Source organism: Burkholderia sp. PR2 (assembly GCF_052372875.1).
GTDB lineage: Bacteria > Pseudomonadota > Gammaproteobacteria > Burkholderiales > Burkholderiaceae > Burkholderia > Burkholderia diffusa.
In genome coordinates this window covers 624,293-681,179 of sequence record NZ_JBQRWH010000001.1, presented here as the reverse complement: position 1 = coordinate 681,179, position 56,887 = coordinate 624,293, and the positions used below count along the sequence as shown (strand labels likewise).

The window sequence follows — 56,887 nt, the reverse complement described above, 5'->3', positions numbered from 1 at the left end:
AGGTAGGCGCCGCGATTCCACTCGGCGTCCCGCCCGTGCTTCGGCACATACGCGCCTTCGCGCAGATACAGCGCGTTCCAGATCTTCAGCGGCCAGCGCATGGTCAGCGGCCACGGGAAATCCGGCCGGCGGTTCGGCTGGTGCACCGGCGCGACGCCGTGCATGAAATACGCGTACAGGTTCGCGATGTCGTCGTCGCTGAACTTCGTGTACGACGGATACGGCATTGCCGGATACAGGTTGCCGCCGTCGCGCCGAAGCCCCTTGCGCAGCACGTTCGCGAATTCCTGCTCCGAGTAGTTGCCGATCCCCGTTTGCTTGTCCGGCGTGATGTTGGTCGAGTAGATATCGCCCATCGGCAACGGCATCGCGAGGCCGCCCGCGAACGGCTGCCCTCCCTGGGCCGTATGGCACGCGACGCAGTCGGCCGCGACGGCCAGCGCCTTGCCCGCGGCGACGCGATCCGCGGCCTGCACGGCCGCCGATGCGGGGTTCGTCGCAATAAGGAAAAGCGCGACAAGCGCGGAAAAGCCGGGTAAACGCATGGAAATCGTCCGTGAGAAATCCGGTGAGCAAAGCGGTTTCGGGGAGCCTCGCGATACGGCCCTCTATCTTCCGGAGAAATCGCTCGCGTGGTTTGGCCGCACTATATCATCTTCTGTATCGATACACTAAATCGATACAGAATCAACATTCGCGTAATAATCGGCGGATGCAGGATCAGCGTCGCGGGATTCCGGAAGACGGTCGAACGCCGCGCGGGCGCGGCCGCGCCGATCGGCGTGCCGGGCGGGCCGGCACCGATTTCAGCCCAGCGGGACGAAAGAACGGCTCGCATGCCGCGCAGGACAAAGTCCGGGCGGCATGCGGCTCAGCGATGCGACGGAACGTTCGCCCGGGAGACGGCCCGTGCTGCGCAGCATGGCTGGCGCGCGCGACATTGCGGCTCGCGAAAGCGTCGGTTCAATTCCACGCGTGACGCGCCGGCCGCACCCCGTTCAGGTAGTAGTTGCCGACGAGGTGATACTTCCACCGCACCGGATCGTGCAGCGTGTGCGTGCGCGCATTGCGCCAGTGCCGGTCGAGATTGTGCTCGGCGAGCGTCGACTGCGTGCCGGCCAGCTCAAACAGCTTCTCGCCCGCGAGCAGCGCGATCTCGGTCGTGAGCACCTTCGCCTCGCCGACCGCGACCGACGCACGCGCGACATCGTCGTCGGTCACGGTGCCGCGCGCGCCGATCTCGTCGAGCGTGTGCGCCGCGCGTTCGAGCAGCGCTTCCGCAGCATGCAGCTGGATATGCAGACGGCCGATCTCGCGGACGATCAACGGATCGTCGACCGCGCGCTCGACGCCGCTGTCGACCCAGGGCCGCGTGCGCGTGCGCACGAACGTCTCGGTATCGGCGATCGCGGCCCTCGCGATGCCGGCATCGATCGCCGCCTGGATGATCTGCGACAGCGGGCCGTTGAGCGTCGGTTCGTCCGATACGCGCTGCGCGTTCAGCACATGCGAAGCCGGCACGCGCACGCTGTCGAGCACCACCGTGCCGCTTGCGGTCGTGCGCTGCCCGAAGCCCGACCAGTCATCGATCACGGTCAGCCCGGGCGTCGGCTGCGGGACGTACGCGAGCCACGCCTGCCGCGCATCGTCGAGGCCGAGCACCGGCACGTAGTGCGCGAACAGTGCGCCGGTCGAGTAGAACTTCGTGCCGTCGACGAGATAGTCGTCGCCGTCGCGCCGCACGCGCGTCTTCAGGTCGAGCACATGCTTCGTGCCCTTCTCCGAGAAAGCGTTGCCGAAACGCTTGCCGCTGAGAATTTCGGCGAAGAAATGGCGCTTCTGCGCGTCGGTGCCGGTCAGCGCGATCACGTCGACCAGCCCGAAGTGGTTCTGCGGCAACTGCCCGAGCGACGGATCGGCCGCAGAAACGATCTTGATCACCTCGGTGAGCGTCACGTGCGATACACCCGCCCCGCCGTACGCCTTCGGCACCGTGATCGCCCACAGCCCCGACTGCGAGAACCATTCGATCTCGTCGCGCGGCAACCGGCGCTCGCGATCGCGTTCTGCTGCCCCTTCGGCCAGCCGCTGCGCAAGTGCATGCGCGACCGCGATCGCCTGCGCGTCGTCGGCGATTACGCGGGCAACCTGCGGTCCTGCGTCGGCCGGGCGCGCCTGAATCGTCGCACTCGTATCTGACATCGAGCTCTCCTGTCGAATGACGAAAGCACTCAATCTAGCAGCGTCACGCAAGCCGGCAAACCGAGCGATTCTCGTATCGATATTCCTTCGGATAACAAACTACATTGCACAGAACGACGTCCGCCTCCGCGCTTCGGCATCGCAATCGATGCCCGAGCGTCGACGCCTTCCGTCGTTGATCCGCGTAATGCGCTGCGACGATAACGATCTGCGAATCCGTTATTGGAATGCGCGCGGCGTGCTTCCTATACTGGCATCCCGATGCAAACGGCCCCGCCCTTCGAGGAACACCGCATGACTTCGTCGCACGCAGATACCGATCTTTCCACCGGCACCGACTACGATGCACTCGCGAGCCGCTTTCGCCCCCTCTTCGAGCGCATCGCCGCCGGCACCGCCGAGCGCGAACGCCGCCGCGAACTGCCGCACGAAGCGATCGGCTGGCTCAAGGCCGCCGGCTTCGGCGCGATACGGCTGCCGGTGCGCGACGGCGGTGCCGGCGCATCGCTGCCGCAGCTGTTCCGGCTGCTGACCGAACTCGCCGCCGCCGATTCCAATCTGCCGCAGGCGTTGCGCGGGCACTTCGCGTTCGTCGAGGACTGGCTGAACGCGCCGCCCGGGCCGCTGCGCACGACGTGGTTCGACCGCTTCGCGAGCGGCCAGCTCGTCGGCAACGCATGGTCGGAAGCCGGCGACGTCCCGCTTGGCCAGACGATCACCAAGGTGTCGGAGCAGAACGGCCGGTTCGTGCTGAACGGCCGCAAGTTCTACAGCACCGGCAGTTTGTTCGCGGACTGGATCGACGTATTCGCGCAGCGCGCGCACGACGGCAGCGACGTGATCGTCGCGGTCGCCACCGCGCAGCCCGGCGTGATCCGCGACGACGACTGGGACGGCTTCGGCCAGACGACGACCGGCAGCGGCACGACACGCTTCGAGAATGCGGCGGTCGACGCCGACAACGTGATCGATTTCGCACGCCGCTTCAAATACCAGACCGCGTTCTACCAGCTGTTCCATGTCGCCACGCTGGCCGGCATCGGCCATGCGATCGTGCGCGACGCGGGCGAACTCGTGCGCAACCGCTCGCGCGTATACAGCCACGGCAACGCAGCGCGCGCCGGCGACGATGCGCAACTTCAGCAGGTGATCGGCGAAATCGCGTCGTGGGCCTATGCGGCCGATGCGCTCGCGCTGCGCGCCGCACAGCCGCTGCAGCAGGCGTACGTCGCACGCTTCGGTGGCGACGATGAGGCTGAACGTGCCGCGAACGTCGCGGCCGAAATCGAATCCGCGCAAAGCCAGCTCGTCGTGTCGGAACTCGTGCTGCGCGCGGCGACACGCCTGTTCGACGCGCTCGGCGCCTCCGCGACGCGCAGTACGACCGCGCTCGATCGTCACTGGCGCAACGCGCGCACGGTGTCGTCGCACAATCCGCTCGTCTACAAGGCGCGGATCGTCGGCGACTGGGTCATCAACGGACGCACGCCGCCGTTCGTCTGGCGCGTCGGCAATGGTGCAAGTGCAGGCGCCGGCACGGAATCGGGAGCCGCACGATGAGCAAGACCATTCGCTTCAACGCATTCGAGATGAATTGCGTCGGCCATCAGTCGCCCGGCCTGTGGGTGCATCCGCGCGATCGTTCGTGGCAGTACAAGGATCTCGACTACTGGACCGATCTCGCGCGCGTGCTCGAGCGCGGGATCTTCGACGCGATCTTCATCGCGGACGTTATCGGCTATTACGACGTCTACCAGGGCAGCAACTACCACGCGCTGCATCAGGCCGCGCAGATTCCGGTCAACGATCCGCTGCAGCTCGCCGCGCCGATCGCGATGGCGACCGAGCATCTCGGCATCGGCATCACCGCGTCGACGACGTTCGAGCATCCGTACACGTTCGCGCGCCGGCTGTCGACCGCCGACCATCACACGAAGGGCCGGCTCGCGTGGAATATCGTCACGTCGTATCTGGAAAGCGGCGCGAAGAACGTCGGCGACAACGGGCTGCGCACGCACGACGACCGCTATGCGGTCGCGGCCGAATACGTCGAGGTGCTGTACAAGCTGTTCGAAGGCAGCTGGGAAGACGGCGCGGTCGTGCGCGATCGCGACGGCCGCGTGTTCACGCATCCGGAGAAGGTGCACGAGATTGGCCACAAGGGGCGCTTCTTCGACGTGCCCGGTTATCACCTGTGCGAACCGTCGCCGCAGCGCACGCCGGTGCTGTTCCAGGCCGGCGCGTCCGGCCCCGGCAAGGCGTTCGCCGCTCGACACGCCGAATGCGTGTTCGTCGCCGCGCCGACGCGCCCTCAACTCGCGCGCTATGTCGCCGACGTGCGTGCGCAAGCCGCGGCCGCGGGTCGCGACCCGCACGACGTGCTGATCTACAACCTCGTCACCGTGATCGTCGACGAGACCGACGAAAAGGCACAGGCGAAATTCGACGAGTACCGCCGCTATGTCTCGTACGACGGCTCGCTCGTGTTCATGTCCGGCTGGACCGGCATCGATTTCGGCCAGTACGCGCCGACCGATCCCGTCCGGCGCGTCGAGACGAATGCGATCGTGTCGGCTGTCGAGCATCTGGCCGGCGGCGATACCGCATGGACGATCGAGGAACTGGCGGCCTGGGGCGGCATCGGCGGGATGGGGCCCGTATTCGTCGGTTCCGCGCGGACCGTCGCCGACATCCTGCAGGAATGGGTCGCCGCGACCGACGTCGACGGCTTCAATCTCGCGTATGCCGTTGCGCACGAAACCTTCGAGGACATCGTGCGCTACCTGGTGCCGGAGTTGCAGCGGCGCGGTGTCTATCCGACCGAATACGCGCCGGGCACGCTGCGTGAGAAGCTGTTCGGCGGGTCGGCGCGGCTGCCGGACGCGCATCCGGCCGCGCGGTTTCGCGACATCGAACAGGTCAAGCGCGATGCGGAACTGGTGGCCGACTACGCGTGACGGCTGCGCGGCCGGACCGCATTCCCGACGGACGACCGCGTAACCGCCGCACCGGTCGCCCGGCGCACTGCCGCCGCTCGCGCCGCGCCTGTCAGGTCAAAGCCACGTCCCGCCTTGCCGCTCGCTCGGCTCGTCGGCGAGTGCGTCGAAATCGTGAATCCAGTCCAGGTGATGCAGCACGCTGTCGCGCGCGCCGAGCCGCGCATTGCGCGCCTGCGCGGCCGGCCCGTCGGGCAGATGCAGCACGTCGGCCGCGGAAATCGACGCGTATTGCACCTTGCGCGTGCGGCCGCGCCGCAGCCGCTCGTAAGCCTCCTGCGCCTCGCGCCAGTTGCCCGGCCCCGCCTTCGCCAGTTGCGCGGCCAGCACCATCGCGTCCTCGATCGACTGATTCGCGCCCTGCCCGTGATGCGGCACCAGCGCATGCGCGGCATCGCCGATCAGCGTCACGCGCCCGCGGCTCCAGCGGCCGAGCGGCGGCCGGTGGAACAGCCCCCAGCGTTGGCTGATCGGCACCGCGGTGATCATCTGCACCACCGCCGGATGCCAGTCCCCGAACAGGCGCAGTTGCTCGCCCTCCTCCGCCGGCATGACCCAGTCGCGCGACGGCCACGGCGATGGATGACGCTCGACCAGCAGGAAGTTCTGGTCGCCGTTGTCGCCGATCGGATAGTGCAGCAGATGACCGTGCGGCCCGACCCAGAACTGAATGGTCTCGGGATCGGGCAGCAGGTCCATCCGCTCGGCCGGCACCACGCCGCGAAAACCCGAGCAACCCGAATACAGCACGTCGTCGTAGCCGAGCATCCAGCGCCGCGTGATCGAACGCGCGCCGTCCGCACCGATCACGAGATCGGCGTCGACACGTTCGCCGTTGGCGAAGGTCAGCGTGATGCGTTCCGGATGCTGCGCGAGATCGACGAGCCGATGGCCGAGATGAATCTGCTCGACCCCGACCGCCTTCGACAGAATCGCCTGCAGGTCCGCGCGGTGCACGCCCCAGTACGAGCCGCCGAATTGCCGTCGATAGTCGGGCTCCCCGCGATGATGGCCGATCACCGCGCCGCTGCGTCCGTCGCGATAGACGAGGCCCGGGATCTCCGCGCACACCGCGTCGAAAGCCGGGCGCAATCCCATCCGTTCATAGAAACGCGTCGCGTTGGCCGACAGCGCGACGGCCGCCCCCACCTCGCGCAGCACGTCGGTCTGCTCGTACAGCTGCGCGTCGATGCCCTGTTCGCGCAATGCAAGCGCCAGCGTCAGGCCGCCGATGCCGGCACCGACGATCGCGATCCTCAGTTTCGTCTGCATGATGAACGTGTCTCCAATATTCAAGTAATGCGTGGTCGAGGCGCGCGGCGCGCGTGACCTGCCCGGCGCGCCTGTCGAATGCTTGCGCCGTGTCGGTATTTTCAGCAGCGTCTCGTCATCCCACAATAAAATGCCGGGAATCCGCTTCATCACTGAACGGAATGACCGGAGGCCACGCCGAACCATGGAACTGAGCGAGATCGACCTCAATCTGTTGCTGCTGTTTCAGCGGCTGATGCAGGAACGGCGCGTGTCGAGCGTCGCCGAGCAGATGAACATGAGCCAGCCGGGCGTCAGCAACGCGCTCGCGAAGCTGCGCCGCCGGCTCGGCGATCCGCTGTTCGTGCGCGGCCCGGGCGGCGTGGTCCCGACGCCGTTCGCGCTGCGCCTGGCCGAACCGGTTGCGCACGCGCTGTCGACGCTGCATGCCGCGCTCAACCCCGAGACCGGGTTCGATCCGCTGCGCGCGTCGCGTACGATGACGATCGGGATGACCGATATCGGCGAAGTCGTGTTTCTGCCCGCGCTGCTCGAACACCTGTCGCGCGCAGCGCCGGGCATCGCGCTCAATACGGTGCGCAACACGAGCGTCAACCTTCGCGACGAGATGGCCGACGGCCGCGTCGATCTCGCGATCGGGCTGTTGCCGCAACTTCAGGGCGGGTTCTATCAGCGCCGGCTGTTCGATCAGCGCTACGTGTGCCTGTTCCGGCGCGGGCATCCGCTCGAAGACGCGCCGCTGACGGTCGACGCGTGGCGCGACGCCGAGCATCTGGTCGTGGTGTCGGCGGGCACCGGTCACGGGCAGGTGGACGAATGGCTGAAGCGGCGCCGCGTGAAACGCCGCGTGCGGCTGACGGTGCCGCATTTCATGAGCGTCGGCTACATCCTGCAGCGCACCGACCTGATCGCGACCGTGCCGGAACATCTTGCACTGCAGCTCGCGGCGCCGTTTTCGCTGGGCTGGCGCGCGTTGCCGGTCACGCTGCCAGGCGCGCCGATTCACATGCTGTGGCATGCGCGCGTGAATCAGGACGAAGGCAACCGCTGGTTGCGGGAGGTCGTGGTCAGCCTGTTCGCGGAAACCGGAACGCGCGCACGGAAGGCCCCGCCGGCGCGCAGGAAATAGTCGCGCGCGTCGCGAAATTAGGCGTGCGCGGTAGCATGTCGCTTCGACCGGCGCACGGCGAGTGCATCGCGCGGCCGCCGCCGCTTTCCTCACCCAACCCGCAGGGAATCAAGCCATGTCTGTCTCGAAGAAGATCGCCGTCGTCACGGGCGCCGGATCCGGCATCGGTCGCGCGGCGGCAATCGCACTCGCGAACGCCGGATATACCGTCGCGCTGATCGGACGCAAGGAAGCATCGCTGCGTGAGACGAAAGAGGCAATCGTCGCCGCCCACGGCGACGCGCACGCGTTTCCGGCCGACGTCACCGACGAAGCATCGGTCGAACACGCGTTCGCGCAGATCGCGCGGCAGTTCGGGCGGCTGGACGTCCTCTTCAACAATGCCGGCCGCAACGCGCCGGCCGTTCCGCTCGACGAATACGCGTTCGACGTATGGAACGACGTCGTCGCGACGAACCTGACGGGCGTCTTTCTGTGCGCGCGGGCCGCGTGGCGCGTGATGAAGGCGCAAACGCCGCAGGGTGGCCGGATCATCAACAACGGCTCGATCTCCGCCTATACGCCGCGCCCGAACACGATCGCGTATACGGCCACCAAGCACGCGGTGGCCGGCATCACCAAGTCGCTCGCGCTCGACGGCCGCGCGTACAACATCGCGTGCGGTCAGATCGACATCGGCAACGCGGCGACGTCGCTGACGGATCGCATGACGGAAGGCGTGCTGCAGGCCGATGGACGCATGGCGCCCGAGGCGCGGATGGACGTCACGCATGTCGCGAACGCGGTCGTGCAAATGGCGAATCTTCCGCTGGATACGAACATCCTGAACATGACGATCATGGCGACCACGATGCCGTTCGTGGGGCGCGGGTAACGCGGCGCCCCGCGCGTTTCAGCGATCGTGATAGATCGCGAGCCAGACGCTCGGCTCGTCGGGATGCGTCCACGCGACGCGATGCCGGCAATGCGGTTCGATCAGCACGTAGTCGCCGGGGCGCATGTCGTGCAGCGTCGCGTCCGCTTCGAACTCGAGCACCGCGGCGCCCGACAGCAGCACCACCCATTCGGCGCGCGAATCGTCATACCAGAACCCGTCGGGGCTCGTATGCCCCAGTGACACGATCCGCTCGACGTTCAGGCGCGCGCCGGCGACGAGCACATCGACCCGCTCGTCGTTGCCGCGCGTTGCTTCGACATTGAACAGGTTGCCGGTTTGAAGTTGCATGGTTCGACCCCGGGTCGGCCTTCGGCGGAAGGCGGATGACGCCAACTGTAGCGCGAAGGCCGGCGTTGCGGCGAACTTGTTTTGCGGATCCCGGCAAGGCCCGCCTTCACGCCGCCGCCTCGTCGTCGATATCGCGCGCCGTCGGTTCATGGCGCACGATCAACAGGAACACGATCGGCGTGGCCGCGCTGACTGCGACGACCCAGAACATGTCCGTGCCGAGACGGGCCTGCAGGATCGGCAGCACGAACAGCGCGAGCGCCTGGCCGATTCCGCACAGCGAGCGCCCGAAGCCGACCCCCGTGCCGCGGATCGCCGCCGGATAGGACAGCGTGGGATAGATCATCATCTGCGCACCCGGCCCGAAGCCCTCGGCGAACAGCCAGGTGCCGAGCATCAGCAGCACGAGGCCGACCGCGAGTGCGCCATGCGGATGCCCCGCCAGCGCGAGCGCGACGAGTGCGACGAACTGCAGCGCGAAACCGGCGATCGCGACGTGGCGCGACGGATATCGATACGCAAGGCGCATGCCGAGCAAGCCGCCGGTAAACGCGAACAGCACATTCAGCGCAAGCGACGCCGCGATCGTCTCGAACACGCCCGCGCCGAGAAACTGCGACAGGATCGACGGCAGGAAGAACGCGATCGCCGTGTATTCAAACGGAATGCACAGGTTCATCACGCTGGCGACGATCGTTCGTCCGAGATACGGACGCTGGAACAGCACGCGAATCCGCACGGGCGGCTGGCTCGGCGCACGCGGCACATCGTCCGCTTCATGGGCGTGAATGCCGAACGACTCGCGAAGAATGCGCGCGGCATTGGCCAGATCGCCCTGGTTCGCGGCCCACAACGGCGATTCGTTCATGAAGCGATTCCGGACCAGGATGATGACGAGCGCGGGCACCGCGCCGAAGATCAGCGACGCGCGCCACAGCCATCCCGCATGCTCGGCCGGCAGGAGGAAATACATGCCGAAGATCAGCAGGAAACACACCGACGACGCGACGTACCACATCGGGCACCATGCGGCGAGCCGCGACGCCTTGTTGCCGCGGCCGCTGAACTTCGAGAATTCCGCGAGGAACGCCATCGCGACGGGCAGGTCGATGCCGACCCCAAGCCCCATCACGAAGCGCGCGCCGATCAGCACCCAGACGTTCGGCGCGAGGCCGGCCGCGATCGCCGCGATCACGAAGAACAGCATGTCAGCCATGAACACCTGGTAGCGGCCGATCTTGTCGGTCAGCCATCCGCCGATCAGGCTGCCGAAGATCGTGCCGATCATGATCGCCGAGCCGACCAGCCCGGTCAGCGCGGGCGTCAGGCCGAATTCGCGCGAGACGTCGTCGATGCCGTAAGACAGCGTCGTCAGATCGTACGCATCGAGAAACACGCCGCCGAGCGCGAGCAGCACGATCATCCGTGCGTGGCCGACGGAGCTGTCCGTCGAATTGATCAGGCGCGCCACATCGCTCGCCGAGCGAATGGGCGCGGAAACCGGCGTGACAGCGTTCAGGTCGATCGAACTCATCGCATTCCCTTGTTCGCCGCATGGCCGGCGAAGTCTACGTCGAGACAGGAACCCGACACGTGCACACGCGGTCACCATCACAGGACAAGTGGATGCTGGAGCGCCGGCACACATGCATTCGGGTTCCGGAAGCGATGATTCTGTTCTCGCGATCCGGCATTCCCAACCGATATAAATCGATAAATTATTCGGTGTACGTCATAACGTCTTGCGGCCGCATGTCGTGGCCCGCGTCATGCCGGCGGCTGAAAGGCGGCAACCTTGTTCCGGCCGGTCGCCTTTGCGTAGTACAACGCCTCGTCGGCTGCCTTGATCACGGCGGCGGCCTCGGCATCGTGCTCGGGCGTCCAGCTCGCCAGGCCGATACTGGCCGTGACATGCCCGTATTCGCTGCCGGCGTGCTCGAGCGGCAGCTCGTCGATCGCTGCGCGAATCCGTTCGGCAATCTGGGCGGCGCCCGGCTCGGACGTATCGGGCAGCAGCACGACGAATTCCTCTCCGCCATAGCGGGCCGCGGTATCGGCCGGCCGTCGGATGTTCTCGCCGATGCAGCGCGCGACCGCAGCCAGCGCGTCGTCGCCCGCCTGATGGCCGTAGGTATCGTTATAGGCCTTGAAGCGATCGACATCGACGAACAGCAACGAGAAAACCGATCGTGCGCGCCGCGCGCGACGCCATTCGCGTTCCAGCACTTCCGCGAAGCTGCGGCGATTGTTCAGGCCGGTGAGACCATCGGTGCGGGCGAGCAGCACGAGTTCCGACTCGGCGCGCATCCGGTGCCGGAGCTGCGTGGCGAGCATGAAGGACACCGCGATGAACGCGGCGCCGAACGTCGCCACCAGCGCGCCGATCGTCACGGCGCGGTGCCGCCATGCCGCATAGATATCCTGCTCCGCTTCCGCGACCATGACGATCAGCGGCAGCTTCGGCAGGTGCCTGAAGTAGTAGAGGCGACGCACGCCGTCGAGCGACGCGGTTTCGGAGAACACACCCTCACGCGCGGCCTGGAACCGCTTGAACGTCGCGGCCTGGCTGATGTCGCGACCGATGGTGTGGACGTCGTACGGCTGACGCATCACCATCACGCCGTCGTTGCCGATCAGCGAGATCGATCCATGTTGTCCGAGCGACAGGCCGGCAAACAGCTGATGGAAATACTCGAGGTTGACCGCGATGAGCACGATGCCGGCAAACGAGCCGTCGGGGTTCGAGATCCGCCGCGTGAGCCCAATGCTGAGCGAGCCGCCGCGCAGGCGGGACGGGAACGGGTCGCTGACATAGAGCCCTGCATCCGGATTGTCGCGGTGGACGGTGAAGTACTTGCGATCGGCGAAATTGCCGCGGCGCGGCACGTCGCTGGCGGAATCGAGGACGATGTTGCCGCCGGCGTCGAGCACCAGCATCGAACCGAGAAACTGTGCCGTCATCGCGTTATCGAACAGCACCGCGCGCCGCAAGGTCGCCGGTGCAGCCTTCACGTCGTGACGTTGAAGCCCGGCGATAACCGCCTGCAGCGACAGGTCGTAGAGTTCGAAATTGCGTTCGATGTCGCGCTCGGCGATCAGGCCCAGATTGCGGGAAGTTTCGCTCGCCCGCTCGAGCGCGTCGTTGCGGCTCTGGAACAACTGCAGCACGCACAGACCCATGAGCGCGCAGGCAATCACGACACCGATCACGACGATCGTCTGGGGCGCCGCCGACCTGAATTGCATGTGTCTCCTCGATGATCACGCTCGTGCGCGGCGCACGACGCGATTACGTCATACTAAATAACGCGCGGTGGCTTATCAAGCGGGGATGCACAGGTCACGGCGCGGCAGTGGCTGCCATGCCGGGTTATTGCCCAACCGGCCCTCACATGTCCGGGTCCGGAATCCTAGCCGACTGGATCACGACCAGCGTATCGCCCGCCTCGATCCGGCACGGCGGATCCTCGTAGAACGAATGGATCTTCCCGCAGCGATCGAGCCCGACGACGATCGCGCCCGGCACGACGTTCGTCATGCAGCCGATTTCGTGCGGCAACGCCTCGCGCTCCAGCAGCGTCGCCCGCCCGCGCGTCGACAGCATGTCGTTCACGAACGGTACGATATAGCGGCTGTGCACCGCGTCCGCGAGCAGCAGCGCGCCGATCTTCGTCGACGACACGATCACGTCCGCGCCCGCCTGCCGCAGTTGCCGCTGATACAGGTTCTCCTGGATCCGCACGACGATCTTCGTCTCCGGCGCGATGCTGCGCACCGACAGCGTCAGCAGGATCGCGGTCGGGTCGTCGGTCACCGAGATGATCACGGCCTTCGCCGCGCGCACCTGCGCCTGCTGCAGCAGATCCTCGTGCGCGGGATCGCCAAGCAGCCCGGTCACGCCGAGCGACGTCGCGGCCTCGAGCGCCTGCTGCTGCGCGTCGATCACGATGATCGTCGACGGATCGACGCCGCTTTCGAGCAGCTCGCGCACGGCGATCGACCCCGACAGGCCGTAGCCACATACGACGATATGATCGGACAGCTGCTTCTGCAGGCGTTTCATGCGGAATTCCTCGATGACGCGCTGGATCACGAACTGATATGCCGTGCCCAGGAAGATGAACCAGATGCCGATGCGGATCGGCACGATGAAGAACGCATCGATCAGACGCGCGCGCGCGGTGACCGGCACGATGTCGCCGTAGCCGACCGTCGCGACCGTGACCATCGTGAAGTACACGAGGTCCGCGACGTTCATCGGCGTGCTCTTGGTCGAATCGCGCAGGCCGTCGCGATCGAGATACAGCACGAGAAACGCGAGCACGCACAGCACCACGACCGCGCCGAGACGGAACAGCAGCGTGCGCCGCGGCGACGTCGCCGGACGCGTGAACAGCGTGCGCGCACGCGGCGCCCGCCATGGATCGCGGGTACGACGCAGGCGCGAGCGCAACGGGCGGCGCTTGTCGGAGGGCGTTGCCAACGGGGAATCTCCTGAAGATTGCGGGCTCGATTCTACGACGGGAACACGCGCGCACGTCCGCTACAGCATGCTGCGCGGCCGCACCATCGTCCCGTCGGCGAAACGCCGTGCACGGAACGCCGACAGGTCGAGCGACGGCTCGCCCGTATCGACCCATTCGGCCAGCAGCCGTCCGACGATCGGCCCCATCGCGAAGCCGTGCCCGCAGAAGCCGGTCGCGATCGCGAGCCCGGACGGCGTGCCAGGCGCGTCGATCACCGGAATTCCGTCGGGCACCACGTCGATCAGGCCGGCCCAGGCCTCGACGATCTGCGCGTCCTTCAGCGCGGGAAAGATCGCCTTCAGCTTCGCGAGCGCGCGCGGCGCATGCGCGCGATTCGGCTGCGGCTGCGGATCGCGCGGCTCGATCGCGCCGCCGCCACCGCCGATGCGCGCGCAGGCATCCCGCCACGCCGCCGCATTCAGATGCAGCCGGAACTTCTCGCGCTGCGACCAGAACTCCGGCCAGAACAGGCTCAAGCCGCGCAGGTGGCCGAGCGTCAGGTCGACGTCGACCTGCATGTCGTCGGCGAGATTGATCGCACCATTCCTGCGTTGCCGAATGCCGAGGCCGTGCCCCCAGATCGTCGATGCGGACACGTCGGGCAGCACGTTGGTGCGCATGCAGGTGCCGCGCACGGCCTGCTGCGGCAGCCGGATGCCGACGCCGTCGAGCAGCCGGAAGCTGGTCGCGCCGGCCGCGCAGATCACGCGTCGCGTGCGGATCGTGCCGCGCTCGGTCACGACGCCGACGACCGCGCCGCCGGCCGTCTCGATCGCCGTCACGCCGCAGCCTTCGAAGAAACGCGCGCCGGCTTCGGTCGCGCGCGCCGCGAACGCGGCGGCCACACGGCGCGGCTCGGCCTGCCCGTCGGTCGCCGTATACAACCCGCCGAGCGTGCGCGCTTGCGCCGACAGGCCGGTCACGCGCGCGTCGATTTCCGCGCGTGTCAGCGTGCGCGTGTCGAGCCCGTGTTCGCGTGCGACCGCGAGCCACGCCTGGAACGATGCCCAGTCGTCTTCGTTGTCCGCCATATAGAGGCAACCGCCCTGCCGCCATTCGAGATCGAAGCCGAGCGCCTGCTCGAGCCCTTCCCAGATCCGCATGCCGGCCATCATCAGCGGCACTTCGGCGGACTCGCGGCCCTGCTGCCGCACGAAGCCCCAAGCGCGCGTCGATTGCTGGCCGGCGATGCGCGACTTGTCGAGCACGACGGCCTTCAGGCCGCGCAGGCCGAGGTAATAGGCGGCCGCGCAGCCCATGATGCCGGCGCCGGCGATCACGATGTCGGCTTCGGCCGGAAACGCCGTGTCGGCGTGCGTCAATGTGTCATGCAGCGGATAGGTTGTCGTCATTGTTCTCTGTTGGCGTTGATACGTCCGGCGCATCCATCGACGTTCGCGATGGCATGCACCGGATCATGCGGTCGGGTTCCGGACGGGGCTGGCGAACGTGCGGGACGCGCGATGAACGGACCGGCCGCAGCCCCGCTGCCGGTCGTTTTCCGCTCATCGGCCGTCCCCATTTTTTCGCCTTGACGGCGCTATGTTACCGCGCGATAAACTGTACATCCATACAGTATCGCTGCAGTAAAAATGATCCTCCCCCCATTCGATCCCCCGAAGCTGAACGACCTCACCGAATGGTGGACGAAGTGCACCTACGCAGACGTACAGCGCCTGATACTCGAAGTGCAGCACCTCCGCCTGACGCTGTGGGAACTGAAAGCGCACGTCGCGGATGCGTCGCGCCGGATCCGCGTGCTGGATCCGGCCATGCTCGCGCATGGCTCCGCGCTGCGGCGGCTCGGCTACCTGCTCGACAAGGAGATCGAACGCGCGAATCCGATCGGCCGCACGCGTGACGTGTATGCGCCGTTTTCGGATGAGTGGCGCGCCCGCGAAGCGCTGCGCTGTGCATTGCGTGCGCGGCCCGAGCCCGCGGAAGCCGGCACGCTCCCGCACGCGATTCCGGAATTTCAGCGCGTCACCTGGGCAGAGCTTCGCGATCGCTGGCGCCACCTGAGCGACAAGCAATCGAGCAGGCAGAACATCGAGCAACGCATGGTGCTCGAGATCGCGCGCCAGCGATCCGTGATCCTCGCGCGCGCGAGGAAACTCGTCGATGCCGCGATAGCCGAAGCGGCGGCGGAAGGCACGCAGCTGTTCGCGCTCGATCAACTCAAGCGGTTGCTGTCGGTCGAGCGCGAGGACGGCGAACCGTTCACGTACATGCCGGCGTAGGTCGATCGCATTCGGCCGCCGTCGATCGATGGCCGCGATGGCGCGCGCGTCGATCCATCGGTTCGCACTTCTCAAGAGATGGACACTGGAGGATCGCCGTGTAACCGGCGATCCTGCGGTGCTTCGCCAATGCCATCCACGCCGGGCATTCGGAACGTGCGTCGTGTTTTTCGCGTTGAATGAGCGTACCCGTCCTGCACGGCCGAACGACGCGCTACGCGTAGCGGCTCAGCCATTCTTCGGAGAACTTCTTCGCATAGGCGACGGCATCCGCTTCGGTATCGAATTCGCCCAGCTTGCGGAATGCCGCCTCGCGGCTGAAACCCAGCTTCGTGACCTCGACCTGGGCGGCGTACTTGCCGTCCTCCGTCACGCGCGGTTCGCAGTTCATCTCGTACCCGCGCATCACAAATTTCTTCTGCATCGCTTCAACACTATTTTGAGACCGCGAAATCGTAGCACGGGCCCCCGCCGCATTCACGCCCTCCCCCGAAACGGGGCAGCATCGGTTTTTTAGAGTAAACCGTCAAACAATCCGCGTATAAGACGCGATTCCGTCAAGCCCGGCGCACGACGTCCTGTAAAAATTTGTCGCCGTCAGAGTGACATGATGCCGCGGTTCCCGGTCATGAATTCGCCCTACTCTGGTGCAATTCTTCGGCAGCGCGACGCAATTACGCGCGGCCAGACAAGGAATCCTGTCCAGGCCCCTCGCGATCCGTGCCTGAAGGTTGCGAGCGGGGCAGCGGCGCGCGGCACACGCCGCCGGATCGCGCGTAACGTCGTGACACACCTTTCACAGAAACGCACCTTTTGCGACATTGAATGACAGTCGTTTTGCGGTAAAGTTATCTTTTCCGCGCGTGGCCGGTCGGCTCGCCCCTGGACGTCGTCAAGACTGTCCGCCGAGACTGCCGCAAGGCGTCGTTCTGAACGTCACGATCCGTTCCCGTAGCATGACCACTGAAGCAATCACCACGGATTCCCTCGCGGTTGCCGAGCGCGTGCGCGAGCTAATGACTCGCAACGGCATCGGCAAGCGCCAGCAAACCACCGAGCTGTGCCGCATCCTCGACCTGAGCTTTTCGCAGGGTCACCGCAAACTGCGCGGCAGCAGCCCATGGACGCTCGCGCAGATCAAGAAAGTCGCCGAAGCGTACGGCGAGCCCGCCGCTCAACTGTTCGGCGCGCAGACGCTCGACCCCGGCATGGTCGGCGCCTATTCGCAGGAAGCCGTCCTGTACGCCGGTGTCGCCGAAATTCCGTGTACCGCCTGGATCGGCGCGCCGCTCGAAGCCGGCGCGCGCCCCGAGTTCGTCGCGTACGAACAGAACGGCCGCTGGCGCGTGCTGCGCCACACGGGCGTGCTGTACCAGAACGCGTACGACGTGCACAAGATCGAGATCTATCCGCGCCGCGCGGAGAGCGACAAGCTCGTCGTCGCGGTGATCGATCCCGATCGCGTCAGCGCGACCGAGCTGTGCCGCTATCTCGAGCGGCAGGGTTTCGCGACGGCCGCATTCGACGGGCTCGCGCCGTTCGTCGACGCGCTGCAGGGCCAGGCGTTCGACGCGGTCGTCACCGAATGGCTGTTCGACGACGGCACGGCCGCCACCGCGATCAAGGCAGTGCGCACGTCCGACAATCCGGGCGCGCCCATCTTCGTGCTGACGGGCGACCTGCTCACGGGCCGCGCGAGCGAAGCGGACATCAGCGAAGTGATCCGCGCATTCGACGTCGTCTGCTACGAAAAGCCCGCACGCATGGCGATCCTCAGCGCCGATCTCGCGAAGCGGCTCGCACGCGGGTAATTCCCGCACGCACGCCCCCTCTTTCGCATGGCCGGCGCCCGCGCGGCGCGGCGGCCGTGAACCGGTTCCTCAGTACAATAGCCGGACCCTGTTCACGACCGGCCTGCGCCGCCCGACTTCATGGCCCGCCTCATTCCCGACGACTGGAAAAACCTCGCCGCCACCGGTGCGGCCGAACGCGAGCGCGAGACGCTTGCCGCCCTCGAACACGCGCTGCCGGACAGCTACACCGTCTATCACGGCGTGCACTGGACGCGTGCCGACCAGGGCTTCTCGGTGTTCGGCGAAGCGGCGTTCGTCGTCGTGAGCCCGGCCGGCCGCGTGCTGCTGATCGAGCAGAAGGCCGGCTTCCTGCGCGAAACGCCGAAGGGGCTCGTGAAGGTCTACCTGCAGAAGGAGCGCAACGTCCCGATCCAGCTCGCGCGCACGCAGGAGACGCTGCACCGGCGGCTGACCGCCGCGCTCGGCGCGGGTGTCTACGGCGTCGAGGCGCTGCTGTACTGCCCCGACTACGCGATCCGCGAGACGGCGATCGCAGGCGTCGCGGCCGACCGCATCGTCGACGCGTCGCGCAAGGCGCAGCTCGCGCAGGTGATCCTGCAGATCCTGCCCGAGCACGACGAACCGTTGCCGAACGCAGCGAAGCTGCATCATTTCCTCGCGGACGAGCTGGCGCTCACGCCCGACACGAGCGCGCTCGTCGGGCAGGCCGGCACGCTCGTCACTCGGCTGTCTGGCGGGCTTGCCGCGTGGGCGCGCCAGCTCGAGTTCACGCCGTTCCGCTTGCGCGTGACGGGCACCGCCGGCTCGGGCAAGACGCAGCTCGCGGTGCAGGCGATGCGCGATGCGGTCGCGGCCGGCAAGCGCGTGCTTTACGTATGCTTCAACCGGCCGCTCGCCGACTACATCGCGCGCATCGCGCCGCCCGGCGCGAAGATCGCGAACTACCATCAGCTGTGCGACTGGGTGGCCCGCGACGGCGGCTATACGCCCGACTTCGACGCGCCCGGCGCGTTCGAGCGGCTCGAGGCGCACTTCGCGGAAGCGCCGGTTCCGGAACGCTGGCGCTTCGATGTGCTGATCGTCGACGAAGGTCAGGATTTCCATGCGCCGTGGGCGGCCGCACTGGAGCGCCTGCTGGCACCGGACGGCGCATGGTGGTGGCTGGAAGATCCGCTGCAGAACCTTTATCTGCGCGAGCCCGTCGCGCTGCCTGGCTGGGTCACGCTGAAGGCGCTGACGAACTACCGCAGCCCGCGCGACCTGCTCGAATTCGTGCGCGACGTCGTCGGCCGCGTCGAGCCGCTCGCGGCCGAACTGCGCTCGGGCAGCCCGTTCGACGGTTCCGATCCGACGGTGTCGTCATACGGGGAAGACGGCGCGGGCGACGCGCTCGCCGACGCGTGCATCGACGCGACCAAGCGCGCGATCACGCACGCGCTGTCACTCGGCTTTCGCAAGCAGGACATCGCGGTGCTGTCGTATCGTGGCCGCGAAAGCTCGGTGCTCGCGCGGCTCGACCAGCTCGGCCCGCATCGGGTCAAGCGCTTCACGGGCAAGTACGATCTGTTCGGCAACCCTGAATATCGCGAAGGCGACGTGCTGCTCGATTCGATCTATCGCTTCAAGGGGCAGTCCGCACCGTGCGTGATCCTCACCGAGATCGACTTCGACACGCTCGATGCGCGCGCGGCCCGCAAGCTGTTCGTCGGCGCGACGCGCGCGACGATGAAGCTGCTGCTCGTCGCGTCGGCGCGCTCGGCCGCGCAACTCACGGGCGGCTGACACGGCGGGCGGCGGGTGCGCGCGGGACCGACCGCCCCGCCCGCCGCCGCACGTCACGCGACGCGAAACGCCCCCACCGCCCGGCGCAGCCCGTCGGCCTGCTCCTCGAGCGAAGCGGCGGCTGCCGCCGCCTGCTCGACCAGCGCCGCGTTCTGCTGCGACACCTGGTCCATCTGCGACACCGCGCGGTTCACCTGCTCGATCCCGTCGCGCTGCTCGTTCGACGCGGCCGCGATCTCGGTCATGATGCCCGTCACGCGGCCGATCGCCTGCTGGATGTCCTGCATCGTCGCGCCGGCCACGCCGACCAGCCGCGACCCCGTCGCGACACGCTCGACCGACTCGCCGATCAGTGTGCGGATCTCCTTCGCGGCCGACGCCGAGCGCTGCGCGAGCGTGCGCACTTCGCCCGCGACCACGGCGAAGCCGCGGCCCTGCTCGCCCGCGCGCGCGGCTTCGACCGCCGCATTCAGCGCAAGGATGTTGGTCTGGAAGGCGATGCCCTCGATCGTGCCGATGATGTCGGCCACCTTCTGCGAGCTCTGGTCGATCTCGTTCATCGTGCCGATCACTTCGCCGACGACCGCCGCGCCGCGCGTCGCGATCTCGCTCGCGTTGTCCGCGCACGCCTGCGCCTCGACCGCGTGATCGGCGTTCTGCTTCACGGTCGCCGTCAGCTGCTCCATGCTCGCGGCCGTCTCCTGCAGCGCGGACGCCTGCTCCTCCGTGCGCTGCGACAGGTCGGTGTTGCCGGCCGCGATCTGGTGCGTCGCGGTCGAGATCGCTTCGGAGCCCTGGCTGACCTGGCGCACCGTATCGGCGAGGCTGCGCTGCATGCCCGTCACGCCCTTGACCAGCTCGGCCATCTCGTCGCGCGACGACCAGCGCACTTCCGACGTCAGGTCGCCGTCCGACAGGCGGCGGAAATGCGACAGCAGACGGTTCACCGGTTGCGTGATCGCGAAATGCAGGCCGATCGCGCAGCCGAGGCACGCGGCGAGACCGAACGCAATGCCGGCGATCGCGCCCGCGCGCATCCAGCCGTAATAGGTCTGCGCGGTGTCGTAGACGTCCTTGCCGCGCGCGGCCTGGTACGCGTCAAGCGCATCGGTCGCCTGCGTGAGCGCGACCGACAGCGGCGGCGCGACCGTCATCAGCAGCCGGTCGGCATCGTCGCGATGTCCCGCGCGGATCGCGTCGATCAACGGCTTCAACGCCTGTCCGATCAGCGCCTGGCGCGCGGCGTCGAGCCGCGTCGCGAGCGGGCCTTCGTCGCCGTCGTGCGGCATCGTCGCGTAAGTGCGCCACGCGGCGTCGGCCTTCGCGAGATAGTTCTCGGCCTTGTTGACGAGATCGGGCACTTCCGGCGCTTCGGGATGCAGCAGCGCGCGGTCGAGCGTGGTGCGCACGATCGTCAGGTTCAGGCTCGCGGCGGACAACGCGGTCTTCGCGGCCAGCTGGCGCGTATAGGCCTCGTCGAGCGCACGGTTCGAGCTCTGCATGCCGGTCAGGCCGATCAGGCCCGAAACAACGAGCAGCGCGGCGACGAGGCCGAGCGTGGAAAAAATCCGCGTACGGATCGAGAAGCGGGAAAACAGGGCGTTCAGGTTCATGACGGGACGTGAGCGGTAAAGAGTGCCGCGGCAATCGGTCCGCGGCACTCTGGATTACGGTTAGCCTGCAAAAAACTTGAGCCCCGCCCGCTGCCGGGCTGATCGCGATCAATTTTCCGGCCCGCAATCTTCTGTTACCGATGCAATAAATTCAGGTACGGCAGAAATTGACTAGGCAACGAATTGACTCTATATTTCGACCAATTCCCTGCCATGGCAGATATCTCGATGAGAACCGATACCCTCCTTGCCCCACCGGCCGCCGAAGCGGCCCGTCGCGACGCGCCGACCGGGCTGATCGTCGCCGCGCTGCTGCTCGTCATGCTGCTGTCCGCACTGGACCAGACGATCGTATCGACCGCGCTGCCGACCATCGTCGGCGAGCTCGGCGGCCTCGACCAGTTGTCGTGGGTGGTCACGGCGTATTTGCTGTCGTCGACGGTCGTACTGCCGCTGTACGGCAAGCTCGGCGACCTGTACGGCCGCAAGATTGTGCTGCAGGCGGCGATCGTGCTGTTTCTCGCCGGTTCCGCGCTGTGCGGCATGGCGCAGGACATGACGCAGCTGATCGTGCTGCGCGCGCTGCAAGGGCTCGGCGGCGGCGGGCTGATGGTCGTCACGATGGCCGCGATCGGCGACCTCGTGCCGCCCGACCACCGGGCGCGCTATCAGGGGATGTTCGGCGGCGTGTACGGCCTCGCGACGATCGTCGGGCCGCTGCTCGGCGGCTTCCTGGTCGAACATCTGTCGTGGCGCTGGATCTTCACGATCAACCTGCCGCTCGGCTTCGTCGCACTCGCGGTGATCGGCGTCGCGTTCCGGCCGCACACCGCGCACGTGAAGCACCGGATCGACTATATGGGTGCCGCGTTCCTCGCAACGGCCCTTACCTGCGTGATCCTGTTCACGAGCGAAGGCGGTTCGCTGCTGCCGTGGTCGTCGGCGCAGCTGTGGATGACGCTGGTGCTCGGCGTGGTCGCGATCGGCGGCTTCATCTACGAGGAACGGCTTGCGGCCGAGCCGATCATGCCGCTCGAACTGTTCCGCCAGCGCACCTTCGTGCTGATGAGCCTGATCGGCTTCGTCGTCGGCATCGCGCTGTTCGGTTCGGTCACGTTCATTCCGCTCTATCTGCAGGTGGTGAAGGGCTCGACGCCGTCGCAGGCCGGGATGCATCTGCTGCCGATGATGGGCGGGATGCTCGCGATGTCGGTCGCGAGCGGCCGGCTGATCTCGCGGCTCGGCACGTATCGGCCGTTTCCGATCGCGGGGACGCTGATCGGCGGCATCGCGATGGCGCTGCTGTCGACGCTGACGCTCGACACGCCGCTGCACACGATGTACGCCTACATGGCGCTGCTCGGGATCGGGCTCGGCATGGTGATGCCGGTGCTCACTCTCGCCGTGCAGAACACGGTCGAGTTCCGGCACATGGGCGTCGCGACGTCGGGCGCGACGCTGTTCCGCTCGATCGGCGGCTCGCTCGGCGTCGCCGCGTTCGGCGCGCTGTTCTCGCACGGGCTGCAGTCGCGAATCACGCAGGCGCTGCCGGCCGGCACGGAGCTGCCGCCCGCGCTCGGTCCGGCGGTCGTGCACCAGTTGCCGGATGCGGTGCGCGAGGCGTACCTGCATGCGTTCGCCGGGTCGCTGCACGTGGTGTATCTCTCGGCCGCGTGCGTGATCGCGATCGCTTTCGTGCTCGCGTGGTTCGTCGAAAGCGCGCCGCTGCGCAAGCATCACTGATCGGCGGGCACGCAGCGGCACCGTGGCTCCGCCGCCTGTCCGCAGAGCGGCGCAGCGAGGCGACCGTTCACGACGCGCGGTCCGCCGTCACGGCACCAGCACCACCCCGCCCGTCGTCTGTCGCGATTCCAGCAAACGATGCGCGTCGGCCGCCTGGTCGAGCGGCAGCCGCGCGCCGATCTCCACGTGCATCCCGCCCGAGAGCCGTTCGAGCGTCGCGCGCGCCGCCTCCCGATACCCCGCCACGTCACGCGCGATGAAGCCCAGCACGCTCGGCCGCGCCAGCGCGATCGAGCGGGCTGGGCCCAGTTCATCGAGGTCGATCGTCTGCCGGGCGCCGATCGCGGCAACCTGCCCGATGCTCGCGACCATCCCGAACGGCCGGACCGCGCCGAGCGTGCGCGTCAGCACGTCGCCGCCGATCCCGTCGATCGCATAGTCGACGCCCGCGCCGCCGCCGAACGCACGCGCCGCCGCGACGAAATCCTCCTCGCGGTAGTCGACCACCACTTCCGCCCCTCGCGTGCGCACCCGTGCCGCCTTCGCGGCCGAGCCGACCGTGCCGATCACCCGCGCGCCGAGCGCGCGCGCCCACTGCGTCGCCAGCAACCCGACGCCGCCGGCCGCCGCGTGCACGAGGACGGTGTCGCCGGCCCCCACGTGGCGCACGCGGTGCAGCAGCATGTAGACGGTAATGCCCTTCAGCAGCCCGGCCGCGACCGCGTCGTCGCTCACGCCGTCGGGCACGGGCACCACGCGCTCGGCAGGCAGCGTGCGCAGGCTCGCGTAGCTGCCGGTCGGCAGCCCCGCATACGCGACGCGCTGGCCCGGCACCAGCCCCGTCACGCCGGGCCCGACCGCGTCGACCACGCCGGCCGCCTCGACACCCAGCGCGTCCGGCAGTGCCGGCAACGGATGCGCGCCGGTCCTGAAATAGATGTCGACGAAATTCACGCCGACGGCAGTCTGGCGGATCCGCACCTCGCCGGCGCCGGGCGGCGCGACGGGCGCATCGACGCGGCGCAGCACGCCGGCGTCGCCGTAGCGGTCGATCCCGATCCGGGTGGCAGTGGCAGTCTGGGTCATGACGTTCCTCGCAATCGAATGATGTGACATGATCATCTCATCGTGCATAATCGATCGGAATTCCCGTTTCACGCCCATCTACCGTGCAAAATTCGACCGATCTGACGCCGGCGTCCGCGCCGCCGATGAGCTGGGACGACCTCCGCTATTTCCTGGCGGTGATGCGCGGCGGCAGCCTGTCGGCCGCCGCGCGAACGCTGCAGGTCCAGCACTCGACGGTCGCCCGGCGCATCGATGCGCTGGAGTCCGCGCTCGGCATCCGGCTGTTCGACCGGCTGCCACGCGGCTGGCCGCCGACCGACGAAGGCCTGCACCTCGCCGAGCATGCCGCGCGCGTCGAAGCCGACGTGCATGCGTTCGCGCGCGCCGCGCAGGGGGCGGCGGCGCTCGACGGTGTCGTGCGCGTGTCGGCGTCGCCGGTATTCGCGAGCCACTTCCTCGCGCCGCGGCTCGCCCGCGCGCAGCGCGCATGGCCCGCGCTGCGGATCGACCTGATGGGCGAGATGCACGCGGCCAACCTCTACGCGCGCGAAGCCGACCTCGCGGTGCGCCTGTCGCGGCCGAGCGAGCCGGGGCTGGCCGCGCGCCGGCTCGGCACGATGCGCTTCGCGCTGTGCGCGTCGCCCGACTGGGCCGCCGCGCCACCCGACACCTGGGCATTCCTCGGCTACGACGACGCACTCGCCCAAATGCCGCAGCAGCAATGGCTCGAACGCTTCGCGGCCGGGCGCCGCTTCGCATTCATCGCCAACGATCTGGCCGCGCTGCATCGTGCATGTGTGGCCGGCGCAGGAGTCGCGTTGCTGCCGCGCTTTCTCGTCGACACGTCGGCGACGGATGCGGACGCGGGCACGCCGGCTGCGGCCGATCCGTCGCTGTCGACTGCCGCCGCGCTCGTCGAGTTGACGTCCGCGCCCCGATGCGATGTCGAGCGCGAGATCTGGCTCGTCGTCCACCCGGACGTGCGGCGCTCGCCGCGCGTGCAGCGCGTCGCGGATGCAATCGCCGACGCGGTTCGCGACGCGGACGGCCATTTGTAGGCGCGGCTTCTCCTGACCGCGCGACGCGACCCATGCCTTTACGGCGCCGCCTCGCGGCCGGCATAGTAGCGGTTTCGTCCACCCGGTCCGCCACCATGTCCGCCGCCCCCGCCTGCGTCGTCCGCGACGCGACCGATACCGATCTCCCCACCATTCACGCGATCTATGCACACCATGTGCGCCACAGCGTCGCGTCGTTCGAGGAGACGCCGCCCGACGTCGACGAACTGCGCGCGCGCCGCGACGCGGTGCTGCGTCACGGGCTGCCCTATCTCGTCGCGGAATGCGACGGCCGCATCGCCGGCTATGCGTACGCGACGCCGTATCGCACGCGCAGCGCGTACCGCCACACGATCGAGGATTCGATCTACATCGACGACGCGCAGCGCGGCCGCGGCATCGGCCGCGCGCTGCTCGCGGCGCTGATCGCGCGGTGCGAGACCGGCCCGTGGCGGCAGATGATCGCGGTGATCGCCGACGGCGGCACCGGCGGCTCGACGTCGCTGCACCGCGCATTCGGCTTCGAGCCGGCGGGCGTGCTGAAGGCGGTCGGTTTCAAGCACGGCCGCTGGATCGATACCGCGCTGATGCAGCGCGCGCTCGGCGACGGCGCACGCACCCTTCCCGCCTCGCCCGAGCCTGGCGCGTCGCGCTAGAATGGCCGCATGCCAAGACAGACTCCAACCATGCCAGACGAGGCCGCACCGGATTCCCGCAACGAGTACACGGTCGACGAACTCGCACGCGTGTCCGACACGACCGTGCGCAACGTCCGCGCATACCAGGATCGCGGACTGCTCGCGCCGCCCGAGAAGCGCGGGCGCGTCGGCATCTACGACGACACGCACGTCGCCCGCCTGAAGCTGATCAACCACCTGCTCGCGCGCGGCTACACGCTGTCGAACATCCAGGACTTGATCATGGCGATCGACGAAGGCCACGACCTGCGTTCGATCCTCGGCCTGGAGAACGCGATCGGCGGCCGCTGGTCGCACGAACTGCCGAAGACCTATTCGCTCGCGCAGCTCGCACAGATGTTCGGCCCGCAGACGGCATCGCAACTGTCACGCGTGACCGAACTCGGTCTGCTCGAACGGCGCGGCCTGTCGTTCGTCGCGAAAAGCCCCGCGCTGCTCGAAGCGGCAGCCGCGATGACCAAGGAAGGCATCCCGCCGCGCGAGCTGCTCGACGTGATCAGCCTCGCGCGGCCGCATTTCGACGCGATCGCGCGGCTGCTCGTCGATCTCGTCGTGAAGCGGCTCGACCGCTACGACGCCGGCACGCTGCCGCCGGTCACCGACGTGCCCGCGCTCGTCGACGCGATCTGGCGCCTGCGCCCGCTTGCGGCCGTCTTCGTCGAAGGCGAGACGAACCGAGCGCTCGAGACGGCGGCAAGCGCCTATCTCGGCGGCCGCGTCGCGACGATCCTCGACAAGAAGCTCAGCGACGAAGCGGCACGACAGGCCGGCACGCCCGACCCACAAGGCGACGGCGACAAAGCATAGGACCGCCGCCGTCATATTCATATCGGCAATGCTTCGTTTGCGGGCCCGACCGCCCATGCGACGATTCTTCCAACCGAGCGGCACGCGCCGCTCCCCGAAGACGTTTCGCATGGAGCCTGTTCGATGATTCGTTTCACCCGCTGGATCACCCGCGCCGCTGCGACGGCGCTCGTCGCCGTCGCAGCCACATCCGCGTTCGCGCAGGGCGGCGCCGACAAGGTCGTGCGCATCGGCTACCAGAAGGCCGGCCTGCTGTCGATCATCAAGGCGCAGGGCTCGCTTGAAGCGCGCCTCAAGCCGCTCGGCTACAACGTCCAGTGGTTCGAATTCCCGGCCGGCCCGCAACTGCTCGAGGCACTGAACGCGAACAGCATCGACTTCGGCTATACCGGCGCGCCGCCGCCGGTGTTTGCGCAAGCGGCCGGTGTGCGCTTCGTGTACGTCGGCGCGGAGCCGCCGTCGCCGCACAACGAAGCTGTGTTCGTGAAGGCCGATTCGCCGATCCGCTCACTCGCCGACCTGCGCGGCAAGAAGGTCGCGCTGCAGAAGGGTTCGAGCGCGAACTACCTGCTGCTCCAGGCGCTGAAGCAAGCAGGTGTGCGCTACGACGAGATCCGCCCCGTGTACCTGCCGCCCGCCGACGCGCGCGCCGCGTTCGAGAGCGGCAACGTCGACGCGTGGGCCGTCTGGGATCCGTATTACGCCGCCGCGCAGAATTCGCTGAAGATTCGCACGCTGTCCGACTACACGGGTCTTACGCCCGCGAACAACTTCTACGAGGCAACGCGTGATTTTGCTGAGCAGCATGCCGACGTGATCGGCGCGCTCCTGAAGCAGGCGCGTGAGACGGGGCTGTGGGTCAACGGCCATCCAGCCGAGACGGCCGCGCTGATCGCGCCGAAGGTCGGGCTGCCGTCGCCGCTCGTGGAAACGTGGATCAAGCGCGTGCCGTTCGGTGCGGTGCCGATCGACGAGAAGATCGTCGCGGTGCAGCAGGGGGTGGCCGATGCGTTCTACGCCGCGAAACTGATTCCGCAGAAGCTGAGCGTCGCGGATAACGCGTGGACCGACAAGCGCGTGGCAACGGCTTCGGTGGCGAAGTAACGGGCGGCGCGCACTCAATTGGAAAAGGCCGACGGGTGCCCCGCCCGTCGGCCTTTTTTCGTTCTTCTGGGATTTCAGGGGGAACGTCGGGCGCACTGTCGGCGTTCAGCCATCTTTCAGCACTTTTGAACTGCCATTCGAACGTCGATTCCGCTCGGACAATTGATCTTCTGCGCGTGGTCCGGTGAGGCAGCTACGAACGTTCGGCTATCGTGCCGATACCTCGCTGCGGGGCCCGACGCGTACTTCCGGGTTCGGCCACGAACGGGCATTCGACTGCTGAGTCCAGATTGTGGACAATTGGGCACGTCAGAACTACGGGAAAATCATATGCCTGCTGATTCCGAGCTTCACCCAAGCTGGATCAGGACCTCGGAGTATCTTCGTGAGGCCCGAGTCCATATCTCGGAAACTGCCGAAGGTGTGTGTGCGGACGAGATCTACGAGTTTGAAGTTTTCCTGAAGCACAACGAACTCGAATTAGCACTGGACGCCATCGAGGCTGCTTTCAGCAAGGGGGACAGCGCGAACTGGCGCGTACTAGAGTATATGGCCATGGCCGCGTTGAGTATGGGATTGGTTGATCGACAGAGGATGTACGACCAACGACTAACAGAAGCACGAGGCTGGAACTGCCGCACATCGCTAACCCTATACCGCTCACCTTGATCTCGTGACGATGAGCCGAGTTTGTCGACTGCAGCGGGATATGGACCTCTCCAACCGACTAATGCCTATCGCTGGCCGAGCCACTAAGAAACTGTCGCTGTGTCTGATGCTCCCGACAGCGCATGCACTCTTTGAATGAAGGTGAGCAATGATTGAAGGTAAATCGCGTTCCGGAAGTGTGGCAATCGGCGTAATGAAGGCGCTTCACATTCTGAACGCTGAGAATCACCGGACGACGCTTGATGCGATCGCTGATTGGCTCGCCAAATCAGAAAATTTCTACTACGACGACTGGTTGATCGTCGGTGGCCGCAGCGCGAAGCAATACATCGCTGACATTCTTGAGGATCTGCACGAGCTCGGCGTCGTTTGCCCCGTCGAGCAGAATGCGGCACTTCATCCGCAGACGAGCCCGGAATGGAGGCCATGTCTACGGCCGTCTGCCTAAGTAGCACTGAACGGGTCATCGATATCGATATCACTCGCGCACTGTTTGCAGTGACTCAACGACTGCTTTGAAGAGAGCTGGTTGCCCGCGTTGGGTCGATCTGCGTCGGTCGCGCGTTGCAGGCGGGTAGTCGGCCGCGTTCAGCCATCATCGGCCGGTCGAGGTCGTCGTCCGGTTTGGCTAGCCGAGGTCTCGTGCACCCTCGCTCAATGACTGTTCTTCGGTGACCAAATTCCAAAGCGGCCAACAACGGCCCGTTGTGAAGGGCCGCTTCGGAGTAGCCTACACGGAAAGTCTCATCGAACACGAGCGTATGCCGCTACAACGGCCGTTGGGACGAAGATCGAGGTGACAAATTTGCCCGGCAGGGAGCTTCCGACTGGTACTTCGAGGTCGAGCCGAAGAAGACCGTAGTGCGGCAGATAGAGGTGTACGACGCGGGACTCGTTCAGCAGTACGAGCAGCTGCATCTTGAGGTCGGATTAGGATGACTCACAGACAAGCCGTTCGATGCCGCGGGGTTTCCAGTTGCCGAGATTGCGCGCGACGATTGCCAGAGAGCATGGTCAACTCATGTTGCCGCGAAGCGGCAACTATCAAAGCCTGCTGCCCCACAACGCCGCTTAACGCTAGCCTCAACGTTCTGGCACCGCGTTTCCACGACGCGATTGGAGCACCAGGTCGGCCGCTTCCTCAGCATCTTTGAGGAGCGTCTTGCGCGGCGTGCCTAACTGTGCACGCATGGTCAGCCCACGCGCTAAATCCGTGACTTGGGTTGCGCGCACGGCTACCGGAAAGTCAGATGGGATTTCTCCCGCGCCGATAGCGTCCCGGAAACGACCTTCCACCAGCGCGGTGCCACCAGCGGCCGCGTTTTGCAGAAACTGCCGGACCTCAGGGTCGTCCACAAGCGGCGCGACACAAATCAGAAGGCAGCCCCGGGCGGACTCCTTCTCGGTCGCACTTTCGACGGCGTACCTCAGAAAGCCCGTGATCGAGTCGCGAAGACCCTTTGGTGAGAGGAGTGCCTTCGCGGCTGATGCGCCTTTCCGTTCTGCGTACACCTTAAGGACCCGCAAGAATATCGCCCGCTTGTCCCCAAAGACGGCATACAGGCTCGGCCGTCCCACACCCATCCCGGCGACGAGATCGTCAATCGTCACTCCGTCGTAGCCTTTCGACCAGAACACTTGAGTCGCCTTTTCCAGCGCCCCTGTCTCGTCGAAGCTGCGCGGTCTGCCCCTCGGTCTAGCAGCATTTTGAATCATTTGGTTCAAAAATCCTTGACACTCGTCATCGCGTCAATATATAACTGAATAGTTCTAAATTAGCAAGTCGTCCGTGGCCACGCGCGTCCTCACGACTCGACCTTCCCCGTTCATCACTGAGACGCCCATGGAACATTCGATCGTACTCGTCACCGGCGCCACCTCGGGGCTTGGTTATGCGGCTGCCCGCATACTTGCCGGAGACGGCTGGCGCGAGATCATCGTCACTGGCCGTAGCCTGGCTCGGGTCCAGGAAACGGCCGCTCGGCTCGCAGCGGAAACTAAAAGACAAGTTTTCACGCCGCTGGAGCTGGAATTGGACGCGCCGGCCAGCGTCCAGTCCGCGCTCGCCGAACTCGTCAAGCGAGGTCGGCCGATTGATTTCCTACTGCTCAATGCCGGGATGGTCCCAGGTAAGCAGCGGGTAATCACTGCGGCGGGCGTCGAGGCTTCGCAGGCCCCGCTCATCGGCCATCATCGATTGACTGTCGGATTGCTCCGCGCCAACTTGCTGAGCCCCAACGCGCGGATTGTTATTGCCGGTGCGGAACCTGCCCGAGGGGGTGTACCCATGTTCAAGTACACCGACGTGGACGCACTCGCTGCCAAATACCACCAGGGCGACCTGACCGCTGCTATGGAAGCCCTGCTGCTCAACGGGCCGAACGTGAGGTACGTGCCCAACAATGCGTATGCCGACGCGAAGCTCATCGTTGCGTGGTGGGCTGCGGCGCTGGCGCGTCGGCTACCCTCCGGCATGGCCGTGTACGCTGTCTCGCCCGGTGCGGCGACTGCGACCAACGTTTCGCGACAGGCTAGCCTGGCCGTGAAGTATCTGTTTATCCCAATTGCGAACCTCATTCCCGGCATGAATCAGAAGCCGGAGACGGCAGCGGGCCGGTATGTCCAGGCCTCGAAGTTCGGAACCGAGGTTTCAGGGCAATTCTTCGCTTCCGCTCAAGGGAAGTTCTCAGGCCCAATTGAGGCGCAGCTCCACCCACACCTCCTCGACGGCGCTAATCAAGAAGCCGCGTGGCAGGCCGTCGTCAACGTCTCTGGCGTCAACTGGTCGTACGCGGAATCCTTACGCGCGGTGTCCTGAAGGCGCGCCGGTCGCCGTGAAATGGTCACAGTGACCAGAATCAGCAGGCGATTGCGGAGTTACATGATCACCCCAGTGGGCATAACGGCAGTTGAAATGAATAGTAATGCCAAGTAGTAAAATATCGGTAAATCAACCCCAGCTCTCTCAAGGATAGCTAACCGACATCGACGCCCTCGCCGTTCAGGTGAAGGCCGAGTTCGACAGAGCCCACGCGGATACCGCAGTCATTTCACCATCTTCGCCAATTCAAGAGAGCGGTGCCGCCGTACGATCCTCAGCCTACGTCTGGCTAGCCGCACTCCTTGAGCGAATCGTCCGAGACTCGCTGCAAGCGACCTTATGCGAAATCACGCAGCTGGCGGTACCCGTCCCGTGACGTTCGGGCGCTCCAAAGCGACGAACGACATGTTTTGTATTGCTAAGCGCGTCGGCGAAGTCATATTGCATCTACTGGGATCGCTCGACGCCTATATCGACAAGAAGCAGTACACCCGATGAATACCGGCATTGCGCCACGAAGCGTGCTGGTGAGGGTACGCCCCGCAGCGCAATGCCTCCGCGCACCGGTCAATTTCAACATTGGATTCACTTCAAGAAGCGTTGTTTGGCACCAGGAAGATTCCGCCTCCCCGTGTAAGTACTTTCCGTGCTTTGCGCTCCAGCACCGCATAATGCGAGCGTTAATGACCGCTTCTTCTTGGCGCTACCGGCAGCTCACGGCCGACATGCTTCTTTACTCTGCGTTTTCCCGTGCCACATCTTGACCGACCGATTTCTGGCTTCCTTCGGCCATCGGCAGCCTTCGCGTCGAACGACCGCTGCGGGTCGATAACGGAATATCGACGCTGCAGCCCAGCGAGCGGAACATGGACCTGAGGCAACCTTCCGGTTTCGGCCAGGAAGCGACATTCACTGCGCCATCGAGAATGGCCATTTATCGGCTTTGAGGAGCCGATCGTACTCCGCTGAAAGAGTAACGAAATTGCACCGCAAGGAGAGAAGGTACAACCCAGCGTGCATTCCGATCTCACACTTGACTGCAACGGCCCAGTTGACAACTGCATTACGGAAATCCAATACTTCCCTTTTCCTCAGACGTTGTCGACGCGATATTGCCCGGGTAATCAATCGCAGCAGGCGGACACGAGTCGCCTTCGCAGCGAGCGTCGGCGTCGAGCGATCTGTAATCACCAACACAGCGTGAGGAATTGCCATGCGCCGCCCTTTTTGCGTCGTTCTGACCTGTCTCGCCGCAGCAGCGACGCTCCTCGTCGATCCGGCCGGATCGCTAGCCTGCACACGCGTCGTCTATCACGGTGACAACGACGACGTTATCACCGCCCGATCGATGGACTGGAAGCTCGACGTCGCCACCAATCTTTACATCCTGCCGCGTGGCATCACCCGCACCGGTGAATCCGGTCCGAACTCTCTTAAATGGACCGCCAAATACGGTAGCGTCGTGGCTACCGGTTATGACGTCTCCACCACCGACGGCATGAACGAAAAGGGGCTAGCCGCTGAACTGCTCTGGCTCGTCGAGTCGCAATATCCCCCCTTCGACAAAAACTCGAAACCGGGACTCACCATCGCCGCATGGGCGCAGTACGTGCTGGACAATTTCGCCACCGTCGCGGAAGCGGTCGCTGCGCTTGAGAAAGAGCCGTTCACAATCGTCACTGACAACGTCCCCGGAGAACAGCGCCTCGCCACACTGCACCTCGCCATGTCAGACGCGACTGGCGACAGCGCCATCGTCGAGTACATCGGCGGCAAGCAGATCATCCATCATGGTCGGCAGTACCAGGTCATGACCAATTCACCGACCTTCGACGAGCAGCTTGCACTGAACGAATATTGGAAGCAGATAGGCGGCACCGTCTGGCTGCCTGGCACCAATCGCTCTGCTGACCGGTTTGCGCGCGCCTCGTTCTACGTCAACGCTATCCCCAAGAGTGAAGACCCAGCCATTGCACTTGCCAGCGTTTTCAGCGTGATCCGTAACGTGTCGGTGCCGTTCGGGATCACCACCCCGGGCGAGCCGAATATATCGTCCACACGCTGGCGCACCGTCGCCGATCACAAGCGCATGCTCTACTTCTTCGAATCGGCCGTCACCCCGAGTACTTTCTGGGTCGATCTCAACAAGGTCGACTTCTCCGCCGGCGCACCTGTCAAACGTCTCGACCTCGGCAAGGATCAGCGCAATTCATTCGGCGGCGAAGTCTCCAAGGACTTTCAACGCGCACCCGCGTTTCCCTTCCTCGGCACCGGCGCGAGCAAGTCCCGCTGAGGCGTGGCGTGACGGCTTCATCGTCGACGCATTCTGTCAGTGCCATGACTCGTTCCGGCCGGATGCCTGTCGCGAGCACGTTACATCTCGCGGAGCTATCGCCAGCGCTGAGTCGGCAACTTGGCCCAGTGGCACCCTTTGGGTTCCGTTGGCGGGTAGCCTCTGGAAACGGACATTGAGAGTGGAGGCAACCAACGGCTGCTCAGGGCCGAACTGCGTCGGTCGCGCGTTGCAGGGCGGCGGCCGGCCGCGATCGGCCAGGAAGAGACACTCGCAACAAGTACGGAGATGGTTGACAATGCTTCGTTCAAGAGTTCGATTGCCACGCGTTCGCACAGGATGACCGAATCACTAATCTAGGCCGCCCCGAAATGAGACACTCCCTCGGATATCTGCATGAGATTTGGCTATGCCCCAACGGGCACGGACAATCGCTTCCAGCATGCATTCCATATGGACCAGATGGCGACGCAGCACGTGCGCTTAATGAACCTGGAAGTGAATGGGTCTGGACATTCTGGACGCGTTCACATGCAGAGACTATGGCTGTCTACTATGAATTTGTAGGCTACGGAGAATATAGCGTGCAGGCCGATCTTGATCGGCAACCCTATTCACCCGCTGCGTACGAGCGCCAGTCGGCCTACTTGCTTCGAGACGGCTCACTGAGGGCCTCAAGCTCAGAGGTCCGGCGCTGACCGCCAGTGAACAAATGGCGGATACGATGTTCCGCCAAGGAAGGCCAGAAATACTTCCACGACCTGATCGGCCGTGAACCATTCATCTGAGCGCATCGGAAGGTTGCCCGCTCGGAAGACCAGGATCGTGCCGTCAGGGCGTACAGGCGAAGGTTTGTTATGGAAGGCTCTCCATCGTTGCGCGCCGAATTCAAAGCGCTCGATCATACAGCTGGCGCCACCGCCGGCTACTTGCACGTAATTGCCTGCATCGTCAGTCAATGACGCATAGGATGACTTGCCGTAGCTTCGCAGCGACTTAAGCGCACGTGTAACCTGTATCGGAGTCGGCACGGTGTTTACCGGTCTGCCCTCGATTTCGAGTTTCATAGTTGATCTATCTCGATCCGTCTCAATCAGATGCGAATCATACTAACGCGGAAACCCAACAACGAGTGGCCGCTATCGGTGCATTCGGAAGACCGCTTCGGGTCGACAACGAAATATCGACGCTGCAGCCCAGCGAGCGAAACATGAACCTGAGGCAAACTTCCGGTTTCGGCCAGTTCCGCACATCGGGTCACTGGCGCTGAATCGACGACAATCTGGCAAACTTTCCGAAACACCGGCGCATGGAGGGCTGCGTGTCCGTTAATGTCAGCGGAACGGAGGGCTACGCGGAGAATGCGCCATTGCTCATCGAGCAATGGCAACATATTTCGTTTGCGGAGCATCACGCGCCCATCATGCATCTCGTGCCGATGGCGCCGTCCTGCGTCCTCGACGTCGGAGCCGGTATCGGAACCGACGCTGCTGCGTTTGCGACGATGGGGCATTCGGTCGTAGCCGTCGAACCGGTGGACGCGCTGCGAGTTGCAGGAATCCGGCAGTATCCGTCTCCCCGGATTGAATGGCTGGACGATAGCCTTCCGGATCTCGCGCTACTGCGTTCCAGACGAAAAGAGTTCCACTTTGTACTGCTGTCCGCTGTTTGGATGCACCTTGACGAGCACGAACGTCGCCGCGCGATGCCGAATGTCAGTGCTCTTCTTTGCGATGGTGCGGTACTGGTCATGTCCCTGCGTCACGGCCCCGTTCCGGAAGGCCGACGGATGTTCGATGTTCGGGCCGAGGAGACGATGCAACTCGCGAATGCTCATGGCCTGCGAACCGTCATGAACGTTCGGACCGAATCTTCTCAGCAAGGAAATCGGCGCATGCGCGTGATGTGGAGTCGCCTTGCTTTCGTCAAGGACGGCGCGCAGGGCTGCCGGGAAGCTTGGAATCCCCGCGCGAGTTACCGCTATCAGGCGCGGTGAATACCGGCTTCGGGGCGGGAGGCACCCTCCACGAAAGCGCACGACGAGTTTTTCTGCTCGCCCCACGGCAAGCAATCCACCCACGGCCATCGATCCGTCGACGTTGCGCGCAGCGCATGAAAAAAGGCCCGCAGGCACCCGTCCCGCCGGCCTTTTGCATGACATGGCCGTGCACGTCGGCCTACCCGCTTCAGCCGCCCACCACCTTCTTCTGCCGCCAGAGGCACAGCAAATCGCACGCGACATGCGCTGCCGCAATTGCGGTGATGTCCGCGTGATCATAAGCAGGCGCAACCTCGACGACATCCGCGCCAACCAGATTCACCGCACCGAGCCCACGCACGATCGCGAGTGCCTGCGCGGACGACAACCCGCCCGCGACCGGCGTCCCCGTGCCGGGCGCGAACGCCGGATCGAGACAGTCGATATCGAACGTCAGGTACGCGGGCCGCGCACCGACGATGTCGACGATCCGCTCCACCGCCGCGCGCGGACCATGCTCATGCACCCACGCGGCATCGAGTCGTTCGATCCCGAGAAAATCGTCGTTCCACGTGCGGATGCCGACCTGCACCGACGTCGCCGGATCGATCAGCCCTTCCTTCACCGCCTTGTAGAACATCGTGCCGTGATTGAGGCTGTCCGGCTCGTCGTCGGCCCACGTATCGCAGTGCGCATCGAAGTGGATCAACGACAATGGCTTGCCGTAGCGCTCCGCGTGCGCGACCAGTAGCGGATACGTGATGTAGTGGTCGCCGCCGAGCGTCAGCATCTTCGCGCCCGAGCGCAGGATCGTGCGCGCATGCTCGACGATCGCAGGCTTGATCGACAGCGGGTTGTGCGCATCGAACCAGCAATCGCCGTAATCGACGGCCGCGAGATCGTCGAACGGATCGAAGCCCCACGGATACGGATGGAGCTCCGCGAGCTGCACGCTCGCCGCGCGGATCGCGGCCGGCCCGAGCCGCGCGCCCGAACGATAGGTCGTCGCGAGGTCGAGCGGCACGCCGGAAATCGCGACGTCGACGCCGTCGAGCGCGCGCGTATAGGTGCGGCGCATGAACGACAGCACGCCCGCATAGGTGTTTTCGATCGAGGAGCCGTATGGCGTCGTGCGACGGATCGCGCCGTCGCCGTGGAGCAGTTCGGTCATGTCGAACCTGTTGGTCATGAGGACCGCACGCAGCCTCTGCATCGGGTGCGCTGGCGGGACCCGGCACGGATTCATTGAAAACGCGGCGGCCTGCCCTCGCCGGGCGCGGCCGTCGCGCCGGCCTGCGAACCCTGTAGCGCGGCCGGGCGGGACAACGTCGATACGCGGCGATGATAGCAAGCCGAAACCTCTGCGTTTGCCCCGGTTCGACCGGGGCAAACGCATCGGAACAACCGGCGCGGCGGCAGGTGTACCGGCGCCGCATGGCCCGAACCGGCATCGCCGCATCGCCACATCGCCGAACCGTCGCACCGCCACACCGCCGCACCGTCACCATGCCGCGCCTAGAAGGATTCGCCGGTTTTTACCCGGCCGTTCTTCCGGATAATGGCCAGCAGCCGCGCCCACGACGGCGCGCCGTCCACCGCGGACCACGACAATCCGGAGCCCCCCCTTGATCGCCACGCTTCCCGCCACCTATCGCCGGCTCTGGCCGCTGGCCGTCGCCGCCGCGCTGCTGTACGGACTGTCGCTCGCCGCCGCGCCCTATCCCGGCCAGGCCGCCGCGAAAGCCGCGATGGGCATCCTGTTGCTCGCGGCCGGCAGCACCTGCGCGGCACCGCGCGAACGCGCGTGGCTGTGCGCGGCGCTCGCCACGGCGGTGCTCGGCGACGTACTGCTCGGGCTGCCCGACTGGCCGCTGTCGTTCGTCCTCGGCCTCGGCGCGTTCCTGCTCACTCATCTGTGTTACTGCACGATCTTCGTGCGCTGGCGCGCGCGGCCGCACGGCTGGCGCATCGCGGCGCTGATCGGGCTCTGGATCGCCGCGCCGGCGTTCTACGTGGCCTTCCTTCCGCACCTGGGCGAGTTGCTCGCGCCGGTCGCCGTCTACATGCTCGTGCTGTGCGCGATGGCGAGCTTCGCGCTCGCGGCCCGCACGCGCGGCCCGCTGGTCGCCGTCGGCAGCCTGATCTTCGTGGGCTCCGACACGCTGATCGGCGTCGGACGCTTCCTCGGCGGCTTTCCCGGCATCGACTACCTGATCTGGGGCCTCTACGCGCTCGCGCAGGTCACGATCGTCGCCGGGGTTTTCCATGAGACGGTCGCCCGTTCGATCCGTCCCCGATAGCGTTTCAAACAGGCCGCCGCGCGCCGGCGGCCTCGCCTCCCGCTTCTCCCGCCCTGCCGACGGCCGTTTCCGTGCATCCCGCAATGCGGAAGCCGTCCCGTTCCAAACCCCGCTCAGCCTTTTCCCGCGCGGCTTCTGGCCCTTAGAGCGCCGCTTCTAGCCTCTTGCGGTTTCCCGGCTCACCCACTATCGTTACATCAACCAATGTAACATTAAAAAATGAGCCAAATCGGAGACACCCGGATGAATGCTCGCACGTTGCCTTTCGGCCCGCCCGGCCACGACGGCCTGGACGAAACCATCGACATCGCCATCATCGGCACCGGCTTCGCCGGTCTCGGGATGGCCATCCGCCTGCGGCAGACAGGCGTGACCGACTTCGTCGTCCTCGAGAAGGCCGCGTCGGTCGGCGGCACGTGGCGCGACAACCATTACCCCGGGTGTGCCTGCGACGTGCAATCGCACGTCTATTCATTCTCGTTCGCGCCGAACCCGCGCTGGACGCGCATGTTCGCGCCGCAGCCGGAGATCCGCGCATACCTGGAAGACTGCGTGCAACGCTTCGGCGTCGGCCCTCACCTGCGCCTGAACCACGAACTGCAGCGCGCCGAATACGACGAGGCCGCGCAACGCTGGCGCCTCACGTTCGCGAACGGCAAGCGGCTGTCGGCGCGTGTGCTGGTGTCGGGGATGGGCGGGCTGTCGCGCGCCGCGCTGCCGGCGATTCCCGGCGTCGAGAACTTCAAGGGGCGCGCGTTCCATTCGCAGCAGTGGGATCACGACTACGCGCTCGAAGGCAAGCGCGTCGCGGTGATCGGCACCGGCGCGAGCGCGATCCAGTTCGTGCCGCAGATCGCGCCGCGCGTGAAGCAGCTCGCGCTGTTCCAGCGCACGCCGCCGTGGATCATGCCGAAGCCCGACCGCAACCTGACCGGCTTCGAGAAATGGCTGTTCCGGACGCTGCCGTTCACGCAGAAGGCGGTGCGCAGCGGCATCTACTGGATGCTCGAATCGCGCGTGCTCGGCTTCGCGATCCATCCGTCGCTGATGAAGAACGTGCAGAAGCTCGCGCTGCGCCATATCCGCAAGCAGATTCCCGATCCGGAACTGCGCAAAACCGTCACGCCGAACTACACGCTCGGCTGCAAGCGCGTGCTGATCTCGAACGACTACTACCCGGCGCTGTCGCGCAAGAACGTCGACGTGGTCACGACCGGCATCGACCACATCGAAGCCGACGCGGTCGTGACGACCGACGGCAAGCGCCATGAAATCGACTGCCTGATCTACGGCACGGGCTTCCAGGTCGCCGATCCGTATCCGCGCGGCGCGATCATCGGCCGCGGCGGCCTCGACATCGTCGACGCCTGGCGCGACGGCGCGCACGCGTATCTCGGCACGACGCTGCCGGGCTACCCGAACTTCTTCATGATCGTCGGTCCGAACACCGGCCTCGGCCACAACTCGATGGTGTTCATGATCGAGTCGCAGATCGAATACATCCTCGGCGCGCTGCAGGCGATGCGCCGCGAACGTGCAGACGCGATCGAGGTGCGCCCGCTCGTCGAGGCGCAGTTCAACAGCGACCTGCAGGGCCGACTCAAGAAGGCGATCTGGTCGACGGGCGGCTGCAAGAGCTGGTACCTCGATCCGCGCACCGGCAAGAACACGACCCTGTGGCCGGGCTTCACCTGGCGCTTCCGCCAGGCGACCGCGCACTTCTCGATCGCCGATTACCACGCGTATCGCGCGCCGCATCACGACACGAGCGCGCGACCCGTCGTCGCGCCCGCCGCTTCCGCATCCACTTCCGCCGAAGCGGTCTGAGCCAGACAAGGAGCCACCGACATGAGAGATTTCGCCAACAAGGTCGCCGCGATCACGGGCGCAGGCTCGGGCATGGGCCGCTCGCTCGCCGTGCAGCTCGCGCAGGCCGGCTGCCACGTGTCGCTCGCCGACAAGAACGGCGTCGGCCTCGCCGAAACCGAGCGGATCGTCCGTACGATCGCGCCGAACGTGCGCGTGTCGACGCGCGTGCTCGACGTCGGCGACCGCGACGCGATGTTCGCGTGGGCGGACGACACCGCGAAGGAACACGGCAAGGTCAACCTGATCTTCAACAACGCGGGCGTCGCGCTGTCGAGCACGATCGAAGGCATGGAATACGGCGATCTCGAGTGGATCGTGAACATCAACTTCTGGGGCGTCGTGCACGGCACGAAGGCGTTCCTGCCGCACCTGAAAGCATCGGGCGACGGTCATGTGATCAACACGTCGAGCATCTTCGGGATCTTCGCGCAGCCGGGGATGAGCGGCTACAACGCGACCAAGTTCGCGGTGCGCGGCTTCACCGAATCGCTGCGGCAGGAACTCGACATGATGAAGTGCGGCGTGTCGGCCACCTGCGTGCATCCGGGCGGCATCCGCACCAACATCGCGCAATCGAGCCGCGTCGCGAAGAACATGGTCGGCTTCATCGTCGAGAGCGAGCAGCAGGGCAAGGACAGCTTCGAGAAGTTCTTCATCACGACCGCCGACGACGCCGCGCGCACGATCCTCGCCGGCGTGCGCAAGAACAAGCGCCGCGTGCTGATCGGCCGCGACGCGAAGGCCGCGGACTGGATGGCGCGCACCCTGCCGGCCGCGTACCAGGCGCTCGTCGTGCTCGCGACGCGCCGCGAGGCCGTGAAGGCGCGCCGAGCGGCCGCGCGCTACGGCGCGCCGGCGGCCACGCCGCTTCACGCCACCTACAACAATGCAGGCAATCAGGGAGGAGAACAATCATGAAGACCCCGAACATGATGCCGGTGCGGCGCGACGTCCGTTTCGCGCTGCCGCCCGAACGCGCGAAGGACTGGCACGTCCAGGGCGTGCCCGTCACGCACTTCATGAACGCGCTGTCGCTGCTGTTCCCGGCCGGCGAGCGCTTCTTCATGGATTCGGTGCGCAACTACCGCGACCGCATCGAGGATCCGGAGCTGAAGAAGCAGGTGCTCGGCTTCATCGGCCAGGAAGCGATGCACACGCGCGAGCACATCGAGTACAACGACCTGCTGCAGTCGTCCGGCCTGCCCGCGCACAAGCTCGACAAGCGGCTGTGGACGATACTCGGCTTCTTCAAGAAGACGCTGCCGCATTCGATGCAGCTCGCGATCACGATCGCGCTCGAGCACTACACGGCGATCCTCGCGAACCAGCTGCTGTCGGGCCACGAACACCGGATCGACGGATCGGTCGAAGGCTATCAGCAGATGTGGATGTGGCACGCGATGGAGGAAACCGAGCACAAGGCGGTGTCGTACGACGTATGGAACGCCGTGATGAAGCCGGGCCTCGGCAGCTACCTGCTGCGCACGGGCACGATGCTGACGACGACGGTATTGTTCTGGGCGATCGTGTTCGACTTCCACGTTCGCCTGATGCGTGCGCACCGTCGCGAACACGGCAGGTTCGGCGGCATGTGGCGCCTCGTGAAGTATCTGTACAGCCCGAGGCACGGCGTGTTCCCGAGCATCGCCCGCGAATGGCTCGACTACTTCCGTCCGGGCTTCCATCCGTGGGACCACGACAACCATCAGTACCTGCAGGAGCTCGACACGCTGCTCGCGAACATCGACGCGACCAACGCGCGCCATGCCGCGCAGGCCGCCCCGCGCCGCGTGCCGCTGCATCCGGTTCCGCAGGCATGACGTCGTGGCGCGCGCACACGAGATGCTGACCGTCCGCTCCGGCGACGTGAAACTCGCCGTCTACGTCAGCGGCCCGCGGCGCGCGCCGCCGCTGATCCTCGTGCACGGTTATCCCGATTCGGCGGCCGTGTGGGCGCCGGTCCGCGCGCGGCTCGCGAAGCGCTATCGCGTGATTGCGTACGACGTGCGCGGCGCCGGCGCATCCGATGCGCCGCGCCGCCGCACGGACTACACACTTGCGCGGCTCGCGGAGGACCTGAAGGCGGTGGCCGACGCGACCTGCGGCAATCGGCCGTTCCATCTGGTCGGCCACGACTGGGGGTCGATCCAGTGCTGGGAGGCCGTGACAGACCCCGCGTTCCGCGGCCGGATCGCGTCCTACACGTCGATCTCCGGCCCGTGCCTCGACCACGTGTTCCGCGCGAAGATGCGGCTCAGGCAGAGCCTGAAGTCGTGGTACATCGCGTTCTTCCACCTGCCGGTCGTGCCGTCGCTGGTCTGGCGCCTCGGCGGCGCCGCGCTATGGCCGCGCTGGCTGCAGCTGACCGAGCGCGTACGGCCGGAGCGCGACCCCGCGCAGTTGAAGAATGCGCTGAACGGGTTGCAGCTCTACCGCGCGAACTTCCTCGCGCGGGCGAGAAAGCCGCGCGAGCGGTACGCGCAGGCGCCGGTGCAGATCCTCGTGCCGATGCGCGACCGCTACGTGACGCCCGAGATGTCGGTCGATCTCGATCGCTGGCTCGGCGAGCACGTGCGCGAGGAAATCGACGGCGCGCACTGGATCGTCATGCGCAACCCGGAGCTGATCGCGGCGCGGATCGACCGGTTCGCGGCGGCGCATGAAAGGCCGGCCGTCGCGGCCGCAACGCGAGCGGCGGCTCAGCGCAACGCCGGCAGGCGCTTGAACAGCGTTTCGTAGTCGATCACGAGCCCGTCGGCGTCGATGTCCATTTCCGCCGTGAAATTCCGGAAAATGCCTTCGTAGCGGTAGCGCCTGCCGGGCTCGATGCACGTGTACGCCTGCTTGACCGGCGTCACCTTCAAGTCCGGCGTCGAGATGTATGCGACGTCGATCGGCCGCCGCTCGCCGCGCGCGAGACCGAGGCGGCCGATCGGCAGCGAATTCGTGAACGGCGTCGCCGCGATGTCGATGTCGACGCAACCGTCCAGTTCCCGCAGTGCACGCCCTGAACCGTCGCGCCAGTGCCCGGCGCCGTCGCCGTGCAACGCCAGCGTGCCGCCGCCCATCACCTTGAGCACCGCGTACGTCACGCGCCAGTGCGGATCGCACTCGACGCGATACGCGAGCCCGTAAGCGCGGCCGTACCGCTGGCCGACCACCGCGCTTTCGACGACGATGCCGCCGCCACTCCGGTCGAACGTCAGATGTTCGACGCCGTCGCCCTCGAGCGACGCCCAACGCACCGCGCGCATTCCTTCGTCTCCCGGTTGGTCCGATGCCGGACATCGTCGCACGAATCCCCGCTCGAAGACGTGAACCACGACGCGTACTTGGGTCAAAAGAACCGGCCATTGCCCGAATTCGCTACCGAAGCCAACAATTAGCCCGAAAACGCCAATGCGCAGCCCCCCGGGCATTCCCCAATTCGGGGCATCCGCCACAAATCCTGACTATCCAGAATTCCCTATTCCGGTGCACGGGATTGTGTCCTATGCTCGCGGCTCGTCCTGCCTTACCGCCGCCATGCCTACCGCCCGCCCTGCCTCGCCGACGATCGACCTGCATACGCTGCTGCGCGGCATCGGGCAGATCGTCCTGCAGGCGAATGCAGTCAGCGGCGCGCTGCTGCTCGCCGCGCTGGCACTGACCGACTTGCGGCTCGCGTCCGCCGCACTGGTCGGCTCGGCCGCCGCCAGCATGACCTCCGTGCTCACGGGCGCCGAGCGCCGCGACGTCGAACAAGGGCTGCACGGCTTCAACGGCGCGCTCGCCGCGCTGATCGCCGTGCTGTTCGCACCTTCTTCGCTCGCCGCCATCGCACTGGTGCTGGTGGTCTCGATCGGCGCGGCACTCGTGCAGCGCGCGATGCGCGTGCCGCTCGCCCGCTGGCGCCAGTGCCCGTACTCGAGCCCGTGCCTCGTCGTCACCGCGCTGTGGCTACCGTTTGTCGCACCGCAGCATGCAAGCAACGCGACGGCAGGTGCCCCCCTTATGTTGCCTTCCATCGCCGACGCGCTGCTTTCGGGCATTGCACAGACCACCTTCGCGCAAGGCCCATGGGCAGGCATGCTGATCGTCGCCGGCCTCGCCGTCGCGTCGCGCCGCGCGGCCGCATTCGCGCTCGGCGGCGCGATCGTGTCGACCGTGCTGCTGGTCGCGTCCGGCGCGAACGGTGCGTCGTTCGCGGATGGCCTGCTCGGCTTCAACGGCGCGCTCGCCGCGCTCGCGCTGATGTCGCGCGGCCCGCGCGCGGCGTTCGCGGCCGCCGCACTCGCCGCGCTGATCCAGTGGCTCGCGACGCGCGCGGGCCTCCCCGCGTTCACGGCCCCGTTCGCACTCGCGTCGTGGGTCACGGTGCTCCTCGCGCGCCGCTTCACCCTCGGAGAACCCGATGTCGTCATTCGCACACCGTCCTGACACCGTGAAGCCCGGCGGCCCGATCTCGGACGCCGAGCGCCGGTTGCGCGTCGATCTCGCCGCCGCCTATCGCCTCGTCGCGCTGAACGGCTGGGACGACCTGATCTACACGCACCTGTCCGCGACGGTGCCGGACGAACCCGGGCATTTCCTGATCAACCCGTTCGGCCTCACGTTCGACGAGGTTCGCGCATCGAATCTCGTGAAGATCGACCTGGCCGGCAACCGGATCGGCGACGGAGAACACGCCGTCAACGTGACGGGCTTCGCGCTCCACGCGGCCGTGCATGCCGCGCGGCCGGATGCCGTCTGCGTGATGCATCTGCACAATACGGCGGGCATCGCCGTGTCGATCCAGCGCGACGGGCTGCTGCCCGCGTCGCAGCACGCGCTGCGATTTCACAGCGATCTCGCGTATCACGACTACGAGGCGCTCGCGTTCTCGCCGGCCGAAGGTGCGCGGCTCACCGCCAGCCTCGGCGCGAAATCCGCGATGCTGCTGCGCAACCACGGCACGCTGACGGTCGGCCAGACCGTTGCCGAGGCGTATGTATTGATGGATACGCTGATCAAGGCCTGCGACATCCAGATACGCGCGCAGGCCGGCGGCGGGCCGCTCGTGCTGCCCGAGCCGGCCGTCGCGGACCGCACAGCCGAGCAGTTGCGTGACGGCGGCACGATCGAGGGTGAACTGGAATGGCCGGCGCTGCTGCGCCGCCTCGACCGGATCGATCCGTCGTATCGCGACTGAACCGACACCATCGCCACGCTCTCTACGAATCGTTCACCCCAACCATCGGAGCATTCAGTCATGCCGACTTTCAATATCCAGTTGTTCGAAGGCCGCACCGTCGAGCAGAAGCGCGCGTTCGTCGAAGCGATCACGCGCGTCACGTGCGAGACGCTCGGCTGCGACCCGGGCTCGGTCGACATCGTCCTCGCCGACGTGAAGAAGGAAAACTGGGCGACGGCCGGCAAGCTGTGGAGCGACGAGCGCTGATTCCGGCAACTTCGGCGCCGGTGCAACCTGCCCGGCGACGTGCGTTCGAATCGTGGTGACATTGCGGGGACATCCGGACGCACGCGCCGCACGATGCGGTGCGTCCGGGAGACCGCATGATCGACGACAGCCGTATCGCCGCCGCACCTGGCCCGACCGCCCATACGACGCCGGCTCCCGGCGTTGCATGCGGCCTCCCCCCTGCCCCGCGTTGTGCGCCCGCACATCGCTCCGTCACGCAACCGGCACATCAATCGGCGCATAATGCCGAACACACGCAGCAGCCAGTGGCCACCCGGGAGACCGCCATGGAAGCGAAGAACGAGGAAGTCGTCGCACACCTGCTCTCCGATGTCGTCGAATTCGCGCGCGGGCGGCTGCCCGAAGCCACGTTCCGGATCGTCGAACCGTTCCTGCGTCATTACTACGATTTCGTCGACGCCGATGATCTGCAGAATCGCGGCATCGCCGACCTCTACGGCGCCGCAATGGCACACTGGCAGACCGCCCAGAAATTCGTGCCCGGCAGCGAGCGGCTGCGCGTCTACAACCCGATCCTCGAACAGCACGGCTGGCACTCGGACCACACGGTGATCGAGATCGTCAACGACGACATGCCGTTCCTGGTCGATTCGGTGACGATGGCCGTCAATCGCCTCGGGCTCGCGCTGCACTCCGCGCTGCACCCGGTGTTCCGCATCTGGCGCGCCGGCAACGGCGGGATCGAACGTGTCGACGCCGGTGGCGCGACGCCCGGCGACGGCCAGTCGCAACTCGCGTCGTTCATTCACTTCGAAGTCGACCGCTGCGGCGACGCCGCGCTGCTCGACACGCTGCGCGACGACATCGCGCGCGTGCTCGGCGATGTGCGCGCGTCGGTCGAGGACTGGCCGAAGATCGTCGACATCGCGCGCGCGACGATCAAGGACATGAAGGCCCGCGAATCCACCGCGGAAGACATCGAGGCGCGCGCGTTCCTCGAGTGGATGGCCGCCGATCACTTCACGTTTCTCGGCCAGCGCGACTACGCGCTCGTGTCCGACGGCACGGGCTTCGGCCTGCGCGGCGTGGAAGGCTCCGGCTTCGGCCTGCTGCGCGAATCGCTGCGCACGCCCGGCGCGCCCGACGTGACGCCGCTGCCGCCGGCGGCCGCCGAGATCGTCACCGGCCCCTGGCCCATTTTCCTGACCAAGGCGAACTCGCGCGCGACCGTGCACCGGCCCGGCTATCTCGACTACGTCGGCGTCAAACTGGTCGGCGCCGACGGCAAGGTGACCGGCGAACGCCGCTTCATCGGGTTGTACACGTCGACATCGTATTTCGGTTCGTACACCGAAATCCCTATCGTGCGCCGCAAATGCGCGAACATCGTGAAGCGTGCGGGCTTCCTGCCGAAGGGACATCTCGGCAAGTCGCTGGTGACGGTGCTCGAAACCTATCCGCGCGACGAACTGTTCCAGGCCGACGAGGATCAGCTCTACGACATCGCGCTCGGCATCCTGCGCCTGCAGGAACACCAGCGCACGCGCCTGTTCGTGCGGCGCGACCGCTTCGACCGCTTCGTGTCGTGCCTCGCGTTCGTGCCGCGCGACAAGTACAACACCGACCTGCGCCGCCGCATCGCGAAGCTGCTCGTCGACGCGTACAACGGCGTGACCGTCGAGTTCACGCCGCTGCTGTCGGAATCGGCGATCGCGCGAATTCATTTCGTCGTCCATGCGGAACCGGGCACGATGCCTGACGTCGACACGCGCGAGCTCGAAACGCGGCTCGTGCAGGTCACGCGCCGCTGGCAGGACGATCTCGCGGACGCGCTGCTCGACGCCTTCGGAGAAGAACAAGGCAACCGCCTGCTGCAGCGCTATGCGGACTCGTTCCCGGCCGGCTATCGCGACGACTACCCGGCGCGCACGGCCGTGCGCGACATCGAGTTGATCGAGCGCGTGAAGGAGTCGGGCCAGCTCGCGATGAACCTGTACCGCCCGATCGAGGCCGAGGCGCGCGCATTCCGCTTCAAGGTGTACCGCGCGGGCGACCCGATCGCGCTGTCGCGCAGCCTGCCGATGCTCGAGCATCTCGGCGTGCGCGTCGACGAGGAGCGGCCGTACCGGATCCAGACGCAGGATGCCGCGCCCGCGTGGGTGCATGACTTCGGCCTCGAACTCGCGGACGATACCGAATTCGACATCGAGCGCGTGAAGGGCCTGTTCGAGGACGCGTTCGACCGGATCTGGACCGGCCGGATCGAGAACGACGACTTCAACCGTCTCGTGTTGCGCGCGCACCTGAGCGCACGCGAAGTCACGATCCTGCGCGCGTACGGGAAATACCTGCGGCAGGTCGGCTCGACGTTCAGCGATGCCTATATCGAGCGCGCGCTGACCGGCAACCCGGCGATCGCACGGCAACTCGTCGAGCTGTTCCTGCTGCGCTTCGACCCGGCCACCGGCGGCACGCGCGACGTGCAGGTCGAACACCTGCTGAAGGCGATCGAGACGGCGCTCGACCAGGTGCCGAACCTCGACGAGGACCGGATCCTGCGCCAGTTCCTCGGCGTGATCAACGCGACCGTGCGCACCAACTATTTCCTGCACGACGCGAACGGCGAACCGAAGCCGTACCTGTCGTTCAAGTTCAATCCGGCGAAAGTGCCCGGCCTGCCCGAGCCGAAGCCGATGTTCGAGATCTGGGTGTACTCGCCGCGCGTCGAGGGCGTGCACCTGCGCGGCGGGCGCGTCGCGCGCGGCGGGCTGCGCTGGTCCGACCGTCGCGAGGACTTCCGCACCGAGGTGCTGGGGCTGATGAAGGCGCAGATGGTGAAGAACGTCGTGATCGTGCCGGTCGGCTCGAAAGGCGGCTTCGTCGTGAAAAACCCGCCGCCGCCGAGCGATCGTGAAGCGTGGATGCGCGAGGGCGTCGCGTGCTACCAGACGTTCCTGCGCGGCCTGCTCGACCTGACCGACAATCTCGCCGGCAACGCAATCGTGCCGCCGCCCGACGTGGTGCGGCACGACCCCGACGATCCGTATCTCGTCGTCGCGGCCGACAAGGGCACGGCCACGTTCTCCGACTACGCGAACGCGATCTCTCACGAATACGGCTTCTGGCTCGACGATGCATTCGCGTCCGGCGGCTCCGTCGGCTACGACCACAAGAAGATGGCGATCACCGCGCGCGGCGCATGGGAATCGGTCAAGCGGCACTTCCGCGAGATGGGCATCGACACGCAGACGACCGACTTCACCGTGGTCGGCGTCGGCGACATGTCGGGCGACGTGTTCGGCAACGGGATGCTGCTGTCGCCGCATATCCGGCTCGTCGCGGCGTTCGATCACCGGCACGTGTTCCTCGACCCGAACCCCGATCCGGCGACGAGCTTCGCGGAGCGCCAGCGGATGTTCGCGCTTGAACGCTCGAGCTGGGCCGACTACGACACATCCGTCATCTCGGCGGGCGGCGGCGTCTACCCACGCACCGCGAAGACGATCCCGCTGTCGCCGGCCGTGCAGGCCGCGCTCGGCATCGACGCGCACGCGCTGCCGCCGACCGAGCTGATCCGCGCCATCCTGCAGGCGCCTGTCGATCTGCTTTACAACGGCGGCATCGGCACCTACGTGAAGGCCGCGCGCGAAACCCACCAGCAGGTCGGCGATCGCGCGAACGACGCGGTGCGGGTAAACGGCGCGGACCTGCGCTGCAAGGTCGTCGGCGAAGGCGGCAACCTCGGCTGCACGCAGTTCGGCCGCATCGAGTTCGCGCAGCGCGGCGGCCGCATCAACACCGACGCGATCGACAACTCGGCCGGCGTCGATTGTTCGGATCACGAAGTCAACATCAAGATCCTGCTCGGACTCGTCGTCACCGACGGCGAGATGACCGAGAAGCAGCGCAACGCCCTGCTCGCGGAAATGACCGACGAAGTCGGGCTGCTCGTGCTGCGCGACAACTACTATCAGACGCAGGCGCTGTCGATCGCGGGCCGCTACAGCGTCGATCTGCTCGACGCCGAGGCGCGCCTGATGCGCTGGCTCGAACGCGCGGGTCGCCTGAACCGCGTGATCGAGTTCCTGCCGACCGACGACGAGATCGCCGAACGGCAGGCCGCGAAACAGGGGCTCACGTCGCCGGAGCGCGCGGTGCTCCTCGCCTACAGCAAGATGTGGCTGTACGACGCGCTGCTCGAATCCGACGTGCCCGAGGATCCGCTCGTCGCCGCGATGCTCGTCGACTATTTCCCGAAGCCGCTGCAACAGCGCTTCAGCGAACCGATGCATCGCCACCCGCTGCGCCGCGAGATCCTCGCGACGCACCTGACCAACGCGCTCGTCAACCGGGTCGGCTGCGCGTTCGTGCACCGGCTGATGGAGGAAACCGATGCGAAGCCTGGCGACATCGTGCGCGCCTGCATCATGGCGCGCGACGTGTTCGATCTCGATGCGGTATGGCGCGACATCGACGCACTCGACAACCGCGTCGCCGACGACGTGCAGGCGCGCATGTTCGTCGACGTCGCGCGGCTGCTGGAACGCGCGGCGTTGTGGTTCCTGCGGCAGCTTCAGTCGGGCGCGGTGGCCAACGGCGGCGTCGCCGGACTGATCGCGCGCTGCCGCGACGCGGTGCAGCGGATTGCGCCGCAATTGCCGTCGCTGCTGCCGGCCGACGATCTGGAAGCGCTGTCCGAGCGGCAGCGCGTGCTGGTCGATGCCGGCGTCGACAGCGCGCTCGCGGTGCGCGTCGCGAGCGGCGACATCTCCGCCGCGCTGCTCGACATCGCCGAAGTGGCCGCGACCTGCGATCGCAGTCTCGAACTGGTCGCGGGCGTCTACTTCTCGCTCGGCACGCTGCTGAACTACGGGTGGATCGGCGAACGCGCGGCCACGCTGCCGACCCCGACGCACTGGGACATGCTGGCGCGCGCGGCCGCGCTCGCGGAGGTCGCGCGGCTCAAGCGCACGCTCGCCACCAGCGCGCTCGCGGAATCGGCCGACTCGACGGCGCCCGAGACGATCGTCCATGCGTGGCGCGAACGCCGCGACGCCGCGCTGCAGCGCTACGAGCACCTGCTCGCCGACCTGCGCGCATCGGGCGGCGCGAGCCTCGCGGTGCTGCTCGTGGTCGTGCGCGAGATGGCCGTGCTCGAACGCGCGTGACGGGTGAGCCCGGGTCGCGCCGGGATCACACCGTCGCGACGAGCAGCTCTTCCGCGTTGTCCGGCGGACGCAGACCGTCGCTGCGGTCGGCGAAGTAGCGACGTGCAAGCTCCGCGGCCGACACGTGCTCGGCCCGTGCGAAGCCGGCCTCCGTCGCGAGCGCGCGGATCTCCTCCGGCATGAAGAAGCTGATGAACGGCGTACCGCTCGCGCGCGCGCCTTTGGCGGCCATTTCGAGCCCCGGCCGCACACTCGGATCTGCAAGCTCGAGCGGCAGCAGGAACGTCATCGCGAACGTCGAACCCGGCGCGAGCGACGCGACTTCGCGCAACGCCGCCGCGTTCGCGTCGCGCGTCAGGTACATGCTGACGCCGGTGGACACGACGACCGCCGGCTTGCCCGGATCGAAGCCAGCGCGCACGAGCGCGTCGCGCCACGACTGCTTCGCTTCGAAATCGAACGGCACGAGCCGCAGCCAGTCCGGCACGCCGAAGCCAAGCTCGGTCAGCCGGCGGCGCTTCCACGCCTGCGGCGCGGGCGGATCGACCTCGAAGACGGTCAGGTGCGACGCCATCTCCGGCCGGCGCTGCACGAAGCTGTCGAGGCCCGCGCCGAGGATCACGTACTGGCTCACGCCCCGCGCGGCGTGCTCGACGACGAGATCCTCGATGAAGCGCGCCCGCGCGACGATCGATGCGCGAAACGGCTGCGTGAACCGCGGATCCATGTCGCCGCGCTGATGCCAGCCGGGCGCCGGCGCGAGCAGGCGCAGGCCGACTTCGTCGGCGAGCACGTGCGGCGGCGCATCGAGTTCGACGTGCAGCGCGCGCCACAGCGCGACGCGTTCGGCGGTGCTGTCGGGGGCGTCCCGATGGAGGTCGGTCATCGCCGCGGCCTCACGCGCCCGGCGTGCCCGGCGCCTGCAGGCGCCAGACACGGCCGTCGGGATCGCGCACGGTCATGTCGCGCGTACCCCAGTGCGTATCCTCGAACGGAGTGACCACGTCGACGATCGGCTGCGGCCGGACCGCCTGCTCGTCGGGCACCTTCAGCACGACCTGCATGTCCGGCGTCTCGCCGGCCGGCACTTCGGCGATGAACAGAAACGGGCCGTCGCCGTTTCTCAGCTGGCCCGAGTTGTGATCGGTTTCGAATTCCAGCGTGAAGCCCAGCGCCTGGAAGAACTTTGCGGACTTGCCCCAGTTGTGCGTCGTGAGGTACACGGCTTCGATTCGCTCGGATGACATGTCATTCCTCCGTGGTGGACGGCCCGGCCCCCGGCTGCGGAGCGGCCAGATACGCGCGCAATGCGTCGGCCACCAGCGCGGACAGCGACTGCTCCGTTTCGATGGCGCGATGCTTGACCTGCCGGATCAGGCTCAGCGGCAGGTACACGTTGAATTGCTTCACTTCTTCGTCGGTCATGTCGGCTAGTATGCTAGCAATCTAGCAAATGTCAATCGGGAGACCGGAACCGGCGGCGCGGCGGACGTCGACGCCCCGCCGCTCGCCATGCGCTTACATCGGGTTCACCCGCGCTGCGATCCGGGTGAACAGCGCGTCGAGATCGAAGCCGCTCGTATCGATGCCGATCGTGTCGCGCAGGCACGCGCCCCACGCGGCCGCGTCGTCGAAGGTGACGGTGCGCCCCGCGCCCGCCGCGTCGCGCACCGTCAGCACGGTGTTGAACAGCGCCGCGCGGCCGTCCGGCAGCACGCGGCAGGCGATCAGGTCGTTCACGAAGATCGATTCGGGATAGGTCGACGTGAACCAGTTCGCGGCGTCGTAATCGATCCACTCGGCCGGTTTCAGCGAGAAGCGGTAAGTCGTCTGCCAGCCGTCGGGGATCTCGAACTGCATGTCGAACTCGCCGTCGACCGGCGCGCCGACGATGCGAAACGCGCCGTGCGGCGTCAGCTGCCGCTCGCCCGGCACGAAGCGCAGCGGCGCGGTCAGCGTCGCGCTGCCGAAGCCGATGTCCGCGAGCCACGTCGCGCCATCGAGATCGATGCGCAGCAGCATGTGCGTCTGCGCGGTGACGACCTCGGGCGGCCGCATCCAGCGCACGCGCGCGATCAGCGGCGTCACGCGAAAACCGATCGTCGTAAGCGCGGTGTGGAAGAGCTTGTTGAGTTCGAAGCAGTAGCCGCCGCGGCGGCGCCCGATCACCTTGTCGACGATCGCGGGCAGGTCGAGCGCGACACGTGCGCCGGTCAGCGGGTTGAGGTTTTCGAACGGGATCGCCTGCGGGTGCAGCAGATGCAGCCGGCGCAGCACGTCGAGCGTCGGCTCGGCCGGGCCGTCGTAGCCGATGCGGGCGAAGTAGCGCGGGAGGTCGAACGAGTCAGTCATGAACCGGCACCGGGAACGGGAAACGCACAACGATAGCATCGCGCGATATCCCCATGTTGCGCGGGGCCATCCCGGATCGCCGCGCGCCGCCGGCACCGCGGCGCGCGGGGTGCGGCTGCGTTACGGCAGCAGCTTCAGCGCGGACGACGCGACCGCCGGCACCGAAATGCCCTGGCTCGTCGCGAACTGCACGGCCTGGCTGAGCGTCGACGCGAGCGACTGCAACTGGCCCGGCGCGCTTTGCGCGATATACGACGCGGCCTGCATGTTCTGCGGATTCAGGCCCGACTGGAGCAGCGAAGCGGCGCTGGTCGAACCGAGATTGCCAAGCCCCGACTGCAGCTGCGAATACTGCGTGAGGCCCTGGCCGAGCGATGCGAGGCCGTTGCTGAACGCCTGCTTGTCGATCGGGCCGTGGGTCGGGCCGCCGCTCGCGAACGCCTGGCCAAGCGCCTGCGACACCGACTGCTGCGCGCCGCCCATCTGCGACAGCACGGCCGGCGTCAACGCGTTGCCGCCACCGAGCAGGCTGGCGGCCTGCTGCGCCTGCCCGGCCGCGCCGGTGAGCCCCATCGCCGACGCGAGCGACGACTGCCCGGCCAGCACCTGCTGGTTCGCGCCGACGTACGCCTGCATCAGCTGCGCGACGCCGCCCTGCGCGGGTGCGGCCTGTTGCGGCCCGCCGCCGAGCAGCGCCGAGCCGATCGACTGCAGGTCGAGCTGCGCATGCGCGGCGCCGTTGGCGCCCAGCAGGATGCCGAATGCGATGCCCGCCGATGCCAGGTGCTTGCCCGTCGCGCGAATATGCTTCATCTGTTTGCCTCGTACCCGAATGATTGAGGCCGATATTGTCGAAGCGCGTCGCGCGCCGCCGCAACGACTGAAACACATCGAAACGAAATCGCGCGCCGCAGCCGCTTGCAATTGCGCGGCCGTCCCGACTCGCCGCGCGCATTCGTCCGCGATTGCCGCACGATGTCGGGCACGCGTCCGGATTCGTTCCTTTTCCGCATCAATAGCGCTTGTTTCGAACATCCGCGATCGACACCGCGGCACGCATCACGCAGCCATCCACGCCGGCAGCCGCCGGCCGACCCAGTCGGCCGCCTGCTCGTAGCCACGCGCGAGCTGCAGCACCGCGAGGTCCGCGCGCGGCCGGCCGATCAGCTGCATCCCCATCGGCAGCCCCGCGTCGTTGAAGCCGACCGGCACGCTGATCACCGGGCAGCCGGCCAGCGTCCACGGCACGACCGTTTCCATCCAGCGGTGGTAGGTGTCCATCGCGCGGCCCGCGATTTCCTTCGGCCAGCGCTGCTCGACGTCGAACGGAAACACCTGCGCGGTCGGTGCCGCGATGAAGTCGTAGCGATCGAAGAAGCTCAGCACCGCCTGGTGCCACGCGGTGCGCTCGACGCTCGCGTCGAACACCTCGGCACCCTGCATCGCGAGCAGCCCTTCGACCTCGTAGATCGCCTCGGGCTTCAGCAGCGCGCGCCGTGCCGGATCGCGATAGTGCGCGAGCAGCCCGCCACCGGACAACAGATGTCGATGCGCGAGCCACAGGCGCCAGATGCGCTCGGGGGCGAACGCCGGCAGCGCCGCATCGACGTCGCAGCCGATCTCGCGCAGCGTCGCGAGGCCCGTTTCGCACTGCGCGAGCACGCCCGGCTCCGTCGCGAGATAACCGTTCCAGTCGCCGACCCACGCGATGCGCTCGCCGCGCAGGTCCTTGTCGAGCGGCTTCGCGAACTCGGCCGGATCCTCCGCAAGCGACAGCGGATCGTTCGGGTCGTAGCCGGCCTGGATCGCGAGCAGCTGCGCGACGTCGCCGACCGTGCGGCCCATCGGCCCTTCGATGCCGAGCTGCTGCATGAACACGTCGACGCCCGGCCAGCGCGGCACGCGGCCCTGCGACGGACGGAACCCGTAGATGTTGCAGAACGCGGCCGGATTGCGCAGCGAGCCGCCGAAGTCACTGCCATCCGCGACCGGCAGCATGCGCGCGGCGAGCGCCGCCGCCGTGCCGCCGCTGCTGCCGCCGGCACTCTTCGTCAGGTCGTACGGATTGCGTGTCGCGCCGTGGATTTCGTTGAACGTATGCGAGCCGAGGCCGAACTCCGGCGTGTTGGTCTTGCCGATGAAGATCGCGCCCGCCGCACGCATGCGGCCGACGCCGACCGAATCGCCCTGCGGCACGTTTTCGCGGAAAATCGGCGAGCCGTAGGTCGTCCGCAGCCCTTTGGTCATCGCGAGATCCTTCGGCGCCTGCGGCATCCCGTGCAGCCAGCCGTGATACTCGCCGCGGGCCAGCGCGGCGTCCTTTTCCGCGGCTTCGGCAAGCAGCACGGCGCGATCGCGCAGCGAGATCAGCGCGTTCACCGCGCCGTTCACGCGCTCGATGTGATCGAGATAGGCACGCATCGTCTCGACGCACGACACCGCCTTGCCACGGATCGCCGACGCGAGTTCGCCGGCCGACAGGCGCACGATCGGGTCGACGGTGATGGAAGCGGGAGCGAGAAGCTGCGGGGCGCCGTGCGGCATGCGAGGTCTCCTGGAATCGGAATGGAATGGCCGGCCGCGCGGTGGCGGCAGTCCGTCCCGAACGGCCGGGAAGGCGCCGGAAAGCGGCCGCGCCGCGGTCGATGCTCTACTCTACGCGACGCCGGATGGCCAACCTCCGATATTTTCCGCCGCGATTCATTGAGGATTCGACTAAATCGGCCTGTGTCGGGCTGCCACTCGTTCGACTGGTGTAAACGTTTATGCGCATAAACTAAAATTTCTTATATTTCTAATAGGCGCAACACGAGGCGACGGACGTTAACGACATTTTTACGCGGCCGCCCAATCTCTTTAGGTCGCGCGATCCGGCGGCGCACTACGCTGGGAACATCTCGACTACGGAGCATTTTCCATGCTCAAACTGCTGGTTCCGGTCGGACATTCGCCTCGCTCGCTGCAGGCGGTTCGCCACGCGACCTTCCTGTATCGCGAACGTTGCGCATCCGAGATCGTGCTGATCAACGTGCAGGCGCCGCTCGAGGCGACGCGGCTCGAGGCGTTTCACCCGCTGTCGAGGCTTCAGTCGATCGAGGACAAGTTCGCGTGCGACGATCTGGCGATGGCGGAGCGGGTGTTGCGGGAAGCCGGTGTCCGATACAGCATCGTGAAGAAGGTCGGGCCGGTGGCCGACACGATCGCGGCCGTCGCGGCCGAGACCGGCTGCGACGAAATCGTCGTCGTTGCGCCGCGGCAGGATCCGTTTCACGCGATGCTGTCGATGTTCCGTCGCAGCGTGATGGATCGGCTCGTGCGGATCTCGAATGTGCCGGTGACGGCAGTGCGATGAACGGTGCGGCGCTTACTTGATAACCTTGCGCCAGAACACCAGATAGGTCGCGGCGGAAGACGCAATCAGCAGAATGGCCCACATCGGCGCGAGACTGATCAGCACGGAAGAGACGTTAAGCATTTGGATTCCTCACTATTTCGATAGCGATGTTCGGCACGTGCCTGTTGCGTTCGGATCCGCTGCGCCCATCGCTTGCGCGCATTGCGTTCCGTTGAAACATGCATTGATGCTATCGCTTTGAGTGCCGGCGCGACCGTCTCGCCCTGCCCGTACCCTGACATTCGTCAAACTCGCGTCAATCGCGCGCCGGTACGGCCGGCCACTGCCCCTTCCGCGTTCGCGCGGCACAAGAACGGGACGCAATTACAACAGGCATGTCGCCGTTTCAGCAGACGTTTACCGGGGGAAGCCCCAAGTGCTTCACGAAACGTGTCCGCGTTACGCTTCGGCAACGAGGAGACGAATCATGAGACGAGTGGTACACATCGCGTTTTTCGCGCTGCTGGCCTACCTGATCGGCGATCGGGCGCTGCTGCACGCGCAAGGCCGCGACGCCAGCCCGATGGCGTGTTCGCAGGGTGCCGAGCAGGTGAAATACGATGCGCTCAGCCGAGGCTTCGGCAACGCGGCCGCCAGCAGCCAGAGCGAGGCGTTCATGTCCGGCTGCCTGGTGACCGGGCGCAGCAATCGGGATGTTGCAATGACTGACCGTTGACGCCGAACGGGCGCCGCCGGACCGGTTGCGCTCATGGCGCGCCCCTGACCCGGAAACGGTCACACCCGGGGCTTTCCGTCTTTTGCATTCCGCACCGCCGGCACTGACGTGCCGCCGACAGCCGACGACACGCCGCCAATCCGGCGCGCGATGCAACCGTCGAGCGGCCGACGCGGCACGTCGGGCACGCCCCGTCGCTCGCGCCGACGCGTATCGCCGCTGCTGCGCCCTTCGCGCCGCGGTCCGGCCGCCCTCGTTCGCGAGCGCCCGGTCCGTTTTCTCCCGCAGCCCCGCTTCCCGCGCCTCGGCCAAGCCGGTTTTCTGCTGCGCCGCGCTCGGCGTTCGACACGCATCAGCCGACCGGCGCCGCCCGTCCTACGGCCCGGGCACGCCGATTGCGACTCGGTTGCCCCCTTCCCACGGGCCGCCGACATGAACGACAACGAGTCCCTCGATACCGCGCAGCCTCGTCCGCGCGCGGCAACGTGGCTCCGGCGCCTCGGGCCGGGCCTCGTCACCGGTGCCGCCGACGACGATCCGTCAGGCATCGGAACCTATTCGCAGGCGGGTGCGCAGTTCGGATTCGAACTGCTCTGGTCGCTGCTGCTGACCTATCCGCTGATGACGGCGATCCAGCTGGTCAGCGCGCGCATCGGCCGCGTGACGGGCAAGGGCCTCGCGTCGAACAT

50 protein-coding genes (2 of these 50 cut by a window edge) are annotated in these 56,887 nt (G+C 66.6%); 29 read left to right on the top strand and 21 right to left on the bottom strand.

Going from position 1 to position 56,887, the window contains the following annotated elements; genetic code table 11:
- Together ACT2FV_RS03080 and ACT2FV_RS03075 are read right to left on the bottom strand one after the other, a co-directional pair.
- Positions 1-545 carry the 5' end (the start) of a c-type cytochrome gene (locus ACT2FV_RS03080; protein WP_444503176.1) on the bottom strand. 742 nt of this gene lie to the left of the window's left edge, so 545 of the gene's 1,287 nt are visible here — the first part of the coding sequence; the start codon lies at positions 543-545; its stop codon lies off the left edge, out of view.
- Between the two features lie 418 nt (positions 546-963).
- Positions 964-2,202 carry an SfnB family sulfur acquisition oxidoreductase gene (locus tag ACT2FV_RS03075; protein WP_444503175.1) on the bottom strand — a complete coding sequence of 413 codons (1,239 nt, stop codon included), beginning with the start codon at positions 2,200-2,202 and terminating at the stop codon, positions 964-966.
- Positions 2,203-2,496: 294 nt separating this feature from the next.
- On the opposite strand from ACT2FV_RS03075, the gene ACT2FV_RS03070 reads away from it, so the two are divergent.
- Together ACT2FV_RS03070 and ACT2FV_RS03065 are read left to right on the top strand one after the other, a co-directional pair.
- Positions 2,497-3,762 carry an acyl-CoA dehydrogenase family protein gene (locus ACT2FV_RS03070; protein WP_124623115.1) on the top strand — a complete coding sequence of 422 codons (1,266 nt, stop codon included), beginning with the start codon at positions 2,497-2,499 and terminating at the stop codon, positions 3,760-3,762.
- A complete protein-coding gene (locus ACT2FV_RS03065) occupies positions 3,759-5,159 on the top strand; it encodes an LLM class flavin-dependent oxidoreductase (RefSeq protein ID WP_444503174.1) in 1,401 nt (466 codons plus the stop codon). Before ACT2FV_RS03070 ends, ACT2FV_RS03065 begins: the two co-directional genes overlap by 4 nt.
- A 96-nt stretch (positions 5,160-5,255) precedes the next feature.
- Here ACT2FV_RS03065 and ACT2FV_RS03060 read toward each other — a convergent pair whose 3' ends face one another.
- A complete protein-coding gene (locus ACT2FV_RS03060) occupies positions 5,256-6,470 on the bottom strand; it encodes an FAD-dependent monooxygenase (protein ID WP_444503173.1) in 1,215 nt (404 codons plus the stop codon).
- A 184-nt stretch (positions 6,471-6,654) separates the two neighbouring features.
- Between ACT2FV_RS03060 and ACT2FV_RS03055 the strand changes: the two genes are divergently transcribed.
- Together ACT2FV_RS03055 and ACT2FV_RS03050 are read left to right on the top strand one after the other, a co-directional pair.
- Positions 6,655-7,599, top strand: a complete 945-nt coding sequence (locus tag ACT2FV_RS03055; RefSeq protein WP_124904093.1) for a LysR family transcriptional regulator — start codon at positions 6,655-6,657, stop codon at positions 7,597-7,599.
- 115 nt (positions 7,600-7,714) lie between these two features.
- The gene (locus ACT2FV_RS03050; RefSeq protein ID WP_059607135.1) at positions 7,715-8,473 is read left to right on the top strand and encodes an SDR family oxidoreductase; all 759 of its coding nucleotides are present in this window, start codon (positions 7,715-7,717) and stop codon (positions 8,471-8,473) included.
- Positions 8,474-8,491: 18 nt separating this feature from the next.
- On the opposite strand, the gene ACT2FV_RS03045 is transcribed toward ACT2FV_RS03050, so the two are convergent.
- The 5 genes from ACT2FV_RS03045 to ACT2FV_RS03025 all read right to left on the bottom strand — a co-directional run bounded on the left by ACT2FV_RS03045 (position 8,492) and on the right by ACT2FV_RS03025 (position 14,702).
- Positions 8,492-8,824: a cupin domain-containing protein gene (locus ACT2FV_RS03045; protein ID WP_124623124.1), complete on the bottom strand. Its 333-nt coding sequence runs from the start codon at positions 8,822-8,824 to the stop codon at positions 8,492-8,494.
- Positions 8,825-8,930: 106 nt separating this feature from the next.
- Positions 8,931-10,358 carry an MFS transporter gene (locus ACT2FV_RS03040; protein ID WP_151050060.1) on the bottom strand — a complete coding sequence of 476 codons (1,428 nt, stop codon included), beginning with the start codon at positions 10,356-10,358 and terminating at the stop codon, positions 8,931-8,933.
- Between the two features lie 233 nt (positions 10,359-10,591).
- The gene (locus ACT2FV_RS03035) at positions 10,592-12,070 is read right to left on the bottom strand and encodes a sensor domain-containing diguanylate cyclase (RefSeq protein WP_444503172.1); all 1,479 of its coding nucleotides are present in this window, start codon (positions 12,068-12,070) and stop codon (positions 10,592-10,594) included.
- A gap of 142 nt (positions 12,071-12,212) precedes the next feature.
- Complete coding sequence (locus tag ACT2FV_RS03030) at positions 12,213-13,307, bottom strand: potassium channel family protein (RefSeq protein ID WP_174910358.1); 1,095 nt, start codon at positions 13,305-13,307, stop codon at positions 12,213-12,215.
- A gap of 60 nt (positions 13,308-13,367) precedes the next feature.
- Positions 13,368-14,702: an NAD(P)/FAD-dependent oxidoreductase gene (locus ACT2FV_RS03025; RefSeq protein WP_444503171.1), complete on the bottom strand. Its 1,335-nt coding sequence runs from the start codon at positions 14,700-14,702 to the stop codon at positions 13,368-13,370.
- Positions 14,703-14,942: 240 nt separating this feature from the next.
- Here ACT2FV_RS03025 and ACT2FV_RS03020 point away from each other — a divergent pair, with 240 nt between their 5' ends.
- Positions 14,943-15,590, top strand: a complete 648-nt coding sequence (locus tag ACT2FV_RS03020; protein ID WP_059607122.1) for a hypothetical protein — start codon at positions 14,943-14,945, stop codon at positions 15,588-15,590.
- Between the two features lie 214 nt (positions 15,591-15,804).
- Here ACT2FV_RS03020 and ACT2FV_RS03015 read toward each other — a convergent pair whose 3' ends face one another.
- A complete protein-coding gene (locus tag ACT2FV_RS03015; RefSeq protein ID WP_059464641.1) occupies positions 15,805-16,014 on the bottom strand; it encodes a hypothetical protein in 210 nt (69 codons plus the stop codon).
- Between the two features lie 532 nt (positions 16,015-16,546).
- Here ACT2FV_RS03015 and ACT2FV_RS03010 point away from each other — a divergent pair.
- Together ACT2FV_RS03010 and ACT2FV_RS03005 are read left to right on the top strand one after the other, a co-directional pair.
- Positions 16,547-17,401 carry a helix-turn-helix domain-containing protein gene (locus ACT2FV_RS03010; RefSeq protein ID WP_059607120.1) on the top strand — a complete coding sequence of 285 codons (855 nt, stop codon included), beginning with the start codon at positions 16,547-16,549 and terminating at the stop codon, positions 17,399-17,401.
- Between the two features lie 120 nt (positions 17,402-17,521).
- Positions 17,522-19,186, top strand: a complete 1,665-nt coding sequence (locus ACT2FV_RS03005; RefSeq protein WP_059607118.1) for an ATP-binding domain-containing protein — start codon at positions 17,522-17,524, stop codon at positions 19,184-19,186.
- Positions 19,187-19,239: 53 nt separating this feature from the next.
- On the opposite strand, the gene ACT2FV_RS03000 is transcribed toward ACT2FV_RS03005, so the two are convergent.
- Positions 19,240-20,799, bottom strand: a complete 1,560-nt coding sequence (locus ACT2FV_RS03000; protein WP_124623140.1) for a methyl-accepting chemotaxis protein — start codon at positions 20,797-20,799, stop codon at positions 19,240-19,242.
- A gap of 228 nt (positions 20,800-21,027) precedes the next feature.
- On the opposite strand from ACT2FV_RS03000, the gene ACT2FV_RS02995 reads away from it, so the two are divergent.
- Positions 21,028-22,542 (top strand): MDR family MFS transporter, encoded by a 1,515-nt coding sequence (locus ACT2FV_RS02995; RefSeq protein ID WP_444503170.1) that lies wholly within the window; start codon positions 21,028-21,030, stop codon positions 22,540-22,542.
- Positions 22,543-22,629: 87 nt separating this feature from the next.
- On the opposite strand, the gene ACT2FV_RS02990 is transcribed toward ACT2FV_RS02995, so the two are convergent.
- A complete protein-coding gene (locus tag ACT2FV_RS02990) occupies positions 22,630-23,628 on the bottom strand; it encodes a quinone oxidoreductase family protein (RefSeq protein WP_174910368.1) in 999 nt (332 codons plus the stop codon).
- Between the two features lie 125 nt (positions 23,629-23,753).
- On the opposite strand from ACT2FV_RS02990, the gene ACT2FV_RS02985 reads away from it, so the two are divergent.
- The 6 genes from ACT2FV_RS02985 to ACT2FV_RS02960 all read left to right on the top strand — a co-directional run bounded on the left by ACT2FV_RS02985 (position 23,754) and on the right by ACT2FV_RS02960 (position 28,394).
- Positions 23,754-24,668, top strand: a complete 915-nt coding sequence (locus ACT2FV_RS02985) for a LysR family transcriptional regulator (RefSeq protein WP_059684878.1) — start codon at positions 23,754-23,756, stop codon at positions 24,666-24,668.
- 95 nt (positions 24,669-24,763) lie between these two features.
- Positions 24,764-25,324: a GNAT family N-acetyltransferase gene (locus ACT2FV_RS02980; RefSeq protein WP_059607114.1), complete on the top strand. Its 561-nt coding sequence runs from the start codon at positions 24,764-24,766 to the stop codon at positions 25,322-25,324.
- Between the two features lie 9 nt (positions 25,325-25,333).
- Complete coding sequence (locus ACT2FV_RS02975) at positions 25,334-26,173, top strand: MerR family transcriptional regulator (protein ID WP_124623148.1); 840 nt, start codon at positions 25,334-25,336, stop codon at positions 26,171-26,173.
- A 123-nt stretch (positions 26,174-26,296) separates the two neighbouring features.
- Positions 26,297-27,277, top strand: coding sequence for a sulfonate ABC transporter substrate-binding protein (locus ACT2FV_RS02970; protein ID WP_174910374.1), 981 nt, complete (start codon positions 26,297-26,299; stop codon positions 27,275-27,277).
- A 330-nt stretch (positions 27,278-27,607) separates the two neighbouring features.
- Complete coding sequence (locus tag ACT2FV_RS02965) at positions 27,608-27,946, top strand: hypothetical protein (protein ID WP_444503169.1); 339 nt, start codon at positions 27,608-27,610, stop codon at positions 27,944-27,946.
- Between the two features lie 148 nt (positions 27,947-28,094).
- The gene (locus tag ACT2FV_RS02960) at positions 28,095-28,394 is read left to right on the top strand and encodes a hypothetical protein (protein WP_444503168.1); all 300 of its coding nucleotides are present in this window, start codon (positions 28,095-28,097) and stop codon (positions 28,392-28,394) included.
- 635 nt (positions 28,395-29,029) lie between these two features.
- Here ACT2FV_RS02960 and ACT2FV_RS02955 read toward each other — a convergent pair.
- Positions 29,030-29,662 carry a TetR/AcrR family transcriptional regulator gene (locus ACT2FV_RS02955; protein ID WP_444503167.1) on the bottom strand — a complete coding sequence of 211 codons (633 nt, stop codon included), beginning with the start codon at positions 29,660-29,662 and terminating at the stop codon, positions 29,030-29,032.
- A 127-nt stretch (positions 29,663-29,789) separates the two neighbouring features.
- On the opposite strand from ACT2FV_RS02955, the gene ACT2FV_RS02950 reads away from it, so the two are divergent.
- Together ACT2FV_RS02950 and ACT2FV_RS02945 are read left to right on the top strand one after the other, a co-directional pair.
- Positions 29,790-30,764, top strand: coding sequence for an SDR family NAD(P)-dependent oxidoreductase (locus tag ACT2FV_RS02950; RefSeq protein WP_444503166.1), 975 nt, complete (start codon positions 29,790-29,792; stop codon positions 30,762-30,764).
- Between the two features lie 1,216 nt (positions 30,765-31,980).
- Entirely contained in the window at positions 31,981-33,060 is a 1,080-nt protein-coding gene (locus ACT2FV_RS02945; protein ID WP_226114488.1) for a linear amide C-N hydrolase, read from the top strand.
- 680 nt (positions 33,061-33,740) lie between these two features.
- Here ACT2FV_RS02945 and ACT2FV_RS02940 read toward each other — a convergent pair.
- The gene (locus tag ACT2FV_RS02940; RefSeq protein ID WP_124904063.1) at positions 33,741-34,127 is read right to left on the bottom strand and encodes a hypothetical protein; all 387 of its coding nucleotides are present in this window, start codon (positions 34,125-34,127) and stop codon (positions 33,741-33,743) included.
- A gap of 254 nt (positions 34,128-34,381) precedes the next feature.
- Between ACT2FV_RS02940 and ACT2FV_RS02935 the strand changes: the two genes are divergently transcribed.
- The gene (locus ACT2FV_RS02935; RefSeq protein WP_444503165.1) at positions 34,382-35,056 is read left to right on the top strand and encodes a class I SAM-dependent methyltransferase; all 675 of its coding nucleotides are present in this window, start codon (positions 34,382-34,384) and stop codon (positions 35,054-35,056) included.
- A gap of 190 nt (positions 35,057-35,246) precedes the next feature.
- Here the strand turns inward: ACT2FV_RS02935 and speB are convergent, their stop codons facing one another.
- On the bottom strand, positions 35,247-36,209 hold the full coding sequence (gene speB / locus ACT2FV_RS02930; RefSeq protein WP_151050681.1) for an agmatinase: 963 nt from the start codon (positions 36,207-36,209) through the stop codon (positions 35,247-35,249).
- Between the two features lie 454 nt (positions 36,210-36,663).
- Here speB and ACT2FV_RS02925 point away from each other — a divergent pair, with 454 nt between their 5' ends.
- The 5 genes from ACT2FV_RS02925 to ACT2FV_RS02905 all read left to right on the top strand — a co-directional run bounded on the left by ACT2FV_RS02925 (position 36,664) and on the right by ACT2FV_RS02905 (position 41,946).
- Positions 36,664-37,338: a lysoplasmalogenase gene (locus ACT2FV_RS02925; protein WP_444503164.1), complete on the top strand. Its 675-nt coding sequence runs from the start codon at positions 36,664-36,666 to the stop codon at positions 37,336-37,338.
- Between the two features lie 243 nt (positions 37,339-37,581).
- Positions 37,582-39,165 carry a flavin-containing monooxygenase gene (locus ACT2FV_RS02920; protein WP_444503163.1) on the top strand — a complete coding sequence of 528 codons (1,584 nt, stop codon included), beginning with the start codon at positions 37,582-37,584 and terminating at the stop codon, positions 39,163-39,165.
- A gap of 21 nt (positions 39,166-39,186) precedes the next feature.
- Positions 39,187-40,125, top strand: coding sequence for an SDR family NAD(P)-dependent oxidoreductase (locus ACT2FV_RS02915; protein WP_444503162.1), 939 nt, complete (start codon positions 39,187-39,189; stop codon positions 40,123-40,125).
- Positions 40,122-41,027 carry a metal-dependent hydrolase gene (locus tag ACT2FV_RS02910; RefSeq protein WP_059608443.1) on the top strand — a complete coding sequence of 302 codons (906 nt, stop codon included), beginning with the start codon at positions 40,122-40,124 and terminating at the stop codon, positions 41,025-41,027. Before ACT2FV_RS02915 ends, ACT2FV_RS02910 begins: the two co-directional genes overlap by 4 nt.
- A gap of 4 nt (positions 41,028-41,031) precedes the next feature.
- The gene (locus tag ACT2FV_RS02905; protein WP_444503161.1) at positions 41,032-41,946 is read left to right on the top strand and encodes an alpha/beta fold hydrolase; all 915 of its coding nucleotides are present in this window, start codon (positions 41,032-41,034) and stop codon (positions 41,944-41,946) included.
- Here ACT2FV_RS02905 and ACT2FV_RS02900 read toward each other — a convergent pair.
- Positions 41,907-42,461 (bottom strand): putative glycolipid-binding domain-containing protein, encoded by a 555-nt coding sequence (locus tag ACT2FV_RS02900; RefSeq protein WP_124904877.1) that lies wholly within the window; start codon positions 42,459-42,461, stop codon positions 41,907-41,909. The two genes, ACT2FV_RS02905 and ACT2FV_RS02900, sit on opposite strands and share 40 nt — an antisense overlap.
- A gap of 271 nt (positions 42,462-42,732) precedes the next feature.
- On the opposite strand from ACT2FV_RS02900, the gene ACT2FV_RS02895 reads away from it, so the two are divergent.
- From ACT2FV_RS02895 to ACT2FV_RS02880, 4 genes are all read left to right on the top strand, one after another.
- Complete coding sequence (locus tag ACT2FV_RS02895; RefSeq protein WP_444503160.1) at positions 42,733-43,626, top strand: urea transporter; 894 nt, start codon at positions 42,733-42,735, stop codon at positions 43,624-43,626.
- Positions 43,601-44,377 carry a class II aldolase/adducin family protein gene (locus tag ACT2FV_RS02890; protein ID WP_444503159.1) on the top strand — a complete coding sequence of 259 codons (777 nt, stop codon included), beginning with the start codon at positions 43,601-43,603 and terminating at the stop codon, positions 44,375-44,377. Before ACT2FV_RS02895 ends, ACT2FV_RS02890 begins: the two co-directional genes overlap by 26 nt.
- 60 nt (positions 44,378-44,437) lie before the next feature.
- The gene (locus ACT2FV_RS02885) at positions 44,438-44,626 is read left to right on the top strand and encodes a 4-oxalocrotonate tautomerase (protein WP_444503158.1); all 189 of its coding nucleotides are present in this window, start codon (positions 44,438-44,440) and stop codon (positions 44,624-44,626) included.
- 308 nt (positions 44,627-44,934) lie between these two features.
- Positions 44,935-49,776: an NAD-glutamate dehydrogenase gene (locus ACT2FV_RS02880; RefSeq protein ID WP_444503157.1), complete on the top strand. Its 4,842-nt coding sequence runs from the start codon at positions 44,935-44,937 to the stop codon at positions 49,774-49,776.
- A gap of 25 nt (positions 49,777-49,801) precedes the next feature.
- On the opposite strand, the gene ACT2FV_RS02875 is transcribed toward ACT2FV_RS02880, so the two are convergent.
- The 6 genes from ACT2FV_RS02875 to ACT2FV_RS02850 all read right to left on the bottom strand — a co-directional run bounded on the left by ACT2FV_RS02875 (position 49,802) and on the right by ACT2FV_RS02850 (position 54,672).
- On the bottom strand, positions 49,802-50,662 hold the full coding sequence (locus tag ACT2FV_RS02875) for a class I SAM-dependent methyltransferase (RefSeq protein ID WP_444503156.1): 861 nt from the start codon (positions 50,660-50,662) through the stop codon (positions 49,802-49,804).
- A gap of 10 nt (positions 50,663-50,672) precedes the next feature.
- On the bottom strand, positions 50,673-51,023 hold the full coding sequence (locus ACT2FV_RS02870) for a VOC family protein (RefSeq protein WP_444503155.1): 351 nt from the start codon (positions 51,021-51,023) through the stop codon (positions 50,673-50,675).
- A 1-nt stretch (position 51,024) separates the two neighbouring features.
- Complete coding sequence (locus ACT2FV_RS02865) at positions 51,025-51,201, bottom strand: ribbon-helix-helix domain-containing protein (RefSeq protein ID WP_124629012.1); 177 nt, start codon at positions 51,199-51,201, stop codon at positions 51,025-51,027.
- A 93-nt stretch (positions 51,202-51,294) separates the two neighbouring features.
- Entirely contained in the window at positions 51,295-52,128 is an 834-nt protein-coding gene (locus tag ACT2FV_RS02860) for an arylamine N-acetyltransferase family protein (RefSeq protein WP_059608451.1), read from the bottom strand.
- Between the two features lie 120 nt (positions 52,129-52,248).
- Positions 52,249-52,941 (bottom strand): hypothetical protein, encoded by a 693-nt coding sequence (locus tag ACT2FV_RS02855; RefSeq protein ID WP_151048618.1) that lies wholly within the window; start codon positions 52,939-52,941, stop codon positions 52,249-52,251.
- A gap of 246 nt (positions 52,942-53,187) precedes the next feature.
- The gene (locus tag ACT2FV_RS02850) at positions 53,188-54,672 is read right to left on the bottom strand and encodes an amidase (RefSeq protein ID WP_444503154.1); all 1,485 of its coding nucleotides are present in this window, start codon (positions 54,670-54,672) and stop codon (positions 53,188-53,190) included.
- Positions 54,673-55,045: 373 nt separating this feature from the next.
- On the opposite strand from ACT2FV_RS02850, the gene ACT2FV_RS02845 reads away from it, so the two are divergent.
- From ACT2FV_RS02845 to ACT2FV_RS02835, 3 genes are all read left to right on the top strand, one after another.
- Positions 55,046-55,480, top strand: coding sequence for a universal stress protein (locus ACT2FV_RS02845; protein WP_059608454.1), 435 nt, complete (start codon positions 55,046-55,048; stop codon positions 55,478-55,480).
- 469 nt (positions 55,481-55,949) lie between these two features.
- The gene (locus ACT2FV_RS02840) at positions 55,950-56,198 is read left to right on the top strand and encodes a hypothetical protein (protein ID WP_059608455.1); all 249 of its coding nucleotides are present in this window, start codon (positions 55,950-55,952) and stop codon (positions 56,196-56,198) included.
- A gap of 432 nt (positions 56,199-56,630) precedes the next feature.
- A protein-coding gene (locus ACT2FV_RS02835; protein WP_444503153.1) for an NRAMP family divalent metal transporter crosses the window boundary here: on the top strand, positions 56,631-56,887 show its 5' portion. It continues 1,030 nt past the right edge of the window; only the first 257 of its 1,287 coding nucleotides appear in the window; its start codon is at positions 56,631-56,633; its stop codon lies off the right edge, out of view.

Coding starts and splice junctions, on each gene's coding strand:
- ACT2FV_RS03075 (WP_444503175.1), bottom strand. CDS start 2,202: ATGTCAGATACGAGTGCGACGATTCAGGCGCGCCCGGCCGACGCAGGA.
- ACT2FV_RS03070 (WP_124623115.1), top strand. CDS start 2,497: ATGACTTCGTCGCACGCAGATACCGATCTTTCCACCGGCACCGACTAC.
- ACT2FV_RS03065 (WP_444503174.1), top strand. CDS start 3,759: ATGAGCAAGACCATTCGCTTCAACGCATTCGAGATGAATTGCGTCGGC.
- ACT2FV_RS03060 (WP_444503173.1), bottom strand. CDS start 6,470: ATGCAGACGAAACTGAGGATCGCGATCGTCGGTGCCGGCATCGGCGGC.
- ACT2FV_RS03055 (WP_124904093.1), top strand. CDS start 6,655: ATGGAACTGAGCGAGATCGACCTCAATCTGTTGCTGCTGTTTCAGCGG.
- ACT2FV_RS03050 (WP_059607135.1), top strand. CDS start 7,715: ATGTCTGTCTCGAAGAAGATCGCCGTCGTCACGGGCGCCGGATCCGGC.
- ACT2FV_RS03045 (WP_124623124.1), bottom strand. CDS start 8,824: ATGCAACTTCAAACCGGCAACCTGTTCAATGTCGAAGCAACGCGCGGC.
- ACT2FV_RS03040 (WP_151050060.1), bottom strand. CDS start 10,358: ATGAGTTCGATCGACCTGAACGCTGTCACGCCGGTTTCCGCGCCCATT.
- ACT2FV_RS03035 (WP_444503172.1), bottom strand. CDS start 12,070: ATGCAATTCAGGTCGGCGGCGCCCCAGACGATCGTCGTGATCGGTGTC.
- ACT2FV_RS03025 (WP_444503171.1), bottom strand. CDS start 14,702: ATGACGACAACCTATCCGCTGCATGACACATTGACGCACGCCGACACG.
- ACT2FV_RS03020 (WP_059607122.1), top strand. CDS start 14,943: ATGATCCTCCCCCCATTCGATCCCCCGAAGCTGAACGACCTCACCGAA.
- ACT2FV_RS03015 (WP_059464641.1), bottom strand. CDS start 16,014: ATGCAGAAGAAATTTGTGATGCGCGGGTACGAGATGAACTGCGAACCG.
- ACT2FV_RS03010 (WP_059607120.1), top strand. CDS start 16,547: ATGACCACTGAAGCAATCACCACGGATTCCCTCGCGGTTGCCGAGCGC.
- ACT2FV_RS03005 (WP_059607118.1), top strand. CDS start 17,522: ATGGCCCGCCTCATTCCCGACGACTGGAAAAACCTCGCCGCCACCGGT.
- ACT2FV_RS03000 (WP_124623140.1), bottom strand. CDS start 20,799: ATGAACCTGAACGCCCTGTTTTCCCGCTTCTCGATCCGTACGCGGATT.
- ACT2FV_RS02995 (WP_444503170.1), top strand. CDS start 21,028: ATGAGAACCGATACCCTCCTTGCCCCACCGGCCGCCGAAGCGGCCCGT.
- ACT2FV_RS02990 (WP_174910368.1), bottom strand. CDS start 23,628: ATGACCCAGACTGCCACTGCCACCCGGATCGGGATCGACCGCTACGGC.
- ACT2FV_RS02985 (WP_059684878.1), top strand. CDS start 23,754: ATGAGCTGGGACGACCTCCGCTATTTCCTGGCGGTGATGCGCGGCGGC.
- ACT2FV_RS02980 (WP_059607114.1), top strand. CDS start 24,764: ATGTCCGCCGCCCCCGCCTGCGTCGTCCGCGACGCGACCGATACCGAT.
- ACT2FV_RS02975 (WP_124623148.1), top strand. CDS start 25,334: ATGCCAAGACAGACTCCAACCATGCCAGACGAGGCCGCACCGGATTCC.
- ACT2FV_RS02970 (WP_174910374.1), top strand. CDS start 26,297: ATGATTCGTTTCACCCGCTGGATCACCCGCGCCGCTGCGACGGCGCTC.
- ACT2FV_RS02965 (WP_444503169.1), top strand. CDS start 27,608: ATGCCTGCTGATTCCGAGCTTCACCCAAGCTGGATCAGGACCTCGGAG.
- ACT2FV_RS02960 (WP_444503168.1), top strand. CDS start 28,095: ATGATTGAAGGTAAATCGCGTTCCGGAAGTGTGGCAATCGGCGTAATG.
- ACT2FV_RS02955 (WP_444503167.1), bottom strand. CDS start 29,662: ATGATTCAAAATGCTGCTAGACCGAGGGGCAGACCGCGCAGCTTCGAC.
- ACT2FV_RS02950 (WP_444503166.1), top strand. CDS start 29,790: ATGGAACATTCGATCGTACTCGTCACCGGCGCCACCTCGGGGCTTGGT.
- ACT2FV_RS02945 (WP_226114488.1), top strand. CDS start 31,981: ATGCGCCGCCCTTTTTGCGTCGTTCTGACCTGTCTCGCCGCAGCAGCG.
- ACT2FV_RS02940 (WP_124904063.1), bottom strand. CDS start 34,127: ATGAAACTCGAAATCGAGGGCAGACCGGTAAACACCGTGCCGACTCCG.
- speB (WP_151050681.1), bottom strand. CDS start 36,209: ATGACCGAACTGCTCCACGGCGACGGCGCGATCCGTCGCACGACGCCA.
- ACT2FV_RS02920 (WP_444503163.1), top strand. CDS start 37,582: ATGAATGCTCGCACGTTGCCTTTCGGCCCGCCCGGCCACGACGGCCTG.
- ACT2FV_RS02915 (WP_444503162.1), top strand. CDS start 39,187: ATGAGAGATTTCGCCAACAAGGTCGCCGCGATCACGGGCGCAGGCTCG.
- ACT2FV_RS02910 (WP_059608443.1), top strand. CDS start 40,122: ATGAAGACCCCGAACATGATGCCGGTGCGGCGCGACGTCCGTTTCGCG.
- ACT2FV_RS02900 (WP_124904877.1), bottom strand. CDS start 42,461: ATGCGCGCGGTGCGTTGGGCGTCGCTCGAGGGCGACGGCGTCGAACAT.
- ACT2FV_RS02895 (WP_444503160.1), top strand. CDS start 42,733: ATGCCTACCGCCCGCCCTGCCTCGCCGACGATCGACCTGCATACGCTG.
- ACT2FV_RS02890 (WP_444503159.1), top strand. CDS start 43,601: ATGTCGTCATTCGCACACCGTCCTGACACCGTGAAGCCCGGCGGCCCG.
- ACT2FV_RS02885 (WP_444503158.1), top strand. CDS start 44,438: ATGCCGACTTTCAATATCCAGTTGTTCGAAGGCCGCACCGTCGAGCAG.
- ACT2FV_RS02880 (WP_444503157.1), top strand. CDS start 44,935: ATGGAAGCGAAGAACGAGGAAGTCGTCGCACACCTGCTCTCCGATGTC.
- ACT2FV_RS02875 (WP_444503156.1), bottom strand. CDS start 50,662: ATGACCGACCTCCATCGGGACGCCCCCGACAGCACCGCCGAACGCGTC.
- ACT2FV_RS02870 (WP_444503155.1), bottom strand. CDS start 51,023: ATGTCATCCGAGCGAATCGAAGCCGTGTACCTCACGACGCACAACTGG.
- ACT2FV_RS02865 (WP_124629012.1), bottom strand. CDS start 51,201: ATGACCGACGAAGAAGTGAAGCAATTCAACGTGTACCTGCCGCTGAGC.
- ACT2FV_RS02860 (WP_059608451.1), bottom strand. CDS start 52,128: ATGACTGACTCGTTCGACCTCCCGCGCTACTTCGCCCGCATCGGCTAC.
- ACT2FV_RS02855 (WP_151048618.1), bottom strand. CDS start 52,941: ATGAAGCATATTCGCGCGACGGGCAAGCACCTGGCATCGGCGGGCATC.
- ACT2FV_RS02850 (WP_444503154.1), bottom strand. CDS start 54,672: ATGCCGCACGGCGCCCCGCAGCTTCTCGCTCCCGCTTCCATCACCGTC.
- ACT2FV_RS02845 (WP_059608454.1), top strand. CDS start 55,046: ATGCTCAAACTGCTGGTTCCGGTCGGACATTCGCCTCGCTCGCTGCAG.
- ACT2FV_RS02840 (WP_059608455.1), top strand. CDS start 55,950: ATGAGACGAGTGGTACACATCGCGTTTTTCGCGCTGCTGGCCTACCTG.